Origin of the sequence: Bradyrhizobium pachyrhizi (genome assembly GCF_029714545.1) — a bacterium.
GTDB lineage: Bacteria > Pseudomonadota > Alphaproteobacteria > Rhizobiales > Xanthobacteraceae > Bradyrhizobium > Bradyrhizobium pachyrhizi.
In genome coordinates, this window is sequence record NZ_CP121667.1 from 4,275,748 (window position 1) to 4,333,027 (window position 57,280).

Sequence of the window (57,280 nt, forward strand, 5' to 3'; positions counted from 1 at the left end):
GGTGGGCGGCAAGGGAACGCTGGGCCGTCCGATCAAGCGCAGCGAGATCACGCAGCCGTCGCCCTACAACACCTATGTGATCGACGGCCTGCCGCCCGGACCGATCGCCAATCCGGGCCGCGCCTCGCTGGAGGCGACCGCCAACCCGGCGCGCACCCGCGACCTGTTCTTCGTCGCTGATGGAACCGGCGGCCACGCCTTCACCGAAACCTACGACCAGCACGCGAAGAACGTCGCCAAGCTGCGCGCCTCGGAAAAGCAGATCCAGAACGACACCGTCGAGCCCGCGGATGATCCGGCGCCTGCCGCGACGGCGCCCGGCGCCGACACTAATCCCACGGCGACGACGCCGAAGCCCACCAATCAAAAGAAGCCGCCGCGCGGTCGGCAGGGCGCAGCCCAGCAGACCAATTCGCCGCCGGTGGTGCAGCGCTAAAGCGCGATCGTCATCGCGCTTTAGCTTCTTGTTTGAGCACGATCTTTCGGAAAACCGCCACACACTTTTCCGGATCATGCTGTAGCTCTGCGTTTCCGGCGGTGGAACGTAATTCCACTTTCACGGAATCCGTTTTAAGGTCGCACCGGCTCCCCACGAGTCTCGCAGGCTCCGGGTGAGTCCCATATCCTTCTGTTGGAGAATTTCACGCGATGGCGCTGTCGAGCATGACTGGCTTTGCCCGAAGCCATGGCGCAAGCGGTCCCTATACGTTCGAGTGGGAGCTGAAATCGGTCAATGCCAAGGGCTTTGACCTGCGTTTGCGGCTGCCGCCGGGCTGGGACGAACTGGAAGCGCTTGCCAAGAAGCGGGCCGGCGAGCTGCTGTCGCGCGGCACGGTCTACGCCAATCTCATCGTCAAGCGCACCGACGCGGCGCAGACGATCCGCATCAATGAGGACGTGCTCGCCGCCGTGGTGAAGGTCGCCGGCACGCTCGCGCAGCGGATCGACGCGGTGGCACCGAGCATCGACGGACTGCTCGGCATCAAGGGCGTCATCGAGGTGGTCGAGCCCGAGAGCAACGAGGACGAGGACAAGGCGGCGCGCGAGGCGGCGGCGATGGCCTTCGAGCAGGCGCTCGGCAGCCTTGTCGAGATGCGCCGCCGCGAGGGCGATGCGCTGGGGCAGATCCTGATGCAGCGGATGGACGAGATCGAGCGGCTTGCCAAGCGTGCCGAGACCGCTCCCGGCCGCAAGCCCGAGGCGATCAAGGCGCGGCTTGCCGAGCAGATCGCGGCCCTGCTCGAGACGTCCGACCGCTTCGATGCCGACCGCCTCAATCAGGAGGCGATCCTGATCGCCACCAAGGCCGACATCCGCGAGGAGCTCGACCGCATCGCCTCGCACATCGCCCAGGCGCGCGAGATAATCGGCAAGGGCGGTCCGGTCGGGCGCCGGCTTGACTTCCTCGCCCAGGAATTCAATCGCGAGGTGAACACCTGCTGCTCGAAGTCGAACGACGTCGAGCTGACCAACACCGGGCTTGAAATGAAGAACGTGGTTGAGCAGTTCCGCGAACAGGTCCAGAATCTGGAGTGAATGATGACGGCGCAGGGTTTTGACGGCGTAGAGCGGCGCGGACTGATGTTCGTCCTGTCGTCGCCGTCGGGCGCCGGCAAGACCACGCTGTCGCGCATGCTGCTGGAGCGCGAGCCGGGCCTGAAGATGTCGGTGTCGGCGACCACGCGGCCGATGCGGCCGGGCGAGGTCGCGGGCCGCGACTACTTCTTCGTCGACAAGAAGAAGTTCGAGAAGATGGTCGAGCACGGTGAACTACTCGAATGGGCCACCGTATTCGACAACCGCTACGGCACGCCGCGCGCGCCGGTCGAGGCCGCGCTAGCGGTGGGGCAGGATGTTCTGTTCGATATCGACTGGCAGGGCACGCAACAGCTCCACCAGAAAGCCAGCGCCGATGTGGTGCGGGTGTTCATCCTGCCGCCGTCGGCCGCCGATCTCGAGAGGCGGCTGCATACCCGGGCGCAGGATTCGGAAGAGGTCATCCGCGGACGGATGAGCCGCGCCAGTCATGAGCTGAGCCATTGGGCGGAATACGACTACATCGTCGTCAACCAGAACGTCGACGATGCCTTTGCCGAGGTGCAGTCGATCCTGAAGGCCGAGCGCCTCAAGCGCGAGCGCCGCACCGGCCTCACCGAATTCGTGCGCGGCCTGCAGCGTCAGCTCGAGAAGTAGCGCGTTGCGGACGTGATGCGACCGCATCACGTCCGTTAGCATTTTTTCCTAAGCGGATCTTAATTCGTCGCGCTGCGCGCAAGCCGCTGCAGCATTGCGGCGATCTGCTTGTTGTCTTGCTCCCTTTGATCCCGATCACGCGTAGTCTCGCGACGTGGTGCTGGCTTCTCGGCGCGGCGTGGAGCGGGCGTCTCCGCACGGCGCGGAACGGGTGTCTCGGCGCGGCGCGGCGCAGCCTCGGACAGCCGCAGCGGACGGTCCCGGCTGACAACTGCCATCGGGGGCGCCGGCTCGGTGTGCAGCGAATCCCATGGCGCCTGCCACTCATCCTTGGTCTCGTAAGGCGGCGTACGCGTGCGGGTCAGCCGGAACACCAGCGTGCTGACCAGGCCGGCCAGCGCCAGGGCTCCAACCATCACGATCAGCAGCATCTGTGTCGACGACGGTGACTTCTCCACGGATGCCTCGGCCGAGGCGGGCGCGGCAGGCACCGGCGCGGCCGCTTGTTGCGGTGTCGCATCTGCCTGCGCGGCCACGGTCGGCTGATCCGCGGCGCGCCGGGTTCCGTTGGTTCCGGCCATGCTCGATGCATCCAGCCATCGGGCGTTCACGTCGGACGACTGCGCGTTGGTACCGGCGGGCGTGGCTGCCGGGTCGGGCGTCGCTGCCGTCCCGCCGGCCTGGCCAGCGTCGGCGCTTGGCGCAGGTACGGCTGCGACCTGCGGCGAGGCCCACTCGGCATGTGCATCAGCGACTGATTTGCGCATCGCCGGCTGCTGCGGCGCGGGCTGGCTCTGCGGCGTCGGCTGGCTCTGTGGCGGCGTCGCGTCGGCCGTTGTGGTATCGGGCGCGGCTGCCGCTGGCGGTTGCTGCGTGCTCGTGGTCGCCGTCTTGGCCGCCTTGTTCTTGGCCTCGCCGAGATACCAGCACTTCTTCTTGCTGCGATCGAGATGGTAGAACCAGTGGCTTCCCGCAGGCGCGGTTCCCTTGGGCGCGGACAGACAGGTGTCCGCGGTGTTGGTGCTATTGGCCGTATTGGCGGCGGTCTGGGCCATGGCGCTGCAACTGGCGCCCGCCAGGATGCTGGCGGCAAGCGCCGCAGCGAATTTCGCTGAACGATTTGACATACGCGTCCCCGGTATCTCTTTTTTTACGCAAACGCTGGAGATCTTAATCTCGGCAAAGAGTTGGGTCGCAATGCGCCGCAATTCCGGAACGGGTAGGGCTTAATTGGGGCTCGCGGCGTGCCGCAATTGCGGCGGGCCGAAGGCTGCGGAACATGAACCGAACGATGGCTTCGTTCGACTGTCAGGTTCCATCGGAGCGGCCGCATCCCGCCGGCGGTAGCAGCACCGGCGGGACGTCATGTCTCAGCATGATCTTTCGGAAAACCGCGTCACACTTTTCCGGATCAAGCTCTAGTTCTTCAGGACGATGCGTCCGACGACCTTGCCGGCGCGCAGCTCGTCGATCCATTTCTGGACGTCGGCCATCGGCTCTTCCTTCATCGGCGTCGGCTTGATCTTGCCGGCGCGGGCGAGCGCCATCAATTCCTGACCTTCGGCCAGCGTGCCGACCATGAAGCCTTCGATGGTCATGCGCTTGTACACCCACTGCACCATCGGCAGCGTGAACTGGCCGCCCATCAGGCCGGACACCACGATCTTGCCGCCGCGCGCGACCGTCGACACCGCAAACGCCATCGACTTCTCGTTGCCGGCAAAGTCGACGACGCCGTCGAAGCCGCCGTCGCTCTCCTTCAGCATGCGCTTGACGACATCGGGCTCTGCCGGGTCATAGGCGGCCGCCGCACCGTTCTTCAGCGCGGTCTCGCGCGCCGCGGGGCTGAGATCGGCAACCGTGATCGGCTGCTTGAACATCGCCTGCGCGAATGACAGGCCCATCATTCCGACGCCGCCGAGGCCGATCAGCAGCAGATTGCGCTGGCGCGGACGATCGACCAGGCGCTTCAGCGCGCCATAGGCGGTGACGCCGGAGCACATCAGGGTGGCGGCCTGGTTGACCGGCAGTGGATCGTAGTCGAGCAGGTATTTCGCGTCGGGCACCAGCACGTGGGTGGCGAAGCCGCCGTCGATCGAGACGCCGAGGAAGCGCTGCTTGACGCACAGGTTCTCGTCGCCGGCGAGGCAGTCGCGGCACTGGCCGCAGCCGATCCAGGGGAAAACGGCCTTCTTCGTCCCGATCAGGTCCTTCGGCGCATCGGGGCCGACCTCGTCGACCACGCCCGCGATCTCATGGCCGAGCGTGAAGGGCAGGGTCATGCCGCGGGTGGTGTCGAGCTTCTTGCCGCCGCCGAGATCGGCATAGCCGTCCTGGATATGGAGATCGGAATGGCACAGGCCGCAGCGCTCGATGCGCACCAGCACTTCGCGTCCCTGGGGCTGCGGCGTGTCGACAATGGTTTCGCACAGCGGTGCATCGAATTTGACGAGGGATTGGCGAACCATACGCGCCATTACGTTTTCTCCTGTTGTTCTATTTTGTGGCCCGTATATCGGCCAATTCCCGGGCCATGGCAACAAAGCCCGCGACCGGAATGGTTTCGGCGCGCTGTGTCGCGTCGATACCGGCCGCGGCAGCAAGCCGCGCCGGATCGGCCGACAGCGATTTCAGGCTTTGGCGCAGCATCTTGCGGCGCTGGCCGAAGGCGGCGGCCGCGACCTGCTCGAGCATGCGGCGGTCGCACGGCTCGGGCGCGGCGCGCGGTATCAATCGTACCACCGAGGACGTGACCTTCGGTTGCGGCACGAAGGCCGCGGGCGAGATGTCGAACAGGATCTTGGTCTCGGCGCGCCAGTTGGCGAGCACCGCGAGCCGGCCATACGCCTCCTCGTCCTCATGGGCGACGATGCGCTCGGCGACCTCGCGCTGGAACATCAGGACCATCATGTCATACCAGGGCGGCCACGGCTCGATCGACAGCCAGTCGACCAGCAGCTGGGTCGCGATGTTGTAGGGCAGGTTGGCGACGATCTTGGCCTTGGCGCCATCGAGCAAGGGACGCGGGTCAAAGCGCTGCGCGTCGCCATGCACGATCTCGATGCGGCCGGGATAGCGCTTGGCGATATAGTCGAGCGCGGCCAGCGCCCGCTCGTCGCGCTCGATGGCGATCACGCGCTTGGCGCCCAGCGCAAGCAGCGCGCGCGTCAAGCCGCCGGGACCGGGCCCGACCTCGATCACAGTGGAGTCTTCCAGCGGGCCCGCGGCGCGGGCAATGCGCGCGGTGAGGTTGAGATCGAGCAGAAAATTCTGGCCGAGCGATTTGCGCGCCGACAGCGAATGCTCGCGAATGACGTCGCGCAGCGGCGGCAGATCGTCGATCGCGCTCACTTAGCTTGATGCCGCGGCCATGCGCGCGGCGAGCCGGAGGGCCGCGATCAGGCTCGATGGATTGGCCTTGCCGGTGCCGGCGATATCGAATGCGGTGCCGTGATCGGGCGACGTCCGGATGAAGGGCAGCCCCAGCGTGACGTTGACGGCGTCCTCGAACGCCACGGTCTTGATCGGGATCAGCGCCTGATCGTGATACATGCAGATCGCGCAGTCATAGGTCTTGCGCGCGGCTGCGTGGAACATGGTGTCGGCCGGCAGTGGGCCCCGGACGGCAATGCCGTCGCGGCGCAGGATCTCGACCGCGGGCGCGACGATCTCGACGTCTTCCATGCCGAGCGTGCCGTCTTCGCCGGCATGCGGATTGAGGCCGGCAATGGCGAGCCGCGGCGCTGCGAGGGCGAACCGCGCCTTCATGTCCGCGACCACGATCCGCGCGGTCGACACGATCAGGTCGGTGGTCAATTGCGCCAGCGCCTCGCGGACCGACACATGGATCGTCACCGGGACGACGGCGAGGGCCGGCGACCACAGCATCATCACCGGCTGCGGCGCGTGCCCGCCGCTTGCGGCAAGCTCGGCCAAGAACTCTGTGTGGCCGGGATGCCGGAAGCCGGCGCGGTACAGCACGTTCTTGGCGATCGGATTGGTGACGACGGCGCTGGCCTTGCCGGCGGCGACATCGGCGACGGCCTGCCGGATCGATGCCAGCGCCGCATCGGCACTCGTGCCGTCGGGCTGGCCCGGTCGCGCCGTCGCCGCCTTGCCGGTCGCAACCACGGGGAGGGCGCGTGCGAACGCCGCGGATGCCTCCGCGGCGCTGACCTCGGCCAACTCGACGGCAAGCCCAAGCGTCTTGGCGCGTTCGGCAAGCGCGGCGCGGTCGCCGAGCAGATAGAACGGCGGGAGATCGAGTTCGCGGCGGCGCAGCCATGCGGCGAGCGTGATGTCGGGACCGATGCCTGCGGGCTCGCCGGATGTCAGTGCGAGAGGTTGAGCCATGCGTCAACGATAGTCGATCATCGCCCGCCTGGATATTCGATCATCGCGGCTTTTCGGACTTCCTGCAGGTAGGCCTTCGACTTCGCCTCGTACTTCTGCACGTACATCTTGTCGCGCATCTCACGCTTCTTCGGTGTGTCGACGGTGGTTGCCTTCCTGCCGCAGAGGGCGACCATTTCGACGCCCTGCTTGGTGACCTCGGGAGGGGTGAGGTGGCCGACCGGGGTCTTGTCCAGGATGTCGCGCAGCGACTGCGGCAGATCGGCCGAGGTCTTCACGACGATCTCGCGGATCGCGGCGTTGCGCATCGACTTGAAGAAGGTGTTGGCTTCCTCGCAACTGGTGACGCGCTCGCGCAGGCTGTCCGCTTCCTTGCGGCGCCCCTCAAACTCCGACTGCGGCGCGCCGCGGGGCACGATCAGAACGACCGGCTGCATCCTGTATTCGAATGCCTCGGCCTCAGCCGCCCCTCCGGTCTCCTTGACCGCGTTGGCCACGTCCTTTTCGCCAACCTGCAGGCTTTCCTTGAAGCGGCCGCGGACCAGGCTGGTCCAGACCATGTCGGCCCTGATGCGTTGCTTCAGCGTGTCCGGGCGGATGCCCTTGCCCTCGAGCACCTTGGTGAGCTGGTCGCCGGAAAGCCGCATCCGCTGCGCCATGCCGCCGAAGGACTGGTCGATATCGCCGGCGGAGGGGTCGACGCCGAATTTCTTGGCTTCCTTGATCTTCAGCTTCTCATCGATCAGCTCGTCGAGGACGGTCTTCCGATCAGGCGTCTTGCCGCCGGTCAGGGCGTTCAGCTTGGCGCGCTGCTCGATGTCGTAATTGGTGATGGGCTCGCCATTGACCATCACGGCGATGGCCTGGGCATGCAGTCGCGCACCGCCTCCGAGCAGGAGGAAAAGAGCCAGCAGGGAACTCAACACTAGCTGATAGCGGCGCGTTGGCAGGCTAGCGGTCGTCATTATCGTCATGTCAGCCGTTTAAACCAATTCAAGCCAGAGCCCCAGGCCCGCAGGCAATCCAAGCCCCCCGCCAGACCGCTCGCTCGCTACTGCATGCCAGCCGAACTGCTGGACGTGGAGGTCTGCGCGATCGTCCGCAGCCCGATCTGGAACATGAACGCGTGGCTGAGGACGGGCGGCGTCGAGCCAGCCTGATAGGTATAGGACGTGACATAGTTGGCGGCCAGCACGAAGCAGTCGTCCACATAGCCCGCGCCGAACGCGTACTGGTTGATTTTGTTCGCTTCAAGGTCCCAGCGCGCCGCGCCCTGAACCACCCAGTTCGCGGCCACCTTGACCGATCCGCTGGCGAGGATGCCTTCGCGGCGCGTCAAATAGCCAAGCTCCGGCTGCGCGGCATAGTCGCCGTACATCAGGCTGACCGACCAGCGGTCGAAGTTCGCGCTGGCCTGGGCCTCGAACCGGTTGATGTTCCAGGTCGCCTCGTCCATCCGCGAGCGGACGCTGAACGTGTAGGTGCGGTTGGGCGAGTAGGCGAGGCTCGCGACATAGTCCGAGCGCGGATTCTGCAGGCCGGAGTCGAGGCCCGTGTTGGTGACGTCCGCGACCGCGAACGAGTTCAACCCGAACATCTGGTAGGACTGTCCGAACATCGCCTTGACGCTGCCGCCGCGATCGAACTGCGTGGTGGCCTGCACGCCGACATTGGCGCGGCTGCCGCCCTCGACGCGGTCGTAGCCGGAGAATTTGTCGACCGCGAACAGGTTCGAGGTATCGAACACCAGGCTCTGCGCATCCTCGTTCGGAAGCCTGCCGGCGTCGGGCTCGTTGGGCCGGATGATGACCTGCGCGATCGGCTCGACGGTCGTCGTGCCCCACGGCTGCACGTTGATGAAGGGGTAGCGGTATTCGAAGCCGACGGTCGGCATCAGGCGAACCGTCTGGGTGTCGCCGACCGGCAGGAAGTTGGAAACGCCCGGCTGGTTCGAGATGTCGGCGTTGATGGCATCGGCGCGGACGCCGACGAACGGCGTCCAGATCTGGCCGAGCGGGTCGGTATAGGATTTGCGCCACTGCGCCTCGGCTGTCAGCCTCGTGTAGGTGCCGGGCATGCCGCGCAGCAGGCACTGCGACGGCGTCCGCGCCATCGGATCAGCGGACGTGGTCGTGCACAACGGGTTAAGGGGGTCGGCGGCCTGTGCCGTGATCGGGTCGAACACCGCGGTTTCGCGGGTCAGGTTGGTGAAGTTCACCTTGTAGCTGAACTCGCCACCGAAGATCGGGCTGTTGATCACGTTGTTGTAGTCGATAACAGGCGCGACCACCGGAACCTGGTTCTGGTTGCCGGAGTAGCTGAGATAATAGATCGCGCGCGCGTCGAAGAAGCTGCGGTTGCCGACGCCGGTCAGATAGAGCTGCGAGATCGCCTCGGTCGGCAGCGACAGGAACGATCCGAACGGGTCCTTGTACTGGGCCAGCCGGTAATCGGACATGAAGTAGTAGTCGGACAGCAGCACGCCGTCCCAGCCCCAGGTCCATTTGTCGTTCAGCGCGAACTGACCCTTGGTCTCGACGCCGCCGCGGAACTGGCGGTCGCCGGGCTGGCCGGCGAAGGCGCCTTGATCAAGCTGGTCGATGCCGTAGAGCCGGATCTGATAGGCGCCGTTCGACAGGCGCTGCCGGAATTCGCCCTGGAACAGCACGCCCTGCTTCGAGGTGATGCGCGGATTGAACGTCGCGTCGAAGTCCGGCGCGAGCGCGAAGTAATAGGGGATTTCGACGCCGACGCCGAACGCCGAATACGTGGTGAAGCCCGGCATCAGGAAGCCGCTCTTGCGCTTCACGGTCGGATCGGGCGTCGAGAAGTAGGGCAGATACGCCATCGGAACGCCGAAGAACTCGAGCTGGGCGTTCTCGAAATAGAGCATCTTCTCGGTCTGGTTATGGATGATGCGCGCGCCCTTGACCTGCCAGAGCGGCGGCTTCTTCGGATCATCCTTACAGGGCGCACAGGCGGTATAAACGCCGTTGTCGAACACCGTGTAATTGCCGCTGGACCGATCGGCGCGGGTCGCCGCCATGCGCGTCTGGTCTTCAGTGTCGACGCGCAGCGAATCGACGAAGCCGTCGCGGTAGTCGTCGCTGAGATCAACGATGTTGGCGTAGGTGATCTTGCCTTCCGCATCGGTCATGCGGATGTTGCCTTCGGCATGAAGACGCTTGGTCTTCTGGTCGTAGATGACCTTGTCGGCCTCGACGCTGGTGCCGTTGTAGAACATCTGGACGTTGCCAACGGCCGAGATGCGCTGGTTGTTGTAGTCGTAATCGACCTCGGTCGCCTGAACCAGCATCTGCCCGTCATTCTTGGCCGGCGGGCGGGGCGGCTTCGGCGGGCGCGGATTATAGGTGAAGGCCTGCGCGGCAGCCGGCGTCGACGCGACAACGTCGAGCGCGCTGACCACGACGAACGCGGCGAGGAGAGCTGAGATCGAAACGCCAAACGCGGCCATGCGGCTCCGTTGACGGCGCAGGACACTGCGCCGCCCGAGAGCAGGCGACCTCAACTGGCGGGCGGCGACGATAGCCACTACCCGTCCTCCTGGTACAGCAAGGCTAAGAAACCGGTGAGGCTGCCCACAACGACAGGCAACCACGCCGCAGCGATGGGATGCATCAACTCAGCCTTGCTCAAATCTTCAGTTACTTTCGACAGCACGTAGAGCAGAAAGCCTGCGCCCACGCCACTCAAAACCATCTTCTGCACGCCGCCCATCCGAAAGAAGCGGAGGCTCACAGAAGCCGCCAACATCACCATCGCAGCCAGCAAAAACGGCTGTGCGATGAGCTTGTGATACTGCAAGCGATAGCCAGCCGTCGCGAACCCTGAGCTCTCCGACGAACGGATGTAGTTCGGCAGTTGCCAAAAGGACACAGTTTCCGGGGTGGAGAAACTGTTGCGCACCTGTGCCGGTGTAAGGGTGGTGGTCAGGTAGAAGGTGTCCTGATCCACAGGAGGCTTGTCGAGGGTGAATCGGCGCACTCCCTTGAACACCCAACGGCCGTCTTCGAGCGCCGCTTCGCGCGCTTCGATTCGCTCCTTGAACTGGAGTGCCGTATCGAATCGGAACACGGTGAGGCCGGTCAGCCGCACGCCCTGCTGTTCGCTGCGGGCCGCATTGATGATCGCCTGACCCTCGTCGTTGATCTGGTTCAGCCAGAAGCCGGACGCGTCCTGTATGCCGCCGCCGGGCGCCGAGCCGAATAGCTCGGCCTCCATCCGTTTGGAGAGCTCACGCAGATTGGCCGATACCGGATTGTAGGCGGTGGTCGCGAAGATGCCGAGCATGATCGCACTGGCGAGCGCCGGCGAGATGAATTGCCAGGCCGAGACGCCGGCGGCGCGGGCGACGACGAGCTCCAGCCGCCGCGACAAGGCGAGGTAGCAGGTCATGGCGCCGATCAGCACGCAGAACGGCATCAGCTTCTCGAGCAGCTGCGGCACCCGGAACAGCGAAGTCTCCGCGACCGTGATCGCGGAGGCCGAGACGAGGCCCGACGTCTTGCGCACCATCTCGATGTAATCGACCAGCACGAGCAGCACGAAGATGCCCGCGAACACGCCCACCGCCGCGACCACGAAGCGGCCGGCGAAATAACGCCCGAGCGTGTTTGTGACCATGCTCATGCGGTTGCCGGCCTCCGGAAGAGGCGCGCAATGCGCTCGTTGTTCCTGTTGATCGCTTCCATCAGCCGCGGCGGCGGTTCGACGACCACGCCGCCGACGATCATCCAGATGCCGACGCCGATGCCGCCGAACAGCATCAGATATTGCACGAGCGCCGCGAGTGGCGTCTTCACCGCCATGACCGAGCAGGCGAACCCGACCATGCGCAGGCCGAACACCGCGAATACCGAGCCGCCGATCGAGAAATTGCGGCTCTGGCGCGTGGTGCGCGGCGCGCCGAGGAAGGCGAAGGTGAGGGCAGCGAACGCAAACGGATAGATCGGCGCCATGAAGCGATCATGCAGCTCCGCGAAGAACTGGCCCGACAGCTGCTGATAGGTCTTGTCTTCCTCGTCCGGCCACATCAACTCCCAAAGATAGCGCTCGCGAATCCCGAGCGTGACGTCGCGCCCCTGCGAGAATTTCGACATGTCAAAGGCGTAACGGGCGAACGCGACCAGCGCCGGATCGCGCTTGCCAACCTCGAACCGCTGCAGATTGCCGTCATAGAGCACGAGGTATGAACCTCGATCAGTCTTCTGCACGGTGCCGTGGTCGGCGATGATGGTGACGCGCTCCTGCGGATCGCGGCGATCGTCGACGAAGACGCCGCCGAGCACGCCGCCGGGCAGGCGCTCGCGGATCCGGATCGTCAAGTTCTGGTCGAGCTGGGCGAAGCGGCCGGGCTGCAGGATGTTGGTCAGCACGTCGGCGGTGATCTCGGCGTCCCACTGCTTGATTCGGCGCATGCCGTCGGGGGCGAGATAGGCGCCGATGAAGGCGACCAGCGCCGCCACCACGCAGGTGGCAAGGAAGAACGGCCGGAACAGCCGGATCGGCGAGAAGCCCGCCGCGTTCATGACGATGATTTCGGAATCGGTCGCGAGCTTGTTCAGCGTGTGGGAGATCGCGATCATCAGCGCGATCGGGGCGATGATCAGCACCAAGGCGGGAATCACGAGACCGGTGATGCCAAGGAAGGTGAGGATGGTCTGCCCCTGGCTGGTCATCAGGTCGATGCCGCGCAGCGCTTGCGTAATCCAGATCACGCCGGTGAGGCTGACCAGGACAAGCGCAAACGACGCCAGCGTCGTTTTAAAGATGTACTTGTCGATCGACCCCATCGCTACCGCACGACCCCCAAGGCCCCCTGCACGCAACCAAACGCGCGGCTTTCGACCATCCCCGTCAACCCGGGTTCCCCTATGGTCGAGCCGCGGATCCGTCCGGCTCACTCTCTAGCCACTCTCTCACTACCATCCCTTTGATCCGTCAACAAAATGGCCGGGCCAAGGCGCGCTTAATTTATGGTTAATTAATCGCTTTTGTGGCCTTCCGGCCACTCCGGCGCTTGGCAGCGGCGCAGCCGGCGGGTCATAGTGTATGACAAGCCCGGTCCGGGCCGGTTCCGGACCGCCATCGCAATGCTCACCCCGCGTGCCGGAAGGACCGCCTCAGGTCCGAGCAACACCCTGAGTTCTGGAGGATTTTCCTATGTCCGACGCCGTCAAGGTCGGCTTTGTCCCGTTCTCCGCGTCCGCTCGCGGTATTCTGGTGGTCTTTTGCGACGACCAATTGAAGCTGGGAGCCGCCGCCCGGAAGGCGCTGGGAGCCGCCGCCGAGACCGTCAAGCGGGCCGCAGCCGCCAACCAGTTCAAGGGCAAGAGTGGGGCGGTCCTCGACATCCTGGCGCCGGAGGGAATCAAGGTCGAGCGGCTGATCGTGATCGGCGCCGGCAAGGCGGCCGACCTCAAGGAGAAGGATTTTCTCAAGTTTGGCGGCGTGGCGGCCGGCAAGCTCAATGCCGGCAGCGGTTCGATGACCGTGGTCGCGGAACTGCCCGAAGCCGTGATGGCCGCCGGCCAGGCCGCCGCGATCGCCACCGGCATCCGTCTGCGCGCCTACAAGTTCGACCGCTACAAAACCAAGAAGAAGGACGGCGAGGACGGCGCCCTGCGGGCCGACGTCTCGATCGCCGTTGACGATGTTGCCGCCGCCAAGAAGGCCTATGCGCCTGAAGCGTCCGTCGTCGACGGTGTGAACGTGGCGCGTGAGCTCGTCAACGAGCCGCCGAACGTGCTGTATCCCGAGGAATTCGCACGCCGCGCCAGCCAGCTTCGCAAACTCGGCGTCAGCGTCGAGGTGCTCGACGTCAAGGCGATGACCAAGCTCGGCATGGGCGCGCTGCTTGGCGTCGCGCAGGGATCGGCGCGACCCGGCCGCACCGTGATCATGCGCTGGAACGGCGGCAAGAAGAGCGAGGCGCCGGTCGCGTTCGTCGGCAAGGGCGTCTGCTTCGACACCGGCGGTATCTCCATCAAGTCGGCCGGTGGTATGGAGGATATGAAGGGTGACATGGGCGGTGCGGCCTGCGTGGTCGGGCTTATGCACACGCTGGCGGCGCGCAAGGCTCGCGTCAATGCGGTCGGTGCCATCGGCCTTGTCGAGAACATGCCCGACGGCAATGCGCAGCGTCCGGGCGACATCGTCACCTCGATGTCCGGCCAGACCATCGAAATCATCAACACCGACGCCGAGGGACGCCTCGTGCTCGCCGACGTGCTCTGGTACGTCGCCAAGAAGTTCAAGCCGAAATTCATGGTCGATCTGGCCACGCTGACCGGCGCGATCATGGTCGCGCTCGGCACCGATCACGCCGGCATGTTCTCCAACAACGACGAGCTCGCCGAGCGCCTGGCCAAGGTCGGCCTCGAGACCGGCGAGAAGGTGTGGCGCATGCCGCTCGGTCCCGAATACGACAAGCAGATCGATTCGCAATTCGCCGACATGAAGAACACCGGCGGGCGCAACGGCGGCTCGATCACGGCAGCGCAGTTCCTGCAGCGTTTCGTCGACGGCACGCCGTGGGCGCATCTCGACATCGCCGGCACCGCGATGGGCGCGCCGAAGACCGAGATCAATCAGAGCTGGGGTTCGGGTTATGGCGTCCGGCTGCTCGAGCGGCTGGTCTCCGACTATTATGAAGCCGGGAAATAGAGTGTCGGCCGGCGCATGACCGAGGTTCTGTTCTACCACCTGCAGAACATGACGCTGGAGAGCGTGCTGCCGCCGCTGCTCGAGAAGTCGCTTGAGCGCGGCTGGCGCGTGGTCGTGCAATCGACGTCGCAGGAGCGTGCCGAGACGCTCGACGCGCATCTGTGGACCTACAGCGACGATTCATTCCTGCCGCACGCGACCTCGCGCGTTGCCGACGCGCAGGACCAGCCGATCATCCTGTCGATCGAGGAAGGCAATCCGAATCGGGCCAATGTCCGCTTCCTGGTCGACAATGCGGCGCTGCCGGCCGACTGCGACAGCTACGAGCGGGTGGTCCTCGTGTTCAACGGTGAAGACCCCGACGCGGTTGCCTCGGCCAGGGAAAACTGGACTGCTTGCAAGGCGCGCGGCTTCGAGGTCACCTATTGGCAGACCGACGAGCGGGGACGCTGGCAGCGGCGCCAATAGCGATAGGTACTAATTAATGATAATTCGACGTTTCTTGGGGCGGGCCACGGTCATGCCGCAAAGTGATGTTCGGACAAGCCCTTAGGTAAGGGGTAGGAGCTTTGTCGATCGTGCGGGACGGAACATTCAGTCGGAAGTCGCTGCTGGCCTTGCTGGTGCTTGCACCGGGACTTGCCGGCTGTTCGGGCGCCGGATCCGATTTGTTTTCGCGCGATGCGGAATGGTTCTCGCGTCCCGGGCGGGTGTTCATCCGCAACATCTCGATCGAATCGCCGCCACTGACGCCGGACAAGCCGGTAACGAACGACGATCTCGTCAGTGCCGACGGCAGTTGTCCAGGCATGGCACCGCCGCCGGGTGCCACCGATGCCAACGCGCAGGCCGGCGGTGCACCGCCGCCGCAGCCAACGGGCGGCAGCGTTGCGCTCGGCCACACTGAATGCGATGTCGTGCGCGGTATCGGCGCTCCCGACAGCGTCAACCTGTCCAGTGCTCCGGGCGGCGGGCGCGTTGCGGTCGTGACCTGGTCGCGCGGCCCGCGCGCCGGCATCTACACGTTCTCCTCGGGGCGCCTGTCGTCCGTCGAGCGCGGTCCGGACGCTGTGCCGGAGCCGAAGCAGGCGAAGCCGAAGAAGAAAAAAACCTCGCACGGCTAGAGCGTTTTCGCCGCAGCGGCAGATCGATGCCTGCATGCGCGGGCATGACACCGGAAAGAATGAGAGCCCCGGCTCCCTCCACACGTCGTCCCTGCGAAAGCAGGGACCCATACTCCGGGGCGGATGTGGTTAAGGGACTCGCCGTTCGATGATCGGGCAACAATGAGCATCTGTGGTTATGGGTCCCTGCTTTCGCAGGGACGACACCGCTCCGCCCGGTGGGTCAAATCTAATTCGCCGCTTCGTCGAGTTCGGCGCTTGCTTCCAGCCAGTCTTCCTCGGCGCGCTGTAACGCGCTCTCGGCGCCGGCGCGCGCCTTGGTCAGTTGCGCGGCCTGCTTGGGGTCGCGGGTAAAAATATCAGGCAATGCGAGCGCGGTATCGATCTTGGCGATGATGCCGTTGATGCGTTCGATCTCGGCCTCGGCTTGCGCGACCCGCTGCCTGGGTGAAGCACGCTTTTCATTGCGGGCGCGCTCCAGCTTGGCGGGCTCCTTGACGCGCTCGCGCGAAGCCGGCCGGCCGTCATTGGCCGACAGGATCATGCGTCGATACTCGTCGAGATCGCCGTCATAGGCCGTCACGGTCTGGTTCGCCACGACCCACAGGCGGTCGGCGCAGGCCTCGATCAGATAACGATCGTGCGAGACCATCATGACGGCGCCGGGAAATTCGTTGATCGCCTCCGCCAGCGCCGCACGGCTGTCGATATCGAGATGGTTGGTCGGCTCGTCCAGGATGATCATGTTGGGGCCGTAGAACGTCGCAAGCCCGAGCAGCAGCCGCGCCTTCTCGCCGCCCGACAGGCTCCTCACCAGCGTGTCGCCGGCCTTGCCGGAGAAGCCGATCGCACCGACGCGGCCGCGCACCTTGCTCTCCGGCGCCTCCGGCATCAGCTTGCGGATGTGATCATAGGGCGAGCCGTCGAGATTGAGCTCGTCAACCTGGTGCTGGGCGAAATAGCCGACCGACAGCTTGTCGGCCCTCGTGATCCTGCCGGCAAACGGCGCGAGCTTGCCCGCCAGCAGCTTGACCAGCGTCGACTTGCCGTTGCCGTTGGCTCCTAACAGCGCGATGCGGTCGTCGGTGTCGACGCGCAGCGTCACGCGATTGAGCACCGGCTTGCCGGGTTCGTAGCCGACCGAGACGTCGTCGACCGCGATGATCGGCGGCGACAGCAGCTTCTCCGGCGCCGGGAACGAGATCTCATGAACATCCTGGGTCACCAGCGCGGTGATCGGCTTCATCCGCTCCAGCATCTTCACGCGCGACTGCGCCTGCCGCGCCTTCGAGGCCTTGGCCTTGAAGCGGTCGACGAAATCCTGCAGGCGCTTGCGCTCATCGGCCTGCCGCTTGGCGTGCTTGGCGTCGAGCAATTCGCGCGCGGCGCGCTGTTCCTCGAACGAGGAATAGGTGCCCTTGTAGAGCGTCAGTCCGCCGCGATCGAGGTGCAGGATCTGATCGACCGAGGTGTCCAGCAGGTCGCGATCGTGGCTGATCACGATCACGGTGCGCGGATAGTTGGCGAGGTGGTTCTCGAGCCACAACGTGCCTTCGAGATCGAGATAGTTGGTCGGCTCGTCCAGCAGCAGGAGGTCGGGCGCGGAGAACAGCGTCGCCGCAAGCGCGACACGCATGCGCCAGCCGCCGGAAAATTCCGCACACGGCCGCGCCTGGTCTGATGTCGAGAAGCCGAGGCCGGAGAGGATCGCCGCGGCGCGGGCGGGCGCGGAATGGGCGTCGATATCGACCAGCCGGGTCTGGATTTCGGCAATCCGGTGCGGATCGTGCGCCGTCTCGGCCTCGCGCAGCAGCGCGTCGCGCTCGAGATCGGCCTTCAGCACGACGTTGATCAGGCTTTCGGGCCCATCTGGCGCTTCCTGCGCGAGGCTGCCGATACGCCAGCGCGGCGGAAGCGCGATGCTGCCGCTCTCGGTCGGGATGTCGCCTCGGATGGCGTGAAACAGCGTCGATTTGCCGACGCCGTTGCGGCCGACAAATCCGACGCGGGCTCCGGGTACAATTTGCACCGAACTGTGATCGATCAACAGCCGTCCGGCGATCCGGACCGAGATGTCAGTGATGGAGAGCATGCAGCGTTGTCACCGGACCAGCCGCCAAACGCAACCCCGTCTGTTCGTAAAATCTCTCCCGGGGCTGTTGCAAAAACGCAATTGGGCTGCTGTTCAGCCCTCAACATCTAATGGCGATCGCCTTCCCGTCGTTGCATCTCGTCGAGGAGTTGCTGGAGGCGAGACGAAAGTGCGGGCTCTGGCCGCATGCTTTGCTGAAGCCGTTCGCCTACGGCATCGCAGATGTAACGGCAGGTCTTGTGATCAATCTGATCGGCGTCCTTGTCGATCTTGCTCATTGTCATCGTCATGGCATGTCTCTTGGCGAGTTCCACCTCGCATGTTCGAGTAGCTCCTCGCCATGACAAGTCGCGACCCCGAATTTGGTTTCCGCGCCTCACTCTCGCCTTGAGGTAGTGAGCCCCATCATATGCCCGGGTTCCCCGGCGGACCCGAAAAAAAGCCCCGGCGCGAGGGCCGGGGCGAGAAGCAAGTCAGGGGAGCAGTCGTAGATTCGATGGATCAGTAGCAGCGGTTGACCAGGCGCCAGCGGGGGCCCCACGGGGTCGGCACCACGCGGCGTACGTAGCAGCCGCCGCCGTAGCCATAACCGCCGTAATAGGCCGGGCCGCCGACGATGACGCGCGGACCGCCCCACCAGCCGTGGTGCCATCCACCGTGCCAGCCGCCATGCCAACCACCCCACGCAGAAGCGGAGGTCGGGGCGAGCGCGGCGGCACCGAGCGAAACCGCGGCGACGGCGGCAAGCGAGAGTTTGCGTAACATGATCGTCTCCTCGAGGCATGGGCGCGCGCGACGCGCCCGCGGTGACATTTCCCGAGACGTCCTGTGAGGCTTGCGGATGGGGGGCCAGCAAGGCGTCCGATCGCTGCAGAGCCTATGTGGCTTGAGCTGAACGGCAGCGGCACGGCGCTGACAGAATGGGTTCACGTAGGTGAAATCGCGGTAAGTTGGCCGAGCCGGCCGCTGTCCGGAGGGCGCCCAAACGACGGCTTTCGTCGTGAAAATGCGTCAAAACTAAAGGCTAACGCGTCACAGGGTCGCTTGCCGTTACCCCATCGCGCCGATATAAGCCCCGGCAACTCCCAGCCACGTTTACAAGGACGAAATCATGGCGATTGAACGCACCTTTTCGATCATCAAGCCCGACGCCACCGAGCGCAACCTGACCGGCGCGGTCAATGCGGTGATCGAGAAGGCGGGCCTGCGGGTCGTGGCGCAGAAGCGCATCCGCATGACCCGTGGCCAGGCCGAGACCTTCTACGCCGTCCACAAGGCGCGTCCGTTCTTCGGCGAGCTGGTCGACTTCATGACCTCGGGCCCGGTCGTGGTCCAGGTGCTGGAAGGCGAGGGCGCCATCCTGAAATATCGCGACGTGATGGGCGCGACCGACCCGTCGAAGGCCGCCGAAGGCACCATCCGCAAGCTCTATGCGAAGTCGATCGGCGAGAATTCGGTGCACGGTTCGGATGCGCCGGAGACCGCGGTGATCGAGATCGCGCAGTTCTTCGCCGGCAACGAGATCGTCGGCTGACGCCGTATTGCTGAAAGTGGCGCGGTCTCCCGAGGAGACCGCGTCGAAGTAGAACCGGGGAGCGGCGGACGACCGCCGCCAGGGGCGGCCGCAAGGCCGAATAGGACTCGCTGTGGACTGGCTGTGGCAGATCTTTGATCCGGCGTACATCGGCGCGTTCTTCACCGAATTCAAGAACGAGATGGCGACGCCGACGTTCTGGGTCGCCGTCGGCAAGATCATCTGGATCAACGTCCTGCTGTCGGGCGACAACGCGCTCGTGATCGCGCTCGCCTGCCGCGGGCTCGCGCCGCGCCAGCGCCTGTGGGGCATGATTCTCGGCGCCGCCGCGGCAGTGCTGCTGCGCGTCATCTTCACCGGCATCGTCGCCAGCCTGATGGAGCTTCCCTATTTGAAGCTGGTCGGCGGACTGGCGCTGATCGTGATTGCCGCCAAGCTGCTGGTGCCGGAGCAGGAGGACGAGGACAGCGTGCACGCGGCCGCGCATTTGTGGGCCGCGGTTCAGATCGTCGTCGTCGCCGACATCGTGATGAGCCTCGACAATGTGATCGCGGTGGCCGCCGCCGCCAACGGCAGCGTGCCGCTGCTGGTGCTCGGACTTGCGATCAGCGTTCCCCTGATCGTTGCCGGCGCGGCGCTGATCATGGCGCTGCTCACCAAGCTGCCGGTCCTGGTCTGGGCCGGTGCCGCGCTGCTCGGCTGGATCGCGGGCGACGTCATCGCGACCGATCCCGCCGTGCATCCGAAGCTGGACGCGCTGTTCGCCGGACCGCTCGGTGCCAGGCTCGATTCCTGGCTGACGTCGGTCGGGATGTCGCCGCAATTCGCCCATGGCGGCAATGGCGGCGAGATCGCGCTCGCGGTGCTCGGCATCATCGTGGTGCTGGTCGTGGGGTCGATCTGGCGCCGCCGCGCGCTCCGCAAGGCCAAGCACGCGGCCAAGGCGGCGTGAGCCCTAAATCGCGATGCGATTGGGTCGAGCTCGTTGTTTGAGCATGATCTTTCCGGAAAACCGCTTCGCACTTCTCCGGATCATGCTCTAGCGCCGCACGATCGAGCCGGCGCGCCCAACCAGCCGCGCCAATTGCTTGAAGCGGCTGCCGACGCGGTCGGCGACCAGATCCACCATCCGGTGCTCGAACACCAGCATCAGCTTGCGGCCCTGGGTGCGGAAATGGGTTGCCGGCAGCACGCCGGTGCGTGCCGCCGTGATCAGATGCGCGACGCGGAATGCGGCGCCGAGCACGCGGGCGCGCTCGTCCATCGCCGGCGTCACCAGCGCGCGGATCTGCGGCGGCGGTTCGTTTTCCTCGCTGAGCCCGGCGTAGCGATAGAACACCGAGAGCGCGACGAAGGCGCGGCCCTGATGCGTGATCGAGCCGAAATTGCCGTTCATGATCAGGCTGAGGGTTTCCTCGCCGCGATGATCGGGATGCACCCGCCAGCCGATGTCGGAGAGCAGGCACGCGACGTGCCGCAGCCTGCGGTCTTCCTCGGTCTCGCGCAGCCTGACGACGCGCACCAGCCGGTCGGTCCACGCCGTCAGCTCCTGGGCGTGACGGGCCGAGCGCGACAGCAATTCGTTGAGGTTCTGCGCGGCGCAGAGCAGTCCGTCCTTGGCGCGTTCGGCCTGCGGCAGCATCTCGTAGAGCAGGCCCTCGCGTACGCCGAAGGTCGAGAACACGATGGTCTTCGGCTGGGCCACGCGGATGATGTATTCGAGCACGAGCGCGGCATAGGCCAATAGCGGCCGCCGCGCGTCGGCGACCGACTCGATATTGGCCAGCATGTTGGTGGCCGCCAGCCGTCGCAGCCGCTGCGCGAAGTCGAGTGCGTCGGCCGCCGGGATCGAATAGCCGTGCATCACCTTGAGCGGGTAGCCGCTCTGTATGATGTGAATGCGCGCCAGCGCACGCCAGGTGCCGCCGACGGCATAGAAGGTACGGCCCCGCCCGGTCTTGAGTTGGGCGACGCCGAGCAGCTCATTCTTGACGATGCGTTCGGCGCGCTTGAGCGATTTGTTGGAGAGGTCCTGCAGCGCGAGGCTGCCGAGCGGCAACGTCACGCCGCTGCGCACGCGGCTGCCCTTGACATCGATCAGTTCAAGCGAGCCGCCGCCGAGATCACCGACGATGCCGTTCGGATTGTGCACCCCCGAGACGACGCCGAGCGCGGACAGCTTCGCCTCGCGCGGTCCGGTGAGGATCTCGATCTTGGCGCCGCAGATGCGCTCGGCCTTGGCGATGAAGTCCGGACCGTTCTTGGCGTCGCGGCAGGCCGCGGTCGCGATCGCGTAGACGCGGCCGACCTGCTGGATCCTGCACAGCGCGCGAAAACGGCGCAGCGCGGTGAGCGCCTTGTTGACGGCATCGGTTGCGAGCAGGCCGGTGCTCTGCACCTCGCGCCCGAGCCCGCACAGCGCCTTCTCGTTGAAGATGGTGATGAGGCTGCGCGCCATCGCCTCGTAAACCACGAGACGAACCGAGTTCGAGCCGATATCGATGACAGCGACGCTGGAAGCGCGCTTCCGCGGCCGCTTCACCGTAAGCCCCCCTTAAGACGATGGCTGCTGACGCTCGTTGCGACGCGTGAGACGGCGCGGTGAAGATTCCTTGAGAGACTTACCACGGCCGGACAGACTCGGATTTGTCATGAAGTAGTCATGCAGATTGAAGGGCTCTTCGCCTTTCGCGGCCTTCATACGCGTTGACGACCCGTCCGGCAACAATTGCCAGCTTTGCTCGGTGTCCTTCAGGTTCGCGACCATGATCTGTTCGAGAACCTGCTGATGCACCGTGGGATTTTGCAGCGGACAGAGAACCTCGACGCGGCGGTCGAGGTTCCGCGGCATCATGTCGGCGGACGAGATATACACAGCAGCTTTTGTGCTCGGCAGGCCCTGGCCCATGCCGAAGCAATAGATTCGGCCGTGTTCCAGGAACCGGCCGATCACCGATTTGACGCGGATGTTCTCCGACAGTCCCGGCAGCCCCGGCCGCAGGCAGCAGATGCCGCGCACCACGAGCTCGACCGAGACGCCGGTCTGCGAGGCCTCGTACAGCGCGTCGATGATATCAGGATCGACCAGCGCGTTCATCTTCATCCAGACCGCGCCGGGGCGGCCGTGCTTGACGTGGGCGATCTCGCCGTGGATGTGCTCGATGATCCGCTTGCGTAGCGTCAGCGGCGACACCGCCATCTTCTCGATGTCGCTCGGCTCGGCATAGCCCGTGATGTAGTTGAAGACCCGCGCGACGTCGCGACCGATGATCGGATCCGAGGTGAAGTAGGAGAGGTCGGTGTAGATGCGCGCGGTGACCGGGTGATAGTTGCCGGTGCCGGTGTGCACATAGGTCGTGAGATTGCCGCCCTCGCGGCGCACCACCATCGACAGCTTGGCATGCGTCTTCAATTCGATGAAGCCGTAGACCACCTGCACGCCGGCGCGTTCGAGGTCGCGGGCCCAGCGGATGTTGGCTTCCTCGTCGAAGCGCGCCTTCAGCTCGATCAGCGCGGTCACCGACTTGCCGGCCTCGGCGGCTTCCGCCAGCGCGCGTACGATCGGCGAGTTGTTCGAGGTGCGATACAGCGTCTGCTTGATCGCGACCACGTCGGGATCGCGTGCCGCCTGCTGCAGGAACTGCACCACGACGTCGAAGGATTCATAGGGGTGATGGACCACGAGGTCCTTCTGGCGGATGGCGGCGAAGATATCGCCGCCATGATCGCGTACCCGCTCGGGATGGCGCGGCACGTAGGGCGGGAATTCGAGGTCGGGGCGATTGAGGCGGGTGAGCTGCGACAGCTCGTTCATCGCCAGCACGCCGTCGACCAGGATCACTTCGTCGTCTGCGGCCGACAAGGCGTGCTGCACGAAGATGCGCAGCTCTTCGGGCATCGTGGCCTCGATCTCGAGCCGGATCACCGACCCGCGGCGGCGGCGCTTGAGCGCGGTCTCGAACAGGCGAACGAGGTCTTCGGCCTCTTCCTCGATTTCGAGTTCGGAGTCCCTGATGATGCGGAATGCGCCCTGGCCCTTGACGGTGTAGCCGGGGAACAGGCGGCCGATGAAGAGACCGGTAGCCTGCTCGAGCGTGATCAGCCGCGCCGGAGCGCCTTCCTTGGTGGAGGGGATGCGGATGAAGCGGTCGATCTTGCCGGGCATGCGGATCAGCGCGTTCATCGCCTTGCCGTCGGAGATGCGCGACAATTGCAGCGCCACCGTGAAGCCGAGATTCGGGATGAACGGGAACGGATGCGCCGGGTCGATCGCCAGCGGGGTCAGCAGCGGGAAGATGTTGTGAAGGAAATGATCCTCGATCCAGCTGCGTTCGGGCTTGGTGACGTCGCGGCCGTCGACCAGCTGGATGCCGACCTTGGAGAGGATATCCCGCAGGTCACTCCAGATCGCCTGCTGGTCGGAGGCGAGCTGCGAGACGGTCTTGTTGATCATCACGAGCTGATCGGCCGGCAGCAGGCCGTCCGGGCTGCGCTCGGTAATGCCCTCGCGGACCTGCGCCTTGATGCCGGCGACACGGACCATGAAGAACTCGTCGAGGTTATTCGCCGAAATCGACAGGAAGCGGACCCGCTCCAGCACGGGATGGCCGAGATTGACCGATTCCTCGAGCACCCGCCGGTTGAAGTGCAGCCAGGAGAGCTCCCGGTTAATGAAGCGCTCGGGGCTGGACGCGATTGCGGGAATGGCGGGAAAATCCGCCTCTTTTTCTTTGATTTCAGTAGCTTGTGCCGAGTCCATCAAGTGCTGGTCCAATTCAGGGCAGGGGCCGGGGCGGTCTAGCCGAGAGCCGCAGAGACCATGTGATATTGCGATGACGTTTCGATGACATTGATGTTCCGCTCGCCTGCGCCGTCAAGCCGCGGGGATGGATCAGGCATCGCGCAACAGCTCCGCCGCCAGCGCCCGCGTGACGGGACGGCCGAGCCGGAGTGCCTCGGTATCCAGGAGCTCGACCGCCTGCCGGACGGCAACGTAGGAACGCTCGATCCGGTTGCTCAGATAGCTGACCAGCGGTTCGTCCACGCTCATCTGGCGGTCGGCGCAGAACTTGACGATCAGGCCGCGGAACAGCTGGTCGTCCGGTGGCAGCAGCGTCACGGTCGGCACCGCGCGGAGCCGCGACCGCAGGTCGCGCAATTCGATCTCGAACGCCGACGGCGGAACGCGTGCCGTGATCAGCACGTAGGCATCGTCCTGGCGCGCCAGATTCATCAGATGAAACATCGCGCGCTCGTCGAAATCCGACGGCCTCAGGTCCTCGACCACCAGCGCACCGGTCGCAAGCGCGGTCGGCACCGTGTCGGCGGTCAGCGCATGCGCCGCGGTCGAGCGCGCGCCGGCGCTCTCGGCCCAGATCGCGGCGAGGTGACTTTTGCCGGAGCCGTCAGGCCCGACCAGCAGCATGATTCGGTTCGGCCAGTCCGGCCAGCCGTCGATCAGCGCCAGCGCCGCCTCATTGGCAGGGCCCTCGAGGAAATCGTCGCGGGTCAGCTTCTCCTCGTGCGGCAGGGCCAAGGCCAATTGACGAGGTTGAACGCTACTGGCCACACAAGTCTCCAAACCACTTCATTATAGCCATGCGCAAACGCGTCGCGTTTGTCGCGGGAAAACCGGCTTCCACTTTTCCGGATCCCGCCTACCGAGCTTCGATCGTGCTCATGTGCCGCACCCACTCCACGAGATAGAGGGACACCGAACCCAAAGTAAAGATCGTGACCAAGCCCATCAGGATCAGGTCGTAAGGGTGCGGCTGAAAGCCGAAGCCGAGCGAGGCCAGCACCAGTGCCGCGAACGCGACCTGCGCCACCGTGTTCAGCTTCGACACCATCAGCGGCTTCATCTCGACCGGCTTGTCGAACAGCCATGACACGATCACGGCGGAGACGATCATGATGTCGCGCGACACCACGAGAATCACGATCCAGCGCGGTACCGCGCCCCAGATTCCGAGCGCGACATAGATCGACACCAGGAGCGCCTTGTCGGCGAGCGGATCGAGCAGGGCGCCGAGTTCGCTCGTCATGTTGAAGCGCTTGGCGAGGAAACCGTCGACCGCGTCCGAGACGCCGGCGATCACGAAGATGGCGAACGCGATCTCCATCTGGCTGGACACGATGGCCCAGACGATCACCGGCACCAGGATGATGCGGCCGAGGGTGATGATGTTCGGAATGCTCAACTTGGGTCGCTTCCCGGCTAGGAGCCTGATTTTACTCGATATCCGGCCCTTTTGCGCAGTGGCCTTGTGTTATCTACATAGTATCGCGGCAGCAGCGCCGCGAGCCATTGCGCGGGGGCGGAATTCCTCGTAACCAGCCCCTGATCATCTGGAATTGGGCATGACCGAGCGCAAAAACGGGCTCACTTACGCGGATTCGGGTGTCGATATCGACGCCGGCAATCGATTGGTCGATCTGATCAAGCCGATGGTGCGGGCCACCGCGCGGCCTGGCGCGGACGCCGAGATCGGCGGTTTCGGCGGGCTGTTCGACCTCAAGGCCGCCGGCTTCAAGGATCCGGTCCTGGTGGCCGCGACCGATGGCGTCGGCACCAAGCTGAAGATCGCGATCGAGACCGGCATTCATGGCGGCATCGGCATCGATCTGGTCGCGATGTCGGTCAACGACCTCGTCGTCCAGGGCGCGGAACCGCTGTTCTTCCTCGACTATTTCGCCTGCGGCAAGCTCCATCCGGAGGCCACCGCGCAGATCGTCGCTGGCATCGCCGAGGGCTGCCGGGAATCCGGCTGCGCGCTGATCGGCGGCGAAACCGCCGAGATGCCCGGCCTCTACAAGGATGGCGATTACGACCTCGGCGGCTTCGCGGTCGGCGCGGCCGAGCGCGGCACGCTGCTGCCGACCGCGGATATCGCGGCGGGCGATGCCGTGATTGGGCTGGCTTCCTCCGGCGTGCACTCCAACGGCTATTCGCTGGTGCGCAAGATCGTCGAGCAGTCCGGCGTTGCCTATGACGCGCCGGCACCGTTCGCGCCGGTGATGACGCTTGGCGCGGCGCTGCTGACGCCGACCAGGCTCTATGTGAAATCCTGCCTGAGCGCGATCCGTGACACCGGCGCGGTGAAGGGCCTCGCCCACATCACCGGCGGCGGCTTCACCGACAACATTCCGCGCGTCTTGCCGAAGCATCTCGGCGTCGGCATCGATCTGGCGCGGCTGCCGGTGCTGCCGGTGTTCAAATGGCTGGCCGAGCAGGGCGGCATCGCCGAGCTCGAGCTGCTGCGCACCTTCAACTGCGGCATCGGCATGATCGCGATCGTCAAGGCTGATGCGGTCGACGCCGTGACCGAGGCGTTCACCGCCGGCGGCGAGACCGCGACGCTGCTCGGCGAGGTGATCGAGGCCAAGGGTGAGCATCGCGTGGTCTATAACGGTCATCTCGATCTCTCGCGATGAAGCGCCGCGTCGCCATCCTGATCTCCGGCCGCGGCTCCAACATGGCCGCGCTGATCGAGGCTGCGAAGGCTGCGGATTTCCCAGCTGAGATCGTCGCCGTGATCTCGAACCGCGCCGATGCTGCCGGGCTCGAGAAGGCGGCCGCGAGCGGCATTGCGACCATCGTCATCGAGAGCAAGCCGTTCGGCAAGGACCGCGCCGGCTTCGAGGCCGTGCTGCAGCGCGCGCTCGATGACAGGCAGGTCGAGCTGATCTGCCTCGGCGGCTTCATGCGGCTGTTCACCGCCGAGTTCGTGCGACACTGGTACGGGCGGATGCTCAACATCCATCCCTCGCTGCTGCCCTGTTTTCCGGGCCTCGATCCGCACGGCCAGGCGTTGCGTGCCGGGGTCAAGCTGTCCGGAGCGACGGTGCATTTCGTGATCCCGGAGACCGACGCCGGACCGATCGTGATGCAGGGCGCGGTCACGGTCGCTGACGACGACACCGCCGAGACGCTCGCCGCGCGCGTGATCACCATCGAGCATCGCATCTATCCGGAGGCGCTGCGGCTGCTGGCAAGCGGCCGGCTCAAGCTCGAAGGCGATCTCTGCAAGACCGTGGGCAGCGGCGCAACCGACGATACGCTGATCGCGCCGGCGCCTTAGCGCGCGGTTGCAGGAGACATCCCCCGGGGTGATGCGGCCGGGGGAGGCATCAGGATGAATTCCGCTGGCAGCGGCGTTCAGTGAACCTTGAGGTTCTCTGCCGACGCCTTGCCGCGGTTCTCCACCAGCTCGTACTCGACGGACTGGTTCTCGTTCAATGTGCTGAGGCCCGCGCGCTCGACCGCCGAGATGTGGACGAACACGTCCTTGTCGCCGACGGCTGGCTTGATGAACCCGTAACCTTTGGTCGGGTTGAACCATTTGACGGTACCCTTCGGCATCGTCTCTCTCCCAGTTTAGACATAAAAAAGACGCGGCCACGTTTTCCACGTGCCACGCCACAAGCGGATTTTGCGCTGTCTGTTCACTTTCCGGGTCGTCAGATCCAAAGTCTTCAAGTCCGAAGTTTCGCCTCTCGAAGCCTGTACATCGAAGCCTTGGATATCAACGTCGCGAAACGCACAGTCGAACGGCCGCAATCCGATTGTGAAGGGATTGCAACACGAAAATTGCGCCTTAGCAAGCGCGGTGGTTTTGCGTGACGCAACCTCAGCCTGTGCCGGTCGAACTCCGGGGTAACGCGTTCGGCCACTGGCCGACTGCCGGCGGAACCCGGCGCGCACCAGGCGAACGCGCTAACTCCGGTCCACCCGCACCACGCGGCCCTTGTCGATCGCGAGCGCGAGCTGGCCATGCTTGAGCTTGAGTGCCGCCTCGCCGAACAGTTCGCGGCGCCAGCCGTGCAGGGCGCCGACCTCGGCCTGATCGCTGGCCGCGATCTGCTCGAGGTCGTCGACGGTGGCGATCACCTTGCTGGCGACGCCGTGCCGCTCCGACGTCATGCGCAGCAGCACCTTCAACAGTTCGACGGTCGCCGCACCGTTGGAATTGTTTCTCGGCTTTTCCAGCTTGGGCAGCGTCGCCTGGTCGCGGGCGAGCCCGCGCTGCACGGCGGCAATGATGTCGGCGCCCCATTTCGAGCGCTCAAAGCCCTTCGGCAGCGAGCGCAGATTGCCGAGCTTCTCGAGCGAGGTCGGCGCATGGGTGGCGATATCGCCGACCGCATCGTCCTTGAGCACGCGCGAACGCGGCACGTCGCGGCTCTGCGCCTCCTGCTCGCGCCAGGCCGCGACCTCGATCAGCACCGCGAGCTCGCGCGGCTTGCGCACGCGGGTCTTGAGCCGCTCCCAGGCGCGCTCCGGATGGAAGTCGTAGGTCTTCGGCGAGGTCAGGACCTCCATCTCCTCGCTGACCCAATCACTGCGGTCGCGCTTCTTCAGATCGGCATCGAGGGCTGCGAACACTTCGCGCAGATGGGTCACGTCGGAGACGGCGTAGTGGAGCTGCTCGTCGGTCAGCGGGCGGCGCGACCAGTCGGTGAAGCGATGGGTCTTGTCGGGGCGGTGGCCGGTGACGCGGTCGACGAGCTGGTCATAGGCGATGCTGTCGCCATAGCCGAGCACCATGGCGGCGACCTGGGTATCGAAGATCGGATGCGGGATCGTGCCGGAGAGGTGCCAGACGATTTCGATGTCCTGCCGCGCGGCGTGGAATACCTTGAGCACGGCCTCGTTCGACATCAGGTCGAAGAACGGCTTGAGGTCGATGCCGGGTGCCAGCGCGTCGACCACGACCGCTTCGTCCGCGCTCGCCATCTGCACGACGCAGAGCAGCGGATAGTAGGTCGTCTCCCGCAGGAACTCGGTGTCGACAGTGATGACCTTGTGTTTGGCGAGCCGGTCGCAGGCGGCGGCGAGGTCGGAGGTCGTGCTAATCAAATCCATGAAGTGTCCATAACGGCTTGACACCACGCGTTCTGCCGAAAGGGCAGCTATGTCAAGGGTCTTGCAGGGATTTTGGCCCTGCGCGGGGCGAGGGACAGGGCATTTTTGAATTGATTGGGCGTGATTCGAGGGTGTTTTCGGCCCGGTCGTGCCGGCAATTCGTCGGTCGTGCGGGCGAAAGGCGGGACCCGTACCGCCGGAATTCGTAGGTCGGGCGATCGCGGCCCCGGCGGCGCGCGGCAATGGGCATTGGGGGTGATGGGCTCCCGTGCGCAATTGCGCACCAGGCCAGGACGACACCGAATGTATGGCACGGACGACATCCGCAATCGTCGTCCCTGCCTAGTGCGCAATGCGCACGGGAGCAGGGACTCATAACCACAGGGATCTGTTGTTGAAGAGGGCTGTGGCCCAGCGCCGCGCAACAACTTGCATTTGCGGTTATGAGTCCCGGGTCAAGCCCGGGACGACACTGAGTTTGCTGCGCCTCTTGTGAGTCATGCTTCCGCATTCTCGCGGCATGAGTTGCCCGAGTCTTGCTGTTCGTTTCGCGCTCTCTCAGAGGGCGCAGGGAAAGCCGGGTGCCGATCGCACCCATGGGCCCCGAGCAATGGGTAGCAAGCTCGGGGCTAGGACCACGGCCAAAATACCGGCGCGTGCGCTATCTCGAATATCTGAGCGAGCGAGGGCAGAGTGCGTCTTCGATCGGCCTGCTCCTTGTTTTCGCACTTTGTGAACGCGTCCAGTCTGGGGTAAACAAACCCCTTGGCATCGTCGAACGAGGCCCATTGTCGCCAATGGCCCGCAGTCGGACGGATCACAATGCCGGAGAAACAGCCAAGCGCCGATATCGAGGCTGCTCTCAAGCACTGGCTCGAAACCGTTGATCTCGGCCAGTACAGCGACCTCTTTGTACTGCATCGCATCGACTTGGACATCCTGCCCGATTTGACCGAGCAGGATCTGGTCGAGCTTGGACTTCCGCTGGGAGACCGCAAGCGCTTGCAGCGCGCGGTTGCTTCCCTGACCCGTTCGGCAGAAGGTCCCGCCGGCGGTAGGAGCGTCGCGGAAGGCGCGGCGGTGAGCGCCGAGCGGCGCCAGCTGACCGTGATGTTCTGCGACATGGTCGGTTCGACCTCGCTGTCCGAACAGTTCGATCCCGAAGACGTCCGCGACATGATCGCGAGCTTCAGGGAAAAGTGCGTCAGCGTGGTCAAGCGGTATGAAGGCTTCGCGGCCCGCTACCTCGGGGACGGCATTCTGGTCTATTTTGGCTATCCGAATGCCCATGAGGATGACGCCGAGCGGTCGGTGCGTGCGGCGCTCGAAATTGTACGGAGCCTGTCGTCGGCGAGAGCGAGTGACGCCCGCGACGTTGCAAGTCATGGGCCCAGTGTGCGCATCGGGATTGCGACCGGCCTTGTTGTCGTCGGAGACCTGGTTGGACAGGACACCGAGGAGCACGATTCCGCAGTCGGCGAGACGCCAAATCTGGCTGCCCGTCTGCAGGCCTTGGCGCCTCCGGACGGCGTCGTCATTGCGTCTTCGACGCAATCCCTGCTGAGAGGAAAGTTCGACTACCAGGACTTCGGATTTCACGCGCTGAAGGGGATATCCGCGAAGGCCCAGGCCTGGCTCGTGGTTCGGCCCTGCCGCGCCGAGACGCGATTTGCCGCAGCCATGGGCTCCAGATTGACGCCGCTGGTCAACCGCACCGAAGAGGTGGCGTTGCTGCTCACGCGTTGGCAGCAAGCGAAAGCCCATGAGGGGCAGGTCGTGGTGCTGACGGGCGAGCCGGGAATTGGAAAGTCCAGGATCGTTCAGGAATTGCGGGAGCGGATCGCAGGTGATCAGCACGGACAGGTTTCGTTCCAGTGCTCTCCCTATTACAGCAGCACCGCTTTTCATCCCTTCATCGAGCATCTCAAATTCGCGCTCGGCCTTGACGGCGAGAACGCGTCTGCGCTTTGGCTGACAAAGCTTGAAGCCGGTGTCGCCGCTTCGAACGGCGAGGCGGACACAGTGGTCCCGATCCTTGCGGCGTTGCTTTCAATTCCCACCGGGGACCGCTACGCGGCCCTGGATCTCTCGCCGCAGCAGCTGAAGGATGCGACGATTTCCACGCTCGTCAACCATCTGCTCGCGCAAGCACGCGGGCAGACGCTCCTGATCGATTTTGAGGACGTACATTGGATCGATCCCACCTCGCGGGCCGTGCTCGATCTGCTGGTGGAGAACGTTCGCAACACGTCGATCCTCGTCGTGATCACCTGTCGTCCGGAGTTTCAGCCGGGCTGGAAGGATCACGCGCACACCATCAGTGCGAACCTCAAGCGTCTCGGCCGACAGGTCCGCACGATATTGGTTGAACGTGTGGCTGGAGAAAAGGAGCTTCCCAGAGAGGTGATTGAGGACATCATTGTCAAAACCGATGGTGTGCCGCTCTTCCTTGAAGAGCTGACCAAGGCCGTTCTCGAATCCGACGTCTTGACTGAACAACATGGACGTTACGTCTTGTCCGGTCCGTGGCATCAGCTCGCTATTCCCGCGACATTGAACGATTCCCTGATGGCCCGCCTCGACCGGATGGGATCATTCAAGAAAATCGCGCAGATCGGCGCCACCATCGGCCGCGAGTTCTCCTATGAGATCCTTCGCGAGGTTGCCGAGGCGCCGGCGGACCAGATCGAAGCCGCCCTGAACCATCTGGAGGCAGCCGGATTGATCGTTCGCTTCGGCTTTCTGCCGGAGGCGCTGTACTCGTTCAAGCACGTGATGATCCAGAATGCGGCGCATGAAAGCCTGTTGCACAGGGAAAGAAGGACGCTGCACTCCAAGATCGCACGCGTGCTCGCCGAAAAATATCCGGAAAAGATCGAGCGCGAACCGGAGCTTCTCGCCTACCATCTGACCGAGTCTGGCCAAAGCGAGCCGGCTGCGGGTTTCTGGCTCAAGGCCGGAAAGCAGGCCGCAATGAAGGGTGCGACTCTGGAGGCGATCGGTCATTTGCGTCGTGGGCTCGGGGTTCTGCAAGCCTCACCCGGCATGCTGGGCCGAAACGAGTCCGAGCTTGAGCTTCGCATCGCCCTGGGCACCGCCCTGATCGCGGCAAAGGGATACGCCGTGCAGGAAGTCGAGGAGAACTATGTTCGCGCGCTCGAACTCGGCCGGAATCTTGGCAACATGGCGAAGGTATTTGCGGCGACGCGCGGACTTTGGGTGTGCCATTTTATCCGCGGCGATCTCGCGCGGGCACATGAGCTGAGCGCGGAGCTCCTGCAGTTCGCAAGGCGCGAGGCATCGAACCAAAGTTCGTCCGCGACGCAACAGACGGGATATCTGATCGAGGCGCATCGGGCGATCGCGATGACCATGCTGTACCGCGGGCGGTTTGTCGCCGCCGAACATCACCTTCATCGCTTCAGGAATCTGTATCGTCCCGATCTACACGGCGCCCTGACGGCAACGCATGGCATCCATCCTGGGATCGTCTCGCTCTCGTATCTCGGGTACGTGTCGTGGTTTCTGGGCCGCCCTGACGCGGCGCGCCGATATAGCCAGCAGGCTATTTCGGAAGCGGAAGACCTTCGCCACCCCTTCACGCTGTCGTTTGCACTGACATTCGGCGCTTACGTTTGCCAGCATCTACGCGATGTCGAAGGGACCCACGACTACACCAACAGGGCACTGGCTCTCTCATCGGAACACGGCTTCCTGCATTGGAAGCATCAGACAACCATCCTGCGAGGATGGGCGATGACCGAGCTTGGGAATGTCGATGAGGGATTGAACCAGATGCGAATGGCTATCGACGGTTACGAGGGCATGAGCGCCCGGCTCGCCAGTTGCTGGTTCAGGAGCCTGCTCGCGAAGGCCTATGCAAGTGCCGGCTTGCCGGATGCTGCCTTGCACGAACTCGACAGCGCATCGGCGATCGGGAGAAGAACGGGAGAGCATTTTTACGAAGCCGAGATCTATCGTCTGCAGGGTGAGATAACGCTCAATGACTCGAAATCATCGTCCGTCGAATCCGCCGAGCGAATGTTCCTCGCCGCGATCGAGCTGGCGCGCAGGCAAAGCGCGCGGTCCTTTGAATTGCGGTCAGCTGTCAGCCTGGCGCGCCTATGGCGACATTCCGGCAAACAGGCGCGAGCGGCTGAGCTGTTGCTACCCGTCGTTCGAACGTTCACAGAAGGTCTGTCTACGCCTGACGTCAAGGAAGCGCTCGAGCTGGCGAATGAACTGACAATGGAAATGCCCGGAGATCATGAATGGAGCGGGCGGGTCTGAGCATACCGAGGCGCCCCGGGCGCTATCCGCCCGCTTACGCCTGACCGTCGCATCGCAGATGAATGATGGTGTTCGCTTCCGCCCACGGTTCGCGGCGGCGGCAACGTTGGGTGGATGCTGTTCCGGCGATGTGCGCCGGACTGATCAGCGGTTGGCGATGCTCCTGGCCTCGATTGGCGGGGCAACGTCGTCCCGATCGATCCGCGCTTCGTTCGCGCGAATGCGCGACGGCCATCCGTGCCGTGAGGCCAGCATCGTCAGCCTGTCCCTGACGAGATAATGCGCCGGGCCTTCGAGGAAGCGCCAGACGAACCATGCCAGCAGCACCATGCCCGTCACGACCAGCACGGTCGAGAGCGCGTTCGGCGTTGGTGCGATCAAGAGCAGGATGACGTAGCCGAGCTGCAGATGCAGCAGATAGAGCGGATAGGTGATGCCGCCGACGGCCCTGACGAGGCCTGCCGGCAGGGCTACCGACTTGATGCGGGTGGCAGCGAACACGATGCCGAGCGAGACGATGCAGATCACCGTCACAACGCCGGGATCGAAGCTGCCATGGGTGTGGACGCCGAGCCGCTCCAGCTTGTGCACGGCCTGGAACGTCGCCGTGCCTGTCGCCAGCGTCAGCAGGCTGTACAGCCTGGTGTCGCGCCGTCCCCGGTAATGCTCATAGATCAGGAGCCCGACGGCGAAGAAGCCGCTGTCGTCGGCCATGAACAGCTTCTCGAACAGGGGAACGTCGAGGGTCAGCTCGTTGGCGAAGGTGATTGCGATCCACGCCACGATGATCGTGTCGATGCGCCGCGGAAAGATGCCCCAGGCCAGGAACAGCGCGATCCAGGCGTAGAACACGACCTCGATCACCAGCGACCAGTAGGCGTCGTCCATGTAGGGCTGACCGAGCATCGGGGCTGCGATGAACAGGTTTGCCAGCCATTGCCCCCACGTCACGTCGAAGTACGCGTGGCCCAACAGCAGCGTCGCGAGGAAGGTCAGCGTCATGCAGATGACGAAGGTCGGATAGATCCGGCTGAAGCGGGCGATCGCGAAGCCAATCGGCGTGCGGCCTTCGGCGGAATAGGCAATGACGAAGCCAGAGATCGCGAAGAACACGGGGACGCCGAGGAAGCCGTATTGCGCGACCGGGGCGAGGTATGGCATCGCCACCTTTTGCACGCCGTTCGATGCCACGCCCCAGTAGCCGTAATGGTACAGGATCACGGCCCCGACCGCGGCGAGCCGCAGCAGGTCCAGCATGGGAACCCGGGTCGGATCCGGTTGTTTAGAAGCGCTCGGCATATACCCGCTATCGTGGCGGCGAGGCATGAAGGCGTTCTTAATCCGCCCGGCGAAACGACCGCGCGATCGTTCACGATTGCAGGAGCCCCGTGGCGATGCCGGCGGCCGCGCTGAGCACGACCACCACGAGCGGCGGCGCGCGCCATGCCGTGAGCAGGACGAAGCCGGCCAGCGCGATGCCGAAATCGAGCGGACGGTGGACGCTGCTGGTCCACACCGGATTGTAGAGCGCGGCCCCCAGAAGGCCGACGACGGCGGCGTTGACGCCGCGCATCATCGCCTGCGCCGCCGGCCGTTTGCGAAAGCTATCCCAGAACGGCAGTGCCGCGAGCAGGACGAGAATTCCCGGCAGGAAGATACCGACGAGGCCGACGATCGCGCCCGGCAGGCCGCCGATCACGGCGCCGAGATAGGCGGCAAAGGTGAATAGCGGGCCCGGCACCGCCTGCGCGGCGCCGTAGCCGGTCAGGAACGCATCGTCGCCGATCCAGCCCGGCGTCACCACGGCTTCGCGCAGCAGCGGCAACACGACGTGGCCTCCGCCGAACACCAGCGCGCCCGAGCGGTAGAAGGCCTCGAACAGGCCGAGGCCGGGCCATGTCCGCGACAGCAGCGGCAGTCCGACCAACAGCGCGACGAACAGGATCAGCGCCGCGACGCCAACGCGGCGCGATACCGGCATCGCGATATGGGTGGCCCCGTTGGCCTCTTGCGCCCGGCAGAACCAAAGCCCGGCGACGGCGCCGAGCACGATGGCGCCGATCTGCGCGATCGACGACGAGCTGGCGAGGATGACGAGTGCCGCGACCGTCGCGATCGAGGCGCGTTCGCGGTCGGGGCAGAGCGAGCGCGCCATGCCCCAGACGGCCTGGGCGACGATCGCCACCGCGACCAGCTTGAGGCCGTGCACCAGGCCGGTACCCGCCGGACCGCTCAATCCGCTGGCGCCGAAGGCAAACAGCACCAGCGCGATCGCAGACGGCAAAGTGAACCCGGTCCAGGCCGCCAGCGCCCCCAGGTATCCGGCGCGGATCAGGCCGAGCGAAAAGCCGACCTGGCTGCTCGCCGGGCCCGGCAGGAATTGGCAGAGCGCGACCAGGTCCGCATAGGCCTGCTCGTCAAGCCAGCGGCGGCGGGTGACGAACTCGTCGCGGAAATAGCCGATATGGGCGATCGGGCCGCCGAAGCAGCTGACGCCGAGCTTGAAGAAGATGAGCAGCACCTCGAGCGGCGAGTGCGTCGAGCTCGCGGTGGCGGGCGCTGGGCCTGGCTGCGGGACGTCGGTGTCGTTCAAGCGTCGTCAATTCCCGCAATTTGCGTCCAAGGTCAGGACTCGTCAGCGCGAGCATATCGCCATTCGATGACGTTTGAGCGCGTTATTTCTCGCGGCTCTCACTCGTAGCGGATGTTCTTCGACGGCCGGCGCGCGGCGGGCATCGCCAGCACGACGAGACAGAGCGCGATCATCGCCAATCCCATAAATTCGAATGCAAATGCGTCCACGGGCCATTCTCCCCCATCAGAAACAGTTAGACTTGTTGGGGGAGCGTTGACGCGCTGTTAAGCCTTATGGTTACCGCTGCCGGCCTCGGCGCATGGTGGAGAGTGAGTTAACGCTCACATGGCGCGCTAGGCGGCCACGCTCAACGGTCCGGTGCGCAGCTTCAGATCCACCGGCGTCGGGTTGCGCAGGATGTCCAGCACGGGGCAATGACGGTCGACGGTTTCCTTCAGCCGAGCGATGTCGGCCGCGGAGGCCGGGCTGTCGATGGCGACCTCGGCCTCGATCTGGCGGAAACCGGCTCGCACGTCTGGATCGACGCTGAAGAAGCCGCGCAGATCGATGGCACCCGACAGCTTGACGGACACGCCGCTGAGGGGAATGCCGAGCGCGTCGGCATAGAGCCGATAGGTGATCTCCTGGCATGCGCCGAGCGCGGCGAGGATGTACTCGACCGGGTTCGGTGCGGTGTCCTTGCCGCCCAGCGCCGGCGGCTCGTCGACGCTGACGTAGAATTGCCGCACGGCAACGCGGCTATTGACGCCGTCGCCGAGTTGCGAAGTCGCCTGGAACACGACCTGCGCCTGCGCCGGATCGGCGCCGAGCGCCTGTTGGGTGTCTGCGAAAACCTGCTTGAACCTGAAGCTCATCGTTCGTCTTCCCCATGGCATCGATCATGAGAGGCTGATCGAACGACTCACGCAGGGCAATAGTCGCGGGATAAAAACGACAGCAACTCCGCGAAGCGCGAATTTTTCAGCAGCATTTTTCCCGCGCGCGTAGATGCGTAGGATGAGTAGAGCCTACGGCGTCACGCGGCGAGGGCGTCCTGGTTGATCTCGCCCTTGGCGAGCGCCGTCAGCAGCGTGTCGACGTGCCGCTCTTCGTCGAGACTGTCGTGCAGGAGCCGCTGGTCGTCGCGCAGATTGAGCTGGCCGGCGAGGGCGGCCGCGCTGCCATAGGCGGCGATCTCGTAGTGCGCGAGCTTCTGCGCCGACGCGACGAGGCCGGCATCGCGCAGATTGTCGTCGGGCAGCAGCGAAACCATCTTGGCGGTCTCGTGGATCAGCGCCTGCATGGCCTGGTCGGTGTGCTCAAGCGGATCGGCCCCGTGCATCCGCAGCAGCGACTTCAACCGCTCGCCCTGCACGATGGTCTCGCGGTGATGGCGGCTGAACGCATCCTTGAGCGACGGATGCGAGGCGATCTCCGCCATCCGTGCCAGCGCCACGGCAAGCTGCTCTTCGACGCTTGCGAGTTCCTGAAGCTCGGCGACATACATGTCCTTGAAGCTGGTGATCTTCATCGTGAAACCCTTCTTGTTTCTTCGTTGTTTCGGCGTTCAGGCGGTGTGGCCGCCGGAACCGGAATCGATCGGCGTCTTCTTGGCGCGTTGTGGCGTCATCTTCGCCGGGTCCGGTTGCCCGGGCACGCCGCGCGGCCCGAGTTGCCGGCGCTGCAGATCGTCCTCGGAGAAGGGCGGCTCGACGCCGTTCGGGTTGCTGCGTTCGATCGCGGTTTTCAGGTCGTCATCGCGCTGGTTCATGCTGGCGCTCCATCATCACGGCGGCACGGAACCTGGATCGGACGAGGCCGCCCGTTCCGCGCTGACCGGCCAACGATGCGCGCGCGAAATCGTTGCAAACAAATCAGGGGCGCGGCGCTACGCCACGAGCTTCGGCAGCGCGGCTGCGAGTGCATCCACCGCGAGCCGGACCTTGAGTGGCAATCGCGGCGTCGGCAGCCACAGCGCGTGGCAATCGTAGGGAAATTCCCCGTTGTCGCCGAGAACGCGGACCAGCGCGCCGGTGTCGAGGCGTTCACGCACCAGCCAGGAGGGCAGCCACGCCAGCCCCATGCCGCTCGCTGCGGCATCCGCGATGGCTTCGAGGTCGTCGAGCCTGAGCCGCCCGGCCGGCCAGACCTCGTGCGGCGCAAGACCGTCGCGCGGGAACAGCCAGGGGCGAACGCGGCCCGAGCGGCGGTAGACGATCGCCTGGTGCCGGCCGAGTTCGTCGAGCGTGCGCGGCCTGCCATGGGCCTTCAGATAGGCGCGCGAGCCGCACACCACCATGCGCTGGCGCGCGATGCGCCGCGCGATCACGCCGGATTGCTCGTTGAGCTCGCCGGTCCTGATCGCAAGGTCGTAACCGCCCTCCATCAGATCGGCGATCGGATCACCGAACGCGAGATCGAGCTCGAGCGCGGGATATTTCTGCGCGAGCTTCAGCAGCGTGGGGACGATGCAGTAGCGGCCGAGCAGCGACGGCATCGTCACCCGCAGCCGCCCGCGCGGCTGCGACGATTGATCGGAGGCGAGCGCGTCGGCGGCCTCGGCCTCGCTGAGCACGATGCGGCAGCGTTCGTAATAGGCTTGCCCTGAATCGGTCAGGCTCTGCCGCCGCGTGGTGCGGTGGAGCAGGCGGCCGCCGAGCCGTTGTTCGAGGAAGCGCACATGCTTGCCGACCATCGGGGCCGACATCTCGAGCGCATCGGCGGCGGCCGCGAACGAGCCGAGATCGACCGCTTTGACGAAGACGGCCATGCTGGTGAGGCGATCCAATTCAAAACTCCTGGTTTCGATTGTCGGAGCTACCGGGTGATTTATCCGGCGATCGCCGCCGGGCATAGCGGCATTCCATTCAATTGTTTTGGAGTTCGCCCGTGGCCCGCGTCGTCCGCTTTCACCAGCATGGTGGTCCCGAGGTGCTGCGCATCGAGGAGATCGCGATTGCGCCGCCGGCCCGCGGCGAGGTTCAGATCCGCAGCAAGGCGCTGGGGCTCAACCGCGCCGAGGCCTCGCTGCGCCGGGGCAGCTATATCGAGACCGCGCCGCTGCCGTCCGGCCTCGGGCTGGAAGCCGCCGGGATTGTCGCGGCGATCGGCGAGGGCGTCGAAGGATTTGCGCCGGGCGATGCCGTGAGCATTGTGCCGCCGGTCTCGATGGTGCGCTGGCCTGCCCATGCCGAACTCGCGACCTTTCCGGCGGAGCTTGTCGTCAAGCATCCACCCGCGCTCGGTTTTGAGGCGGCGGCTGCGGTGTGGATGCAGTATCTCACCGCGTTCGGTGCGCTGGTCGATGTTGCAAGGCTCGGGCGAGGCGAGTTCGTCGTCATCACAGCGGCGTCGAGCAGCGTCGGGCTCGCGGCGATCCAGATCGCCAACCGTATCGGCGCGGTCCCGATAGCGGTGACGCGGACATCGGCCAAGGCGCAGGCGCTGCGTGAGGCCGGCGCGGCGCACGTGATCGCGTCGGCGGAGCAGGATTTGCAATCAAGGCTGGAGCAGATCGCGGGACCGAACGGCGTGCGCGTGGTGCTCGATGCCGTCGGCGGCCCCGCCTTCGTGCCGCTGACGGCATCGATGGCACCGGGCGGCATCCTGATCGAATATGGTGGACTCAGTCCTGAGCCGACGCCGTTTCCGCTTGCCAAGGTGCTCGGCAAGAGCCTGACCCTGCGCGGCTACCTCGTGCACGAGATCGTGCGCGATCCCGCGCGGCTTGCCGCGGCGAAGGCGTTCATCCTCGACGGGCTTGCGGACGGCGCCTTGAAGCCGATCATCGCCAGGACGTTTCCGTTCGAGGAGATCGTCGAGGCGCACCGGTACCTGGAGTCGAACACGCAGTTCGGCAAGATCGTGGTGACAGTGTGAATGCGCAGGATGGGCTCACGTCCCGCAGAACGTCTGCGTCACGCGCTGCTCGGGGAGCGGCGGCTCGGCGTAGGCCGCGAACTGCGGCTGGTCCTCATAGGGCCTGGCCAGCACCGTCAGCAGTTTCTCGAACGGCGCGTAGTCATCCGAGTTCACCGCAGCCGCAATCACCGCCTCGATCCGGTGGTTGCGCGGGATGAAGGCCGGATTGACCGCCTGCATCGCGGCCTTGCGTTCGGCCGGCGCTTGCGGCTCAAGCGCGAGGCGGGCGCGCCAGCGGGCGGCCCATTCGTCGAACGCCGCGGGATCGGTGAACTGCGCGCGGACGTCCGCGGCGTCATCGCTTGCGGCCTCGCCGAGATGGCGGAAGGTCAGCGTGAAGTCGGCCGCGTTCTTGGCCATCGCGTCCAGCAGATCCTGGATCAGCGCCTCGTCACCGTCGCGCGCGGTGAAGAGGCCGACCTTGGCGCGCAGCCCGGTGTTGTAGGCCGCGGTGAACTTTTCGGGGAATTCGCCGAGGATCACCTGCGCCTGCTCGATCGCCTTCTCCTGCTCGTCCGCGAACAGCGGCAGCAGGCATTCGGCGAGCCGGGTCAGATTCCACAACGCGATGCGCGGCTGGTTGGCATAGGCGTAGCGGCCCATCTCGTCGATCGATGAGAACACCTGCGCCGGGTTGTAGGTGTCGAGGAAGGCGCAGGGACCGTAATCGATGGTCTCGCCCGAGATCGAGGTGTTGTCGGTGTTCATCACACCGTGGATGAAGCCGACCAGAAGCCAGCGCGCGACCAGCGCGGCCTGCCGTGCCACGACGCCGGCGAGCAGGGCGTGATAGGGCTGGGCGGCGTCCTTCAGCTCGGGATAGTGCCTGGCGATGACATGGTCGGCGAGCGCGCGCACGCCGTCGGTGTCTCCGCGGGCGGCGAAGAACTGGAAGGTGCCGACGCGGATGTGGCTGGCGGCGACGCGGGTCAGCACCGCGCCGGGCAGCGCGGTCTCGCGCATCACAGGCTCGCCCGTGACGACGGCGGCGAGCGAGCGGGTGGTCGGGATGCCCAAGGCGAACATCGCCTCGCTGACGATGTATTCGCGCAAGACCGGACCGAGCGCGGCGCGGCCGTCGCCGCGGCGGGAGAACGGGGTCGGGCCACTGCCTTTGAGCTGGATGTCGCGGCGGACGCCGTCCTTGTCGATGACCTCGCCGAGCAGGATGGCGCGGCCGTCGCCGAGCTGCGGAACAAAGTGCCCGAATTGATGGCCGGCATAGGCCATGGCGATCGGGTCGGCGCCGTCAGGCAGCCGCTTTCCGGCAAGGATTTCGGCGCCTTCCGGCGTCGCGAGCAGGTCCGGGTCCAGCCCGAGCTGGACCGCGAGCGGCCGGTTCAGCTTGATCAGCCGGGGGGCGGCGACCGGGGTCGGCGCGACGCGGGCGAAAAAGTTCGCCGGCAGCGCCGAATAGGTGTTCTGGAACGGGAAATGGATGGTCATATCTCGAAGATAGGCTCGCGGGCCGAATAGGCAAACGATTGGCGCCCACCTGGCGCCGGATCGCAGCAAAATCTGCAGTTTCGGGCCAAAAGCGGGCGTTCCCTTGGTTGCCGCCCCGAGCGGGCTCGGGTAAACCCAGCGCCTTCGGATAGGAAGTTTCCTATCACGATTCTCCTCCGACATCAGTTTTTGGAACGACTATGCATCGCTACCGGTCACACACATGCGGCGCGCTCCGAGAGGGCGATATCGACCAGACGGTCCGGCTTTCGGGTTGGGTTCACCGGGTCCGCGACCATGGCGGCGTGCTGTTCGTCGATCTGCGCGACCATTACGGCATCACCCAATGCGTGGCCGATCCGGACTCGCCGGCATTCGCCGAGGTCGAGAAGTTCCGCTCCGAATGGGTGGTGCGGATCGACGGCAAGGTGCGCCGCCGTCCCGCCGGCACCGACAACCCGGAACTACCGACCGGCATGGTCGAGGTCTATATCAAGGAGATCGAGGTGCTGGGCCCGGCGGCCGAGCTGCCGCTGCCGGTGTTCGGCGAGCAGGAATATCCTGAAGATATCAGGCTGAAATACCGCTTCCTCGACCTGCGTCGCGAGAAGCTGCACCAGAACATCATGACCCGCGGCGCGGTGGTCGATTCCATGCGCAAGCGGATGAAGGAGCAGGGCTTCTTCGAATTTCAGACCCCGATCCTGACGGCGTCCTCGCCGGAAGGCGCGCGCGACTTCCTGGTGCCGTCGCGCATCCATCCCGGCAAGTTCTACGCGCTGCCGCAGGCGCCGCAGCAGTACAAGCAGCTGTTGATGATGTCGGGCTTCGACCGCTACTTCCAGATCGCGCCGTGCTTCCGCGACGAGGACCCGCGCGCCGACCGTCTGCCGGGCGAGTTCTATCAGCTCGACGTCGAGATGAGCTTCGTCACCCAGGACGACGTGTTCGCGGCGATGGAGCCCGTGATCACCGGTGTGTTCGAGGATTTTGCCAAGGGCAAGCCGGTCACGAAGAACTGGCCGCGGATTCCGTTTGCGGAGGCCGTGCGCAAATACGGCTCCGACAAGCCCGATTTGCGCAACAAGATCGTAATGCAGGAAGTCTCCGAGCACTTCCGCGGCTCCGGCTTCAAGGTGTTCGCACGCATGCTGGAGGACCCGAAGAACCAGGTCTGGGCGATCCCGGGCACCGGCGGCGGCAGCCGCGCGTTCTGCGACCGCATGAACTCGTGGGCGCAGGGCGAAGGCCAGCCCGGCCTCGGCTACATCATGTGGCGCGAGGGCGGCGAGGGCGCGGGTCCCCTGGCGAACAACATCGGAGCGGAGCGCACGGCAGCGATCCGCGACCAGCTCGGCCTCAAGGAAGGCGATGCCGCGTTCTTTGTCGCCGGCGATCCCGAGAAATTCTGGAAGTTCGCGGGTCTCGCGCGCACCAAGCTCGGCGAGGAATTGAACCTGATCGACAAGGACCGGTTCGAGCTCGCCTGGATCGTCGACTTCCCGATGTACGAGTATGACGAGGAGAACAAGAAGGTCGACTTCTCGCACAACCCGTTCTCGATGCCGCAGGGCGGCCTCGACGCGCTGACGTCGCAGGACCCGCTGACCATCAAGGCGTTCCAGTACGACATCGCCTGCAACGGCTACGAGATCGCCTCCGGCGGCATCCGCAACCACAAGCCGGAAGCGATGGTGAAGGCGTTCGAGATCGCAGGCTATGGCGAGCAGGAGGTCATCGATCGCTTCGGCGGCATGTACCGTGCGTTCCAGTACGGCGCCCCGCCGCATGGCGGCATGGCGGCAGGCCTCGACCGCATCGTGATGCTGCTCTGCGGCACCAACAATCTGCGCGAGATCTCGCTGTTCCCGATGAACCAGCAGGCCATGGACTTGCTGATGGGCGCGCCGTCGGAAGCAACCCCGAAGCAGCTCAAGGAGCTTCACATCCGCACCAACCTGCCGGCGAAGGGTTAGGCGGGCAGGAGGTGCGTAGCCCGGATGGAGCGAAAGCGAAATCCGGGGCGGGTCTCTCCTGCGGCGACGCTGTTCCCGGATTGCGCTTCGCTCCATCCGGGCTACGGGAATCACAACCCCGTCGAGGCCTCGATCCGGAATTGCGCCAGCGCCGATTGCGGATCGGTCTTGAGCAACTGCATCAGCTGAAGCGCCGGCGCTTTCGCGCGCGGAGTGAGCTTGATGACCAGCGTCTGTCCCGGCGTCTCGATGAACTGGCCGATTGCGGTGACGAGCGCGGTGGCGTCGGGATTGCCCCCGCCGATCTCGGCGCCTTGCGCCTTGATAGCGTCGAGGATGACCTTGCGCGCCTCGTCGCGGCTGATGTTCCGGGTGCGGGCGTACTGGCCGACAGCGAGGTCGATGATGCCGAGGTCGTGAATCGTGAGCTCGATCATGCCGGCTTCGATCTGCGCGGCCGCTCCCATGGCTTCCGCGGCGCTCGCCGAAAAGGTCTCGCGCGGCACGTTGCCAAGCGAGAGCTTTGCCGACGCATTCAGCAGGCCCGCCATGTCGAGCTTGACCGGCTCGAGCACGAACACGCGCGACGTCTCGGTCCAGACAGCGCCGAGATCGGCGTCGACAGCCATCCGGTCGATCCCGGCGGCGACGAACGGTTGCTGCCGCGGATCGGCCGCATCGAGCGGTGCCGCCAGCTTCGCGGTCAGCCGCAGCTTGCTCGGGATCGATCCGACGAACTGACCCCAGTCGAGACTGAAGACGTCGATGTTGACCGGCTTGCCGGTGGCCTTGTAGGGCGACGCGACGCCTTTGACCTCGACGCCTTCGATCAGCGGGAATAGCGCCAGCGCCTGTTCGGCCGACGGCTTCTGCGCGGCGAATTGTGCCGACAGCCGCATGAAGCTGGCGACGTCGAGCGACTTCAGCGCAAAGCGTCCGACCTTGATGGGACCGTTCGGCGCACGGGTATCGAGTCCCTCGACCGCAAGTTCGCCGATCTTGCCGTGTTCGAAGTTGAACCGCATCGAGGCGAGCTTGAGCGGGCCCTGCGGCGTCTCGACCGAGAGCCCATGCATCTCGGCATTTGCAATTCCGATGCCCGAATATAGGCCGGCGATCTTGTCCAGCAGTTCGCGTGCCTGGGCGGCAGACGGCGGCGGACTCCCTTGCGGCGGGATCATTGCCAGCAGCGCCGGCAGTTGCATCCGTGACGGATTGATCCTGGTGTCGTCGACGGTCACGCCCTCGATCCGCATGTTCACGCCGGGCGCAGCGGTAATGACATAAGGACCGGCCGAAAGGTGTCCCTGGATCCGGTACTCCCTGTCATCGTTGGCCTTGCCTGGATCGAATATCGCCGCCATCGCGCCGACGTCGATATCGGTCGCGGCGATGTTGGCGAACTCGCCGGTCATTTTGATCGGCTTGCCTGCCGTCTGCTGGTTGATCGTGAACACAACCTTGTCGGTTTTGCTGGACGCGATCTTTCCGTCCTTCATGTTTTCAATGGCGATGCCCGAATAGGCGAATTCGCCGCCGGCGCCGTCGCCGGCTTTTGCGGCGGCGCTGAAGGTCATCGTTCCGGTCAGGCTGGGCGCAGCGACCGATGATGCGTTGATGCTCGCGAGCAGTCCGAACGCGGACCGGTACAGCTCGAAGATCGACGACGAGGCTGGAAGCTGGGGCAGGCTGGCGGGGCCGGAATAATCCTTCACCGTGATCCGCGGCGCCTTGTAGGTCAGTGAGGTGATCGTCGGGGTAGGTCCTGCCACGCCGATCTCGACATCGCTGAACTCGACATTGCCGGCGGAGACCCGTGCCGCGTCGGTTTGACCGAGGCCGGTCATCGTGAGACTGGCAATCTTGACGCTGACCGGGGATTGCGTCCCCGACTCGGTGGCGACGTCCGCGATCGTCAGGGTGCGGCTCTTAACGTCGAACGTGATCTTGCCGTGGCTCGCCTTGGTGCCGCTGGCACGGACCTGCTCGAAGGCGGCCTCGACGTCGCGCGTGACCCGGCGCTGGGCATAGAAGTCGAAACCGAAGAAGCCGGCAGCCGCGATCACAACCACGGCGATCAGGCCGAGCAGAATTTTCTTCATTCGGTCAACTCCGGATGATCAAGGGGAAAAAATTGCCAATCCGCGGCCGGAAGGTGCAGCATCCACGAACGGGCCGGCCCGGGCCTGTTGACGGGGACATTATCCGATGTTGCATCCAAGCGGCCGGACATGCTTCACATCCGGCTCGATTTGCCGGACAAATGACTTTCGCCTGAATTAGCACAGAAACAAGAAATTTGGGCCGGAAACGCGGGGAGCACGCATGTCGTCATCGTCTGAAGAACTCCATAACGCCGCGCTCGCCTATCACCGGCTGCCGCGGCCGGGCAAGCTCGAGATCCAGGCGATCAAGCCGCTTGCCAACCAGCGAGACCTGGCGCTGGCCTATTCGCCGGGCGTCGCCGCCGCCTGCACCGAGATTGCCAAGAACCCGGCCGAGGCGGCAACGCTGACTGCCCGCTCCAATCTGGTCGCCGTGGTCTCGAACGGGACCGCGGTGCTCGGTCTCGGCAATATCGGTCCGCTAGCGTCCAAGCCCGTCATGGAAGGCAAGGCGGTGCTGTTCAAGAAATTCGCCGGCATCGACGTGTTCGACATCGAGATCAAGGCCGACACGATCGAGCGCGTGGTCGAGACCGTCGCCGCGCTGGAGCCGACCTTCGGCGGCATCAATCTCGAGGACATCCGCGGACCTGAGTGCTTCGAGATCGAGGCGCAGCTCAAGGAGCGCATGAAGATCCCGGTCTTCCACGACGACCAGCACGGCACCGCGATCATCGTCGCCGCCGCGATCGTCAACGGGCTGTTGTTGAACGGCAAGCAACTCTCTGACGTGAAGATCGTCTGTTCGGGCGCGGGCGCGGCCGCGATCGCAACCCTCAATCTGCTGGTCTCGATGGGGGCGCAGCGCAAGAACATCTGGGTCTGCGACATCGATGGTGTGGTCTATGAGGGCCGCAACACCACGATGGATCGCTGGAAGGCGGTCTATACCCAGAAGACCGACGCACGCGTGCTCGCCGACGTCATTCCGGGCGCGGACATCTTCATCGGCCTGTCGGCGCCGGGTGTGCTGAAGCCCGAAATGGTCAAGCAGATGGGCGACAAGCCGCTGGTGATGGCGCTTGCCAATCCGGTGCCGGAGATCATGCCGGATGAGGCGCGTCTGGCGCGTCCCGACGCAATGATCTGCACCGGACGGTCGGACTTTCCGAACCAGGTCAACAACGTGCTCTGCTTCCCCTTCATCTTCCGCGGCGCGCTCGATGTCGGCGCCACCGCGATCAACGAGGCGATGAAGCATGCCGCCGTGGACGCGATCGCGCAGCTCGCGCGCGATCCGCCGTCGGATGCGGTGGCCCATGGTTTCGAGAGCGGCGAGACCCAGGGGTTCGGCCCCGGTTCGCTGATCCCGAGCCCGTTCGATCCGCGCCTGATCCTGCGCATCGCGCCGGCGGTGGCCAGGGCCGCGATCGAGTCCGGCGTCGCGACCCGGCCGATCACCAATTTCGACGAATACGCCGCCAATCTCGAACGCTTTGCCTTCCGCTCCGGCCTCACCATGAAGCCGGTGTTCGCCAAGGCCAAGACCCAGCCGGTGCGCGTGATCTACGCCGAAGGCGAGGACGAGCGTGTGCTGCGCGCGACGCAGGTGGTGCTCGAGGAAAAGCTGGCGCGGCCGATCCTGGTCGGCCGGCCATCGGTGGTCGAGACCAGGATCAAGCGCTTCGGCCTGTCGATCAAGGCCGGCCGCGATTTCGACCTGATCAATCCCGAGGATGATCCGCGCTACCGTTCCTATGTGCAGTCCTATATCGACGTCGCCGGCCGGCGCGGCGTGACGCCGGAGGCCGCGCGGACCGTGGTTCGCACCAACAATACCGTGATCGCGGCGCTTGCAGTGTCGCGTGGCGAGGCTGACGCGATGCTGTGCGGCGTCGAGGGCCGCTACATGAGCCATCTGCGCCATGTCCGCGAGATCATCGGCTTCCTGCCGGGGGTCAGCGACTATGCTGCGCTGGCGCTGATGATCACCTCCACCGGCGCCCATTTCCTCGCCGATACCCAGGTGCGGCCGAACCCGAGCGCGGAGGAACTCGCCGAAGTGGCATCGCTCGCGGCGATCCACGTCCAGCGCTTCGCCTTCAAGCCGAGGGTCGCCTTCGTGTCACATTCCGACTTCGGCAGCTATGACACGGATTCCTCGCGCAAGATGCGGCGGGCGACCCAGCTCCTGAAGGACAAGCATCCGGAGATCGAGGCCGACGGCGAGATGCAGGGCGACACTGCGCTGTCGGCGGCGGCGCGGCGCCTGGTGCTGCCGCAGTCGCGGCTGGAAGGCGAGGCCAACATCCTGATCATGCCGAACCTCGATGCCGCCAACATCGCCTATCAAATGATCAAATCGCTGGCCAACGCGTTGCCCGTGGGGCCGATCCTGATCGGTCCGGCGCGCCCGGCGCACATCCTCACCCCCGGCGTGACGGCGCGCGGCATCCTCAACATGACGGCGGTGGCCGCGGTCGAAGCCCAGGAACGCGCCGGCCGCGCGCAGCCGACGCTGTTCGGCTGACGGCCGTTGTTTGAGCACGTTATGTTCGGAAAACCGCAGCGCGGTTTTCCGCATCGTGTTTGAACCGAGATGGATTCGATTTGATCGAGGCAGGTGGAGCGACCATAATCGCTTCGCCTGCTTCGTCCGATTTCTGCCATCCAGTGAGGCCGACCCATGCCAGCGTTCATCACCTTCGGGCGGATCCTGTTCGCCGTGCTGTTCCTCTATTCGGGAGCGAGCAAGCTGTTCGGCATCCAGGCGACGGCGGATCTGCTGGCGGCCAAGGTGACGATCCCGGCCGTGGTCGTGCCCTATACGCAGCAGATCCAAACCTCCGTCGGCATGCCCTTCATGCAGCTGCTGGCGATCACGATCGGTGGCTTCGAGATCGTCGCGGGGCTGATGATCGCGGTGAACGTGCTGGCGCGGTTCTTCGCGATTCTCCTGATCATCTTCGTGTGCTTCGCCACCTTCTACTTCCATGACTTCTGGAATCAGCCGGCGCCCGACAACCTCAGCACGCTGATCGATGCGCTGAAGAACCTGTCGCTGATCGGCGCGCTGTTCATCATCGCCGGCTACGGCCGCGGCCCGCGCCGCGACGACCCGGCCTATGGGGACGTGTAGGACGCGGCAGCGTAGGCATCATGCGTCAGGCTGGCACGTAGCGATGGGTTTCGCTGCGACTACGAACAGCGATCCCTCAACCCATCCGCCGCCACGGCGTCACGCTGACATCCTGCGCGGCATCGATCAGCTGCGGCGCGCCGGCGTGCAGGCCGTGCGCCGAGAGCACCTGCTGCGGGGTGCGGGCGGGAACGCCGGGAAAGCACGGCTCGCCGTCGGGGATGTGCACCTTCGGGGCGACCGAGAGCCAGAACGTGTCGTAGCGGTCCATGAACATGCCGAACACGCCGGGGCCGCCGATGACCGCGACCATGCCCGAGGTCACGCCGGCCTCGCGGCTCGCCGTCTCGAACGGGCAGCCGGCGGGATTCCACAACAGCGCCTTCGGATTATCGGGGGCGGGCGCGGTGGCCGCGACCTTGCTGGTCAGGATCAGCCGCCGCCGCTTCGGCGCGTTCGGCTGCTCTTCCTGGGAGTGACGGCCATGCACAACGAGGTCGGCGCGGTCGAGGGCTGCGGTGAAGAACCGCTTGTCGCCCTCGATCTTGAGATCGTCGGGCATCACGTTCCGCGCATTCGCCAGCCGGCCATCGGCGGAGACGATGACGAAGCCTTCGATGCGCAACGCCGGCACCAGGATTGTCGCCGGCGCTATTGCTGATCGACGGTGGTGACGACGCTGTTCACCGGGCGCGAGCTTACGGTCGGCAGCTTGACGTCCTTGGCGAGCTCCTGCTCGTATTGCGGCAGCACCGTTACCGGGAACTTGGCGCGCATCGCGACCACCTTGTAGCCGCCGGCCTTGAGCTGCGTCAGCAGCGTGGGCAGCGCTTCCGCGGTGTGCTTCTGGAAGTCGTGCATCAGGATGATGCCCTTGCCGAGCTTGTTCAGCTTCTTCATCACGGTGTCGATCACCTGCTGCGGCTTGCTCGCCTTGAAGTCGAAGGAGTCGAGGTCGCAGGAGAAGATCGCGATGTTGCGGTTGCCGAGATAGGTCACCATCTCCGGCGGATGCTGCAGCGCCGGGAAGCGGAAGAACGGCGAGGGTGAGGTCTCGAGCGCCCACTTGACTGCGGCGTAGCCGCGCTCGATCTCGTCCTTCTTCTGATCCTCGGTCAGCTTCTTGTTGTTCAGATTGGCGTGCGACCAGGTGTGGGCGCCGACCGTGTGGCCGGCGGCATAGACCTGCCGCAGGATTTCGGGGTGATAGGTCGCGTGCTTGCCGATCGGGAAGAAGATGCCCGTGGTGCATTCATCCGCGAGCGCCTTCAGCACTGCCGGCGTGTTGCCCGGCCACGGGCCGTCGTCGAAGGTCAGCACCACTTCATGGTCGCGCAGGAAGTCGAGCTGCTTGAAATGCTCGAAGCCGAAGCCCGGACCGCCGGTGGTGTCGATCTCGACCGTGCGGCCGACGCCCAGCGCGTTCGGGTTGTTGCAGGCGGCGCGCGCCGGCTGTGGCGGTTGCTTCGGCGGAACCGGGGCAGCGGTTGCGGTGGCCGGTGCCGGGGCTGCGGCGGCGGGCGCGGGAGCCGCGGCCGCTGGTGCTGCCGGTGCCGCAGTAGCGCCCTTGGCGGGCGACGTCTGCGACCAAGCTGCGCTCGACGCGAGCAACGATACGGTCCCCGCAAAAATCAGACCTGTCGCAATGCGCATGGCGTGTTCCCTGCTGCTCGCGCTCCCGGCGCCGGCATTGCCGCGACCGGGTCGCTTCGCCCCCAACCGATCGTACCCTAGTCGCAGTGGCGACGCCAAGGCAATGAACGTGGCGAGCGCGTGTCCAAAATCCTCGCCGGATCAGTTAATTCCGGGGATTATCGTCATATCTCAGGCGGCCGCCAATGCCCGTGCGATCCCGGTCTTGATGCGCGTGTCGTCGGGCGCAACCGACTCAGCGAAAACGTCGGCGATGTAGCCGTCGCGGCCGATCAGGTATTTGTGAAAATTCCAGCGCGGCACGTCCTTCGGCCGAGCCTCCGCCGCCCAGCGGTAGAACGGATGCGCGCTCGTTCCGCGGACGATTGCTTTCGCCGCGATCGGGAAGGTGACGCCATATTGATGCTGCGCGGTCTCGGCGATCTCGGTTGGGCCGCCGGGCTCCTGGCCGCCGAAGTCATTGGAGGGAACGCCAATGATGACGAAGCCGCGATCGCGGAATTCGGTCCAGAGTTGCTGCAGGCCGGCATATTGCGGCGTGAAGCCACAAAGCGAGGCCGTGTTCACGATCATCAACGGACGCCCGGCATAGTCGGCAAGTCTGATATCGCCGCCGCCAAGTGCCGGAAATGAGAAGGCGTAGGCGGTGATCCGGCTCATCGCGGGCTGCTCGGCATGCAGCGGGCGGGATGATGCGGCTGCGGCGATCGCGGTCACAATCAGTGTCCTGCGGTCCATCATGGTCTCGTCCCCGGAACAGATGTTCGTCGGGATCATAATCCGGCGGGGAGGCGCAGGCTTTCAAGAAGGCGTCATTGCCGGAAGCGGGTGGCCGGATGGCGCGAAGCCCAATCCGGGATCGATCGCCTCAACGCAGCGGCAGGATGAAGTCGGTGCCTTCGCCGGTCTCGCCCTGGTTCACACCGAGATCGGAGACGATGATCGATCCGCCGGTGCCGAGAGCTTCGCTGATCCGCGCCATCACGTCGGCCGGAATGGAGATGCGGTCGAGCGCCTCGGCCGGGGTGTTGGTCACCGGCTGCGGCTTGGCCTCGGCCACCGCTGCGGCCGCGATCTTGCGGCGATGCGAGGCACGCTCCTCGACATCGATGCGGGCGACGTTGCGGGTCGGCAGCGTCACCACCGACCAGCGCAGCAGGTTCGGATCGGTCTTGTCGGCTTGTGCGGTGAACACATGGGTGCCGAGCGGCCGGTCGCTTGCCGCGATCGTCACCGGCACCTCGAACAGCGGTGCAAAATTCTGCCGCACGTAGAGCTTGGAATCCTTGCGGCTGATGAACACCGCAATCTGGCCGCCGCGCTTCGGCACGTCGATCCTGGCGGTGCCCGGCAGCCGTGCCGGATCCTTCTTGGCGTCGGGTGCATCAGTTGCGGTCGCTGCCTCGGCGGGTTTGTCAGCGGCCTTCGGTGCATCGGTCTTCGGTGCATCGATCTTGGGTGCCTCGGCAACACCAGGCATGGCGGCGTCCGCCTTCGGCTCGTCGGCCTTGGCTTCCGCCTTCACCGGATCGCTTGCGGAGACCTCGCTCTTTGGCGTGTCGGTGCTGGCGGTGGTTTCGCCGACCGTGTTGTCATCTGTGGTCGGGTTGCTGTCGTGGCCGGCGGAATTGGTCTCGGCCGGCTTGTCGGCGGCGGCCGTCTCGGGCTTCACTGTCTCGGACTTGTCCGCTGCGATCTTCTCCGCGATGGCGTCGCGCGCCGTGGAAGAGGACGCATCGGACATCGTCGCTGACGCACTCGCTGCCGGCATCGCGCTGCTGGCGTCGGCGGTGTGGGTGTTGTCGCGCAGCGACGCGGCGGCATGGCCGACGCTGCTGCGCAAATCGAGACTGGACTGCTTGTCGGCGCCCTTGTCGCTCTTCACGCCGAGCGGCGCATCCATCTTCAGAATGTCGTCGGCAACCGGCTGCTGCGGCGCCACCTTCTGCGTCACCAGCAGCGGGTGCGAGAAACTCTCCGGCGAGATCGTGCCCGGCGTGACGAAGACGCGGGCACCCATCCGCGTCCAGTTGTACATCTTGACCGCGAACGACATCGGCATGCGGATGCAGCCATGGGACGCCGGATAGCCGGGCAGCACACCGGCGTGCATGGCAATGCCCGACCAGGTGATGCGCTGCATATAGGGCATCGGCGCGCCGCTATAGATGTTGGACTGGTGATACTTCTGCTTCTGGATGACGCTGAAGACGCCCATCGGGGTCGAATGCCCCTTCATGCCTGTCGACACCGGGCTCTCGGCATACAGGCCGTTGGCGTCGTAGATACTGACCCGCTGCTGATCGATCGAGACCGAGATGATCAGGGGACCCTGCGGCTTGCTGCCGGCCTCCTTCTCGATCGCCGGATTCTTCTTGGCTGTGCTGCGCTTCGGCTTTTGCCGGTGCGGCTGGGGCAGCGGCTCGTAGTCGCCGTAGAAGGCGGAGTCGCGGTTCCAGTAATAGAGCGCTGCATCGGCTTGCGTGGAGGCGGCGACGGTGCCGGCGGTCGTCAGAATTGCAAGCTGCCAGAACCGCTCATTCGCGAAATCAAAAATCGAAATCCGCCGTCCACCTGCGCGCATATTCCGAATCCCAGTCCAGACTACCTGTTGGTTGTCGCAGACGCACAACGCGTTCACCAGCGCAAGCGATCTAACCCTTCCGTGAGGGCGGTATTTTCGACGAAAGAGTAACAAAAAAGCCTCACAAGAGGTTAAAGCGCCGCGTTCGATCACCGAACTGTCAGCGCCTTCCTGTGCGGCGTTTGCGCACTACATAGGCGGGACCCACCCCGGAGACCTCAATGACATCGAGAACTGTGAGCTTGTGTGACCTGCGACGGTTGTCTCGCTGGGGATGCGCGGTGCTGCTGATGTTGCTGGCTTTGGGGCAGGCGGGTCCTGCGGTCGCGGCCGACGAGCCGGACCTGATCTTCCGCCGCTCCACCGTGTTCAAATGGGTGAGCCCCAACGATAAGCTCGCGACCTATGGCGTCGACGATCCCGAGGTCGAGGGTGTCGCCTGTCACTTCACGGTGCCGGAGAGGGGCGGCTTCAAGGGCTGGCTTGGCCTTGCCGAGGAAGTCTCCGATATCTCGTTGGCTTGCCGGCAGATCGGGCCGATCCGCTTCAAGACCAAGCTCGGCCAGGGCGACGACATGTTCAGCAAGCGCCGGTCGCTGTTCTTCAAGAAGATGCAGATCGTGCGCGGCTGCGACGCCAAGCGCAATGTGCTGGTCTACATGGTCTATTCGGACCGCCTGATCGAGGGCTCGCCAAAGAACTCGACGTCGTCGGTGCCGATCATGCCGTGGGGCGCAGCCGACGCTGCCGTGCAGAAGTGCGGCGAGTTCATTCAGTAGCTGGAGCAGGGGCTTGGCCCAGGCGGCTGAGGCGGCGGGCGAGCTAGCGCTCGGTTTGCCCGAACTGCTTCGCGCTGATGCCAACGGCCGGCTTGACCTTCGAGTCGCGGCAGCCGACGAGGCGGACCAGCTTCTGCGGCGCGCACTCATTGTCGCCCATCACATAGGCGCCTTGCTGCGGCATCGCGGCCGTCATCTGTTGCTGGCCGGATTTGCTCGCCGCGGATTCATTGCCAACACCGATGTTGCCATTGCCCACGACTGACATCCTTCGTTGGATCGGGAGGGATCAAGACAACGTGCCACCGCGAAGATGGTTGCACGGCGCCCAAATATGAGTCGGCCAAACCGTCGCCCGGTTCACGCCGCCCTTGCTGTGCTGCTTCTCCTCTCAGCAGAGGAAAGTTAACAAAGCGCGCTAGCTCGTTCAGTTTGCACGCATAATTGGCCCTCGCTCCGGCAGTGGCTAGGGTCCGGCATTGTCGCGCGAAGTTTTCAACAGCCTTTCAGCCACGCTCCTGTCGCTGAAATCATTGGTGTTTTCCGCCGAATGTTTCGTGGACCGCTGGTCGACGAAACAATTCCAGGTCCGACGAAACCATTTTCGGCTTGTTCCGCAGAACTCCGGAAACGGCAGATCGTTATCAGACCGTCACACAACGGCGCCGGATGCCGAGCGGAATAACGGAGACTGTCAGATGCGAACCATGAGCCTGATCCTCGCCTTCGCCTTTGTGATGGCCGGCTCGTCGATGGCAGGCTCGCCGGACAGCGGTTTGCCCGGGATCGGCACCTTCTCCTATAACGGCTCGCCGGTAGTCACCCCGGTCCCGATGGTGATGGCACAGGCCAACTGAGCGCGACGCAAAAAACAGAACTGCCGGTAAAGGCTCTCCCAATGGTGCTCCGTATCTGTTCCGCCGCGATGTTGGCATCGCTAGTCCTAATGGGGCCCTTGGCGGGCGCCGCGCAGGCCCAATCCCAGCTCCCCCTCGAATCGATGCAGATCCGCTCGCTGTACCGCGTGCCTGAACCGCGCGACGAGTTCGTGCGGCAATGCGCGCCCCATATGCTCGGCCGTTGGGCGCATCCCGAGGCCGTGTGCGGCTGCCTGCACGACCACGCCGCCGCGACCGTGGACGATCCCGACCTGCGCCAGGCGCTGCTGCGCGGCATCAGCGAGACCGGCGTGCCGACCATCGAGACCGATTGGGTGCCGCCGTCCAAGCAGGGCGAGATCGGCCCGACCTTCACCAAGATCGCCAAGCCGACCCTGCAATGCATGTTCGAGCCGGTCTCGAACTGAGCTGAGCATCAAAGCAATGAGGACCGCAGCGCCTCGCGACAGCGGGGCGTTTTACTTTTTGGCGAGGCGCGGCACGCAGCTGCGGGTCCGCACCACGCCGTTCTCGCTCAGCCTGGAGCCGACGACCTGCTTGATCTGCCCGGCCGGGCACGAGCCGTCATCGACAAGGACGCGCTGGCCGACCCGCAGATCGACGATGTCGCCCTCACGCATGTAGGACTGCTCTGCAGCGGCGGATTGAGCCATCGCGCCAAGAGCCGCGACGCTGACCAGCGCGACGAATCCCAAGCGCGGCATCGCGGCCTCCTTCACTTGTTCTGGATCTTGAGCCCGTCGGGGCCGACATTGATCTGAAGGCCTTCGGGCTGCTTGTTCGCCTGATAAAGATTGTAGCCGAGCATGCCTGCGATCACGACCAGCGCGGCGATCACGAGATACAGGACGTTGCGATTTGGCATCCGGTATCTCCGTAAGCTCGCACTGACTGAACGCGGGCGACCTTAGTCAGGTGACTGCGATTCTCCTAGAGCGCTGCGGCTTGGCGGATGGCTTGACCGATGTCTTGCGCGTCGCGCGCAGCGCAGCGAGCGTAGTCTTCGCCAGTCGTTCCGCCGACGCGACGAGTTGCGGAACCGGATGGCCGGAAAATCCCAGTACGAAGCCGGGCAGTGGCGGCGCGCGATGATAGGTCTCGGCGAGCAGCCAGCCGCCGACGCCGGCATTAGCCTTTGCCTGCGCGGCAATCAGCGGATCGGTCGCGGGATCGAGCCGCGCCACGAGGTGCAGGCCCTGCGAGGGCACGGGAACCGTGAGCTCGCCCTCCGATGCATTCGCAAGCGTCGACGCCAGGACGTCGCGCGCCTCGCGATAGAGTTTGCGCGATTTGCGCAAGTTGGCCGCGAAGGCGCCGGAGTTCAGCATGTCGGCGACCGCGCCTTCCATCAAAGTGGCGGGAAAGCGGTCGAGCGCGGCGCGCGCCGCCGTCACCGGGCCGATCAAGGCTTCGGGCAGGGCGCAATAGCCGATCCGCAATCCGGGAAACAGCGTCTTCGCAAACGTGCCCATGTAGATCACGCGGCGCAGATGATCGATGCCGGCGAGCGACAACAGCGGCGCGCCGTCGTAGCGGAACTCGCTGTCGTAGTCGTCCTCGAACACGAAAGCGCCGGCGTCCCGTGCCCAGTCGAGCAGCTCGAGCCGGCGCGGCATCGCCATTTGCACGCCGAGCGGAAACTGGTGCGAGGGTGTGACATAGGCGGCGCGCGCTTGCGGCGCGGACGCGCGCCCCTTGTCGATGCGCATGCCCGACATGTCGACCGGCACCGACACCGGACGATAGCCGCAATGCTCGATCGCGCGCCGTGCCGCCGGATAGCCGGGGTCTTCGCACCAGACCTGGTCGCCGGGCTTGAGGATCGCCCCGAGCACGATGCGCAGGACATGCAGCGTGCCGGACGCCAGCATGATTTGGTCGGGGTCGCAGCGCAGCCCGCGCGCCGACAGAAGATGGTCCGATATCGCCGCGCGCAGCTCGCTACTGCCGCGGGGATCGCCGTAATGCAGATGCTCGGACCCGAACGCGCGCAGCCTGCGGCCGGCAAAGGCGCGGAAGCGCTGCAGCGCGCGCTCGTCGATATGCGTGCAACCGAGCGACAGCGCATTGTGCTGCGGCGGCTCGATCGCGATCCTTGCGCGGCGCGGCGCGGCGGCCTGCGCCGGAATGCGCGCTGCGACGAAGGTTCCGGAGCCCGTGGTTGCCACCGCAAAGCCGTCGGCGATCAGCCGCTCATAGGCCGTGGTGACGGCGTTGCGACGGAAGCCGGTCTGCTTGGCGAGCGCGCGCGACGGCGGCAGCGGCTCGCCCGGCTTGACGAGGCCGCCGACGATCGCGCGGCACAGCGCCTGATAAAGCCGCTGCTGCGAGGCCGCGCCGGGGGTGACGTGCGGGCCGGCGAGGTCGAGCGGCAGCTCGGCCTTGCGCGCCGTGGGCTCCCGGGAATTGGTCGGAATTTTTCGCATGGAATTGGCACTATCGCAGACCAAATGAGCCGGTACAACTCTGGACAGATTCCAGATTTCGAAAGGCACCACCGTGACCGAAGGCGCATCCGCTCCGTCCTACCCCATGTCGTTCCGCAACCGGGTGAAGCGGCGCCACGACCGCGGTTTCTACGACCACGCCACCGTGCACAAGATCCTCGACGCCTCGATGCTGTGCCACGTCTCCTACGTGATCGACGGCCAGCCCTATTGCACGCCGACCTTCTTCTGGCGCGAGGGCACCAGGCTCTACTGGCACGGCTCGAGCGCGAGCCGGATGCTGGAGAACCAGTCCGAAGGGCAACGCGTGTGCCTGACGGTCGCCCATCTCGACAGCCTGGTGCTGGCGCGCTGCGGCTTCAACCACTCGGCCGACTATCGCGCGGTGATGGCGTTCGGGTCAGCCTATCTCGTCACCGACCCCGCAGAGAAGGAACGTGCGATCGTCGCGATGGTCGACCGCTTCTTTCCCGAGCGCACCGCGAGCCTGCGTGCCAGCAACAAGCAGGAGATCAAGGCGACCTCGTTCATCGCGATGGAGATCGAGGAGGCCTCGGCGAAAATTCGCGCCAAGGGCGTCGCCGACGATGACGAGGATTACGAGTTGCCGATCTATGCC

At 65.1% G+C, this 57,280-nt stretch carries 52 protein-coding genes (2 of these 52 running past the window's edge); 19 read left to right on the forward strand and 33 right to left on the reverse strand.

Annotated elements, in window-relative coordinates; genetic code table 11:
* The 3 genes from mltG to gmk all read left to right on the forward strand — a co-directional run.
* Positions 1-436, forward strand: the 3' end of a protein-coding gene (gene mltG / locus QA639_RS19640; protein WP_157346436.1) for an endolytic transglycosylase MltG. Its footprint begins 815 nt before the window's first position; the window shows 436 of its 1,251 coding nt (coding positions 816-1,251); its start codon lies beyond the left edge, outside the window; it ends in the stop codon at positions 434-436.
* A gap of 212 nt (positions 437-648) precedes the next feature.
* A complete protein-coding gene (locus QA639_RS19645) occupies positions 649-1,536 on the forward strand; it encodes a YicC/YloC family endoribonuclease (RefSeq protein ID WP_028335166.1) in 888 nt (295 codons plus the stop codon).
* Between the two features lie 3 nt (positions 1,537-1,539).
* Positions 1,540-2,193 (forward strand): guanylate kinase, encoded by a 654-nt coding sequence (gmk, locus tag QA639_RS19650; protein WP_028335167.1) that lies wholly within the window; start codon positions 1,540-1,542, stop codon positions 2,191-2,193.
* 59 nt (positions 2,194-2,252) lie between these two features.
* On the opposite strand, the gene QA639_RS19655 is transcribed toward gmk, so the two are convergent.
* The 8 genes from QA639_RS19655 to lptF all read right to left on the reverse strand — a co-directional run bounded on the left by QA639_RS19655 (position 2,253) and on the right by lptF (position 12,359).
* Positions 2,253-3,320 (reverse strand): hypothetical protein, encoded by a 1,068-nt coding sequence (locus QA639_RS19655; RefSeq protein ID WP_157346438.1) that lies wholly within the window; start codon positions 3,318-3,320, stop codon positions 2,253-2,255.
* Between the two features lie 291 nt (positions 3,321-3,611).
* A complete protein-coding gene (locus QA639_RS19660) occupies positions 3,612-4,670 on the reverse strand; it encodes an alcohol dehydrogenase (RefSeq protein ID WP_050386640.1) in 1,059 nt (352 codons plus the stop codon).
* A 19-nt stretch (positions 4,671-4,689) separates the two neighbouring features.
* Entirely contained in the window at positions 4,690-5,544 is an 855-nt protein-coding gene (gene rsmA, locus QA639_RS19665; protein WP_050386639.1) for a 16S rRNA (adenine(1518)-N(6)/adenine(1519)-N(6))-dimethyltransferase RsmA, read from the reverse strand.
* Entirely contained in the window at positions 5,545-6,546 is a 1,002-nt protein-coding gene (gene pdxA, locus QA639_RS19670) for a 4-hydroxythreonine-4-phosphate dehydrogenase PdxA (RefSeq protein WP_157346443.1), read from the reverse strand. It abuts the gene before it with no gap.
* Between the two features lie 17 nt (positions 6,547-6,563).
* Positions 6,564-7,511, reverse strand: coding sequence for a SurA N-terminal domain-containing protein (locus QA639_RS19675; protein WP_157346445.1), 948 nt, complete (start codon positions 7,509-7,511; stop codon positions 6,564-6,566).
* A gap of 86 nt (positions 7,512-7,597) precedes the next feature.
* On the reverse strand, positions 7,598-10,021 hold the full coding sequence (locus tag QA639_RS19680; RefSeq protein ID WP_157346447.1) for an LPS-assembly protein LptD: 2,424 nt from the start codon (positions 10,019-10,021) through the stop codon (positions 7,598-7,600).
* Positions 10,022-10,098: 77 nt separating this feature from the next.
* The gene (gene lptG, locus QA639_RS19685; protein ID WP_028335173.1) at positions 10,099-11,196 is read right to left on the reverse strand and encodes an LPS export ABC transporter permease LptG; all 1,098 of its coding nucleotides are present in this window, start codon (positions 11,194-11,196) and stop codon (positions 10,099-10,101) included.
* The gene (gene lptF, locus QA639_RS19690; protein WP_028335174.1) at positions 11,193-12,359 is read right to left on the reverse strand and encodes an LPS export ABC transporter permease LptF; all 1,167 of its coding nucleotides are present in this window, start codon (positions 12,357-12,359) and stop codon (positions 11,193-11,195) included. Before lptF ends, lptG begins: the two co-directional genes overlap by 4 nt.
* Positions 12,360-12,729: 370 nt before the next feature.
* Here lptF and QA639_RS19695 point away from each other — a divergent pair, with 370 nt between their 5' ends.
* From QA639_RS19695 to QA639_RS19705, 3 genes are all read left to right on the forward strand, one after another.
* On the forward strand, positions 12,730-14,232 hold the full coding sequence (locus QA639_RS19695) for a leucyl aminopeptidase (protein ID WP_283090488.1): 1,503 nt from the start codon (positions 12,730-12,732) through the stop codon (positions 14,230-14,232).
* Positions 14,233-14,247: 15 nt separating this feature from the next.
* A complete protein-coding gene (locus tag QA639_RS19700; protein ID WP_157346451.1) occupies positions 14,248-14,700 on the forward strand; it encodes a DNA polymerase III subunit chi in 453 nt (150 codons plus the stop codon).
* 101 nt (positions 14,701-14,801) lie between these two features.
* A complete protein-coding gene (locus QA639_RS19705; protein ID WP_157346453.1) occupies positions 14,802-15,356 on the forward strand; it encodes a hypothetical protein in 555 nt (184 codons plus the stop codon).
* 229 nt (positions 15,357-15,585) lie between these two features.
* On the opposite strand, the gene QA639_RS19710 is transcribed toward QA639_RS19705, so the two are convergent.
* From QA639_RS19710 to QA639_RS19720, 3 genes are all read right to left on the reverse strand, one after another.
* A complete protein-coding gene (locus QA639_RS19710; protein ID WP_283090489.1) occupies positions 15,586-17,448 on the reverse strand; it encodes an ABC-F family ATP-binding cassette domain-containing protein in 1,863 nt (620 codons plus the stop codon).
* Between the two features lie 107 nt (positions 17,449-17,555).
* Positions 17,556-17,738 (reverse strand): hypothetical protein, encoded by a 183-nt coding sequence (locus QA639_RS19715; protein WP_038377182.1) that lies wholly within the window; start codon positions 17,736-17,738, stop codon positions 17,556-17,558.
* A gap of 211 nt (positions 17,739-17,949) precedes the next feature.
* Positions 17,950-18,213, reverse strand: coding sequence for a hypothetical protein (locus tag QA639_RS19720; protein WP_018271306.1), 264 nt, complete (start codon positions 18,211-18,213; stop codon positions 17,950-17,952).
* Between the two features lie 346 nt (positions 18,214-18,559).
* Here QA639_RS19720 and ndk point away from each other — a divergent pair, with 346 nt between their 5' ends.
* Positions 18,560-18,982, forward strand: coding sequence for a nucleoside-diphosphate kinase (gene ndk / locus QA639_RS19725; RefSeq protein ID WP_016847423.1), 423 nt, complete (start codon positions 18,560-18,562; stop codon positions 18,980-18,982).
* A 112-nt stretch (positions 18,983-19,094) separates the two neighbouring features.
* Positions 19,095-19,934 carry a TerC family protein gene (locus QA639_RS19730; RefSeq protein ID WP_050386633.1) on the forward strand — a complete coding sequence of 280 codons (840 nt, stop codon included), beginning with the start codon at positions 19,095-19,097 and terminating at the stop codon, positions 19,932-19,934.
* Between the two features lie 87 nt (positions 19,935-20,021).
* Here the strand turns inward: QA639_RS19730 and ppx are convergent, their stop codons facing one another.
* From ppx to QA639_RS19750, 4 genes are all read right to left on the reverse strand, one after another.
* Positions 20,022-21,524: an exopolyphosphatase gene (gene ppx / locus QA639_RS19735; protein WP_057019891.1), complete on the reverse strand. Its 1,503-nt coding sequence runs from the start codon at positions 21,522-21,524 to the stop codon at positions 20,022-20,024.
* A gap of 12 nt (positions 21,525-21,536) precedes the next feature.
* On the reverse strand, positions 21,537-23,741 hold the full coding sequence (locus QA639_RS19740; RefSeq protein WP_283090490.1) for an RNA degradosome polyphosphate kinase: 2,205 nt from the start codon (positions 23,739-23,741) through the stop codon (positions 21,537-21,539).
* A gap of 132 nt (positions 23,742-23,873) precedes the next feature.
* A complete protein-coding gene (locus QA639_RS19745; RefSeq protein WP_028332359.1) occupies positions 23,874-24,551 on the reverse strand; it encodes a P-loop NTPase family protein in 678 nt (225 codons plus the stop codon).
* Positions 24,552-24,639: 88 nt separating this feature from the next.
* Positions 24,640-25,182, reverse strand: coding sequence for a CDP-alcohol phosphatidyltransferase family protein (locus QA639_RS19750; RefSeq protein WP_028332358.1), 543 nt, complete (start codon positions 25,180-25,182; stop codon positions 24,640-24,642).
* A 160-nt stretch (positions 25,183-25,342) separates the two neighbouring features.
* On the opposite strand from QA639_RS19750, the gene purM reads away from it, so the two are divergent.
* Positions 25,343-26,416, forward strand: a complete 1,074-nt coding sequence (purM, locus tag QA639_RS19755) for a phosphoribosylformylglycinamidine cyclo-ligase (protein ID WP_283090491.1) — start codon at positions 25,343-25,345, stop codon at positions 26,414-26,416.
* Positions 26,413-27,063, forward strand: coding sequence for a phosphoribosylglycinamide formyltransferase (purN, locus tag QA639_RS19760; protein ID WP_050386628.1), 651 nt, complete (start codon positions 26,413-26,415; stop codon positions 27,061-27,063). The genes purM and purN overlap by 4 nt, the downstream gene beginning before the upstream one ends.
* A 77-nt stretch (positions 27,064-27,140) precedes the next feature.
* Here the strand turns inward: purN and QA639_RS19765 are convergent, their stop codons facing one another.
* Together QA639_RS19765 and rnd are read right to left on the reverse strand one after the other, a co-directional pair.
* Positions 27,141-27,344 (reverse strand): cold-shock protein, encoded by a 204-nt coding sequence (locus QA639_RS19765; protein WP_016847412.1) that lies wholly within the window; start codon positions 27,342-27,344, stop codon positions 27,141-27,143.
* A gap of 354 nt (positions 27,345-27,698) precedes the next feature.
* Positions 27,699-28,847: a ribonuclease D gene (gene rnd / locus QA639_RS19770; RefSeq protein WP_028332355.1), complete on the reverse strand. Its 1,149-nt coding sequence runs from the start codon at positions 28,845-28,847 to the stop codon at positions 27,699-27,701.
* A gap of 822 nt (positions 28,848-29,669) precedes the next feature.
* Between rnd and QA639_RS19775 the strand changes: the two genes are divergently transcribed.
* A complete protein-coding gene (locus QA639_RS19775) occupies positions 29,670-33,137 on the forward strand; it encodes an adenylate/guanylate cyclase domain-containing protein (protein WP_283090492.1) in 3,468 nt (1,155 codons plus the stop codon).
* A 144-nt stretch (positions 33,138-33,281) separates the two neighbouring features.
* Here the strand turns inward: QA639_RS19775 and QA639_RS19780 are convergent, their stop codons facing one another.
* From QA639_RS19780 to QA639_RS19805, 6 genes are all read right to left on the reverse strand, one after another.
* A complete protein-coding gene (locus QA639_RS19780) occupies positions 33,282-34,394 on the reverse strand; it encodes an acyltransferase family protein (RefSeq protein ID WP_157346465.1) in 1,113 nt (370 codons plus the stop codon).
* 112 nt (positions 34,395-34,506) lie between these two features.
* Complete coding sequence (chrA, locus tag QA639_RS19785) at positions 34,507-35,730, reverse strand: chromate efflux transporter (protein WP_028332353.1); 1,224 nt, start codon at positions 35,728-35,730, stop codon at positions 34,507-34,509.
* Positions 35,731-36,065: 335 nt separating this feature from the next.
* Complete coding sequence (locus QA639_RS19790) at positions 36,066-36,587, reverse strand: OsmC family protein (RefSeq protein ID WP_050386625.1); 522 nt, start codon at positions 36,585-36,587, stop codon at positions 36,066-36,068.
* A gap of 161 nt (positions 36,588-36,748) precedes the next feature.
* The gene (locus QA639_RS19795; RefSeq protein WP_038379994.1) at positions 36,749-37,243 is read right to left on the reverse strand and encodes a YciE/YciF ferroxidase family protein; all 495 of its coding nucleotides are present in this window, start codon (positions 37,241-37,243) and stop codon (positions 36,749-36,751) included.
* Positions 37,244-37,279: 36 nt separating this feature from the next.
* Complete coding sequence (locus tag QA639_RS19800) at positions 37,280-37,483, reverse strand: hypothetical protein (protein WP_038377181.1); 204 nt, start codon at positions 37,481-37,483, stop codon at positions 37,280-37,282.
* Between the two features lie 117 nt (positions 37,484-37,600).
* On the reverse strand, positions 37,601-38,500 hold the full coding sequence (locus tag QA639_RS19805; protein ID WP_157346469.1) for a LysR family transcriptional regulator: 900 nt from the start codon (positions 38,498-38,500) through the stop codon (positions 37,601-37,603).
* Between the two features lie 101 nt (positions 38,501-38,601).
* On the opposite strand from QA639_RS19805, the gene QA639_RS19810 reads away from it, so the two are divergent.
* Positions 38,602-39,591 carry a zinc-dependent alcohol dehydrogenase family protein gene (locus QA639_RS19810; RefSeq protein WP_283090493.1) on the forward strand — a complete coding sequence of 330 codons (990 nt, stop codon included), beginning with the start codon at positions 38,602-38,604 and terminating at the stop codon, positions 39,589-39,591.
* A gap of 15 nt (positions 39,592-39,606) precedes the next feature.
* Here the strand turns inward: QA639_RS19810 and QA639_RS19815 are convergent, their stop codons facing one another.
* Complete coding sequence (locus QA639_RS19815) at positions 39,607-41,079, reverse strand: protein adenylyltransferase SelO (protein ID WP_283090494.1); 1,473 nt, start codon at positions 41,077-41,079, stop codon at positions 39,607-39,609.
* Positions 41,080-41,279: 200 nt separating this feature from the next.
* On the opposite strand from QA639_RS19815, the gene aspS reads away from it, so the two are divergent.
* Positions 41,280-43,055, forward strand: a complete 1,776-nt coding sequence (aspS, locus tag QA639_RS19820) for an aspartate--tRNA ligase (RefSeq protein WP_028332347.1) — start codon at positions 41,280-41,282, stop codon at positions 43,053-43,055.
* 110 nt (positions 43,056-43,165) lie between these two features.
* Here aspS and QA639_RS19825 read toward each other — a convergent pair whose 3' ends face one another.
* Entirely contained in the window at positions 43,166-45,157 is a 1,992-nt protein-coding gene (locus QA639_RS19825) for a hypothetical protein (RefSeq protein WP_283090495.1), read from the reverse strand.
* Positions 45,158-45,380: 223 nt separating this feature from the next.
* Between QA639_RS19825 and QA639_RS19830 the strand changes: the two genes are divergently transcribed.
* Both QA639_RS19830 and QA639_RS19835 read left to right on the forward strand, forming a co-directional pair.
* Positions 45,381-47,690 carry an NADP-dependent malic enzyme gene (locus QA639_RS19830; RefSeq protein ID WP_028332345.1) on the forward strand — a complete coding sequence of 770 codons (2,310 nt, stop codon included), beginning with the start codon at positions 45,381-45,383 and terminating at the stop codon, positions 47,688-47,690.
* A 156-nt stretch (positions 47,691-47,846) separates the two neighbouring features.
* Positions 47,847-48,299: a DoxX family protein gene (locus QA639_RS19835; RefSeq protein ID WP_028332344.1), complete on the forward strand. Its 453-nt coding sequence runs from the start codon at positions 47,847-47,849 to the stop codon at positions 48,297-48,299.
* A 76-nt stretch (positions 48,300-48,375) separates the two neighbouring features.
* Here the strand turns inward: QA639_RS19835 and QA639_RS19840 are convergent, their stop codons facing one another.
* The 4 genes from QA639_RS19840 to QA639_RS19855 form a co-directional block, all read right to left on the reverse strand.
* Positions 48,376-48,933: a dihydrofolate reductase family protein gene (locus QA639_RS19840; protein WP_050386621.1), complete on the reverse strand. Its 558-nt coding sequence runs from the start codon at positions 48,931-48,933 to the stop codon at positions 48,376-48,378.
* 17 nt (positions 48,934-48,950) lie between these two features.
* Positions 48,951-49,952 (reverse strand): polysaccharide deacetylase family protein, encoded by a 1,002-nt coding sequence (locus QA639_RS19845; protein ID WP_050386620.1) that lies wholly within the window; start codon positions 49,950-49,952, stop codon positions 48,951-48,953.
* 171 nt (positions 49,953-50,123) lie between these two features.
* A complete protein-coding gene (locus QA639_RS19850; protein WP_157346481.1) occupies positions 50,124-50,693 on the reverse strand; it encodes a glutathione peroxidase in 570 nt (189 codons plus the stop codon).
* Between the two features lie 127 nt (positions 50,694-50,820).
* A complete protein-coding gene (locus QA639_RS19855) occupies positions 50,821-52,536 on the reverse strand; it encodes a L,D-transpeptidase family protein (protein WP_283090496.1) in 1,716 nt (571 codons plus the stop codon).
* Between the two features lie 221 nt (positions 52,537-52,757).
* On the opposite strand from QA639_RS19855, the gene QA639_RS19860 reads away from it, so the two are divergent.
* Positions 52,758-53,315, forward strand: a complete 558-nt coding sequence (locus QA639_RS19860) for a CreA family protein (protein ID WP_028332339.1) — start codon at positions 52,758-52,760, stop codon at positions 53,313-53,315.
* Between the two features lie 43 nt (positions 53,316-53,358).
* On the opposite strand, the gene QA639_RS19865 is transcribed toward QA639_RS19860, so the two are convergent.
* Positions 53,359-53,583: a hypothetical protein gene (locus QA639_RS19865; RefSeq protein ID WP_283090497.1), complete on the reverse strand. Its 225-nt coding sequence runs from the start codon at positions 53,581-53,583 to the stop codon at positions 53,359-53,361.
* Between the two features lie 430 nt (positions 53,584-54,013).
* Here QA639_RS19865 and QA639_RS19870 point away from each other — a divergent pair, with 430 nt between their 5' ends.
* Positions 54,014-54,172: a hypothetical protein gene (locus QA639_RS19870; RefSeq protein ID WP_167350432.1), complete on the forward strand. Its 159-nt coding sequence runs from the start codon at positions 54,014-54,016 to the stop codon at positions 54,170-54,172.
* Positions 54,173-54,213: 41 nt separating this feature from the next.
* Positions 54,214-54,621 (forward strand): hypothetical protein, encoded by a 408-nt coding sequence (locus tag QA639_RS19875; protein WP_018271325.1) that lies wholly within the window; start codon positions 54,214-54,216, stop codon positions 54,619-54,621.
* Between the two features lie 51 nt (positions 54,622-54,672).
* On the opposite strand, the gene QA639_RS19880 is transcribed toward QA639_RS19875, so the two are convergent.
* Genes QA639_RS19880 through pdxR form a run of 3 tightly spaced genes read right to left on the reverse strand, consistent with a single transcriptional unit; the run spans position 54,673 to position 56,640 of the window.
* Positions 54,673-54,918, reverse strand: coding sequence for a DUF6719 family protein (locus tag QA639_RS19880; protein WP_038377224.1), 246 nt, complete (start codon positions 54,916-54,918; stop codon positions 54,673-54,675).
* Between the two features lie 11 nt (positions 54,919-54,929).
* Positions 54,930-55,079: a hypothetical protein gene (locus tag QA639_RS19885; protein ID WP_167350431.1), complete on the reverse strand. Its 150-nt coding sequence runs from the start codon at positions 55,077-55,079 to the stop codon at positions 54,930-54,932.
* A 46-nt stretch (positions 55,080-55,125) separates the two neighbouring features.
* Entirely contained in the window at positions 55,126-56,640 is a 1,515-nt protein-coding gene (pdxR, locus tag QA639_RS19890; RefSeq protein WP_283090498.1) for a MocR-like pyridoxine biosynthesis transcription factor PdxR, read from the reverse strand.
* 106 nt (positions 56,641-56,746) lie between these two features.
* Between pdxR and QA639_RS19895 the strand changes: the two genes are divergently transcribed.
* A protein-coding gene (locus tag QA639_RS19895; RefSeq protein WP_157346568.1) for a pyridoxamine 5'-phosphate oxidase family protein crosses the window boundary here: on the forward strand, positions 56,747-57,280 show its 5' portion. The gene runs 159 nt beyond the window's last position; 534 of the gene's 693 nt are visible here — the first part of the coding sequence; it begins with the start codon at positions 56,747-56,749; the stop codon falls past the right edge of the window.

Bases quoted from the DNA above. Each gene is read 5' to 3' on its own strand.
- QA639_RS19860 (WP_028332339.1), top strand. From the start codon at position 52,758: ATGACATCGAGAACTGTGAGCTTGTGTGACCTGCGACGGTTGTCTCGC.
- QA639_RS19835 (WP_028332344.1), top strand. From the start codon at position 47,847: ATGCCAGCGTTCATCACCTTCGGGCGGATCCTGTTCGCCGTGCTGTTC.
- QA639_RS19680 (WP_157346447.1), bottom strand. From the start codon at position 10,021: ATGGCCGCGTTTGGCGTTTCGATCTCAGCTCTCCTCGCCGCGTTCGTC.
- QA639_RS19855 (WP_283090496.1), bottom strand. From the start codon at position 52,536: ATGCGCGCAGGTGGACGGCGGATTTCGATTTTTGATTTCGCGAATGAG.
- QA639_RS19790 (WP_050386625.1), bottom strand. From the start codon at position 36,587: ATGAGCTTCAGGTTCAAGCAGGTTTTCGCAGACACCCAACAGGCGCTC.
- QA639_RS19675 (WP_157346445.1), bottom strand. From the start codon at position 7,511: ATGACGACCGCTAGCCTGCCAACGCGCCGCTATCAGCTAGTGTTGAGT.
- QA639_RS19660 (WP_050386640.1), bottom strand. From the start codon at position 4,670: ATGGCGCGTATGGTTCGCCAATCCCTCGTCAAATTCGATGCACCGCTG.
- QA639_RS19800 (WP_038377181.1), bottom strand. From the start codon at position 37,483: ATGAACCAGCGCGATGACGACCTGAAAACCGCGATCGAACGCAGCAAC.
- QA639_RS19740 (WP_283090490.1), bottom strand. From the start codon at position 23,741: ATGGACTCGGCACAAGCTACTGAAATCAAAGAAAAAGAGGCGGATTTT.
- QA639_RS19710 (WP_283090489.1), bottom strand. From the start codon at position 17,448: ATGCTCTCCATCACTGACATCTCGGTCCGGATCGCCGGACGGCTGTTG.
- QA639_RS19645 (WP_028335166.1), top strand. From the start codon at position 649: ATGGCGCTGTCGAGCATGACTGGCTTTGCCCGAAGCCATGGCGCAAGC.
- QA639_RS19870 (WP_167350432.1), top strand. From the start codon at position 54,014: ATGCGAACCATGAGCCTGATCCTCGCCTTCGCCTTTGTGATGGCCGGC.
- purN (WP_050386628.1), top strand. From the start codon at position 26,413: ATGAAGCGCCGCGTCGCCATCCTGATCTCCGGCCGCGGCTCCAACATG.
- QA639_RS19850 (WP_157346481.1), bottom strand. From the start codon at position 50,693: ATGATGGACCGCAGGACACTGATTGTGACCGCGATCGCCGCAGCCGCA.
- pdxA (WP_157346443.1), bottom strand. From the start codon at position 6,546: ATGGCTCAACCTCTCGCACTGACATCCGGCGAGCCCGCAGGCATCGGT.
- pdxR (WP_283090498.1), bottom strand. From the start codon at position 56,640: ATGCGAAAAATTCCGACCAATTCCCGGGAGCCCACGGCGCGCAAGGCC.
- aspS (WP_028332347.1), top strand. From the start codon at position 41,280: ATGCATCGCTACCGGTCACACACATGCGGCGCGCTCCGAGAGGGCGAT.
- QA639_RS19655 (WP_157346438.1), bottom strand. From the start codon at position 3,320: ATGTCAAATCGTTCAGCGAAATTCGCTGCGGCGCTTGCCGCCAGCATC.
- QA639_RS19875 (WP_018271325.1), top strand. From the start codon at position 54,214: ATGGTGCTCCGTATCTGTTCCGCCGCGATGTTGGCATCGCTAGTCCTA.
- QA639_RS19775 (WP_283090492.1), top strand. From the start codon at position 29,670: ATGCCGGAGAAACAGCCAAGCGCCGATATCGAGGCTGCTCTCAAGCAC.
- QA639_RS19780 (WP_157346465.1), bottom strand. From the start codon at position 34,394: ATGCTGGACCTGCTGCGGCTCGCCGCGGTCGGGGCCGTGATCCTGTAC.
- purM (WP_283090491.1), top strand. From the start codon at position 25,343: ATGACCGAGCGCAAAAACGGGCTCACTTACGCGGATTCGGGTGTCGAT.
- QA639_RS19825 (WP_283090495.1), bottom strand. From the start codon at position 45,157: ATGAAGAAAATTCTGCTCGGCCTGATCGCCGTGGTTGTGATCGCGGCT.
- QA639_RS19795 (WP_038379994.1), bottom strand. From the start codon at position 37,243: ATGAAGATCACCAGCTTCAAGGACATGTATGTCGCCGAGCTTCAGGAA.
- QA639_RS19720 (WP_018271306.1), bottom strand. From the start codon at position 18,213: ATGTTACGCAAACTCTCGCTTGCCGCCGTCGCCGCGGTTTCGCTCGGT.
- QA639_RS19845 (WP_050386620.1), bottom strand. From the start codon at position 49,952: ATGCGCATTGCGACAGGTCTGATTTTTGCGGGGACCGTATCGTTGCTC.
- gmk (WP_028335167.1), top strand. From the start codon at position 1,540: ATGACGGCGCAGGGTTTTGACGGCGTAGAGCGGCGCGGACTGATGTTC.
- QA639_RS19865 (WP_283090497.1), bottom strand. From the start codon at position 53,583: ATGTCAGTCGTGGGCAATGGCAACATCGGTGTTGGCAATGAATCCGCG.
- rnd (WP_028332355.1), bottom strand. From the start codon at position 28,847: ATGGATTTGATTAGCACGACCTCCGACCTCGCCGCCGCCTGCGACCGG.
- QA639_RS19695 (WP_283090488.1), top strand. From the start codon at position 12,730: ATGTCCGACGCCGTCAAGGTCGGCTTTGTCCCGTTCTCCGCGTCCGCT.
- lptF (WP_028335174.1), bottom strand. From the start codon at position 12,359: ATGGGGTCGATCGACAAGTACATCTTTAAAACGACGCTGGCGTCGTTT.
- ndk (WP_016847423.1), top strand. From the start codon at position 18,560: ATGGCGATTGAACGCACCTTTTCGATCATCAAGCCCGACGCCACCGAG.
- lptG (WP_028335173.1), bottom strand. From the start codon at position 11,196: ATGAGCATGGTCACAAACACGCTCGGGCGTTATTTCGCCGGCCGCTTC.
- QA639_RS19715 (WP_038377182.1), bottom strand. From the start codon at position 17,738: ATGACGATGACAATGAGCAAGATCGACAAGGACGCCGATCAGATTGAT.
- QA639_RS19880 (WP_038377224.1), bottom strand. From the start codon at position 54,918: ATGCCGCGCTTGGGATTCGTCGCGCTGGTCAGCGTCGCGGCTCTTGGC.
- QA639_RS19830 (WP_028332345.1), top strand. From the start codon at position 45,381: ATGTCGTCATCGTCTGAAGAACTCCATAACGCCGCGCTCGCCTATCAC.
- QA639_RS19815 (WP_283090494.1), bottom strand. From the start codon at position 41,079: ATGACCATCCATTTCCCGTTCCAGAACACCTATTCGGCGCTGCCGGCG.
- QA639_RS19700 (WP_157346451.1), top strand. From the start codon at position 14,248: ATGACCGAGGTTCTGTTCTACCACCTGCAGAACATGACGCTGGAGAGC.
- QA639_RS19885 (WP_167350431.1), bottom strand. From the start codon at position 55,079: ATGCCAAATCGCAACGTCCTGTATCTCGTGATCGCCGCGCTGGTCGTG.
- QA639_RS19765 (WP_016847412.1), bottom strand. From the start codon at position 27,344: ATGCCGAAGGGTACCGTCAAATGGTTCAACCCGACCAAAGGTTACGGG.